We start from the raw sequence: 56,500 nt of genomic DNA on the forward strand, positions 1-56,500 counted from the left end.
TGAAGCTGACCGCCTCAGACGGCGCCGTCATCGACACCTACCGGGCCGACCCGGCCGGGAAGCCGAAGGGCGGCATCGTCGTGCTGCAGGAAATCTTCGGCGTGAACCCGCACATCCGCCGCGTGGCCGACGGCTTCGCGGCCGCGGGCTACCTCGCGGTCGCGCCGGCCCTGTTCGACCGGGCGAAGCCCGGCGTCGAGCTGGGCTACACGCCCGACGACATCCCGCTCGGCCGCGACCTCGTCGCCGCCGTGGGCCACGACCGGACGATGCTGGACGTCGCCGCGGCGGTTAAGGCGGCGTCCGAAGCCGGGGCTGTCGGCGTCGTCGGCTATTGCTGGGGCGGTTCCCTGGCCTATGCCGCGACCTGCTCGCTCCCCGGCGTCGCGGCCGCGGTGGGCTATTACGGCGGCAACATCGCCAAGTCCCTGGGCGGCGGGCCGAAGGTTCCGCTGATGCTGCATTTCGGCGAGCACGACGACCACATCCCGATGAGCGACGTCGCGGCGATCCGGGCCGCCCTGCCCGGCGTGCCGGTCTACACCTACCCGGCGGGCCACGGCTTCAACTGCGACGCCCGCGGCTCCTACGACAAGCCCAGCGCCGCGGAAGCGCTGGGCCGCACGCTGGCCTTCTTCGCCGAACACGTCGGCTGAAACCCGAGCCCATCCGGCGCGCCCGGTTGCGGATCGGGCGGTGATGGGTGACAACCCCCCGGCGGCGGGCGAGCGCGGAGCGCACACATGGGTCAGAACGATGCGGGCCGGGGCGGCCCGCGGCGGGGCGTGACGGCAGCGGCGCTCCTCGGACTGGCATTGGTGTCCGCACCGGCCCGCGCCGAGGATACGGAGATCCGCATCGGCGAGATCGATTCCTATTCCGCCCTGCCCTCCTTCACCGAGCCTTACCGCAAGGGCTGGCAGATGGCGGTCGACGAGGTCAACATCGCCGGCGGCATCGGCGGCAAGAAGCTGTCGGTGATCTCGAAGGACGACGCGGGCAAGCCCGCGGAAGCGCTCACGGCCGCCAACGAGCTCGTGTCGCGCGACCACGTGGCGATGCTGGCCGGAGGCTTCTTTTCCAACGTGGGGCTGGCGCTCGGCGACTTCGCCAAGCAGCACAAGGTGTTCTACCTCGCCGGCGAGCCGCTGACGGACGCCCTCGTCTGGTCGTCGGGCAACCGCTACACGTTCCGCCTCAGGCCGTCCAACACCATGCAGGCCGCCATGCTGGCCGACGAGGCCGCGAAGCTGCCGGCGAAGACCTGGGCCTCCATCGCGCCGAATTACGAATACGGCCAATCCGCCGTGGCGGTGTTCAAGAAGCTCCTGGCCGCCCGCCGGCCCGACGTCACCTGGGTGGCGGAGCAATGGCCCACCCAGGGCAAGATCGATGCTGGCCCGGTGGTGGCCGCCATCGCGGCCGCGAAGCCCGACGCCATCCTCAACGTCGAGTTCGGCCCCGACCTGGTCAAGCTCGTTCGCGAAGGGCAGACGCGCGGGTTGTTCAAGGACCGCTCGGTCGTGAGCTTCCTGACCGGTGAGCCCGAATACCTCGATCCCCTGAAGGACGAGGCGCCGGAAGGCTGGATCGTCACCGGATACCCGCTGTCGGGCGGGCTGCAGACCGCCGACGACGACGCCTTCGCCAAGGCCTACCAGGCCCGCTACAACGAAGCCCCCAAGATGGGGTCGGTCGTGGGCTACACGCTGATCAAGTCGGCGGCGGCCATCCTGCGCAAGGCGGCCTCGACCGACACCGACAGGCTCATCGCCGCGGCCGAGGGGATCACCTTCGATTCGCCCTTCGGCAAGGCCCAGTTCCGCGCCATCGACCACCAGTCGACGCTCGGCACCTTCGTGGGCCGCACCGGGCAGCGGAACAACCGCGGCGTCATGACAGAGTTCAGCTACCGCGACGGGGCGAAGTACCTGCCGAGCGACGCCGACGTGAAGGCGATGCGCCCGGCCGATTGACGCGGTCTATCCCCAGCTCTCTCCCCGAGCCCACGACATGCCAGCCGTGCCGCGTCCTCGCGCACGTTGACGCTCTGTTGCACCGCACCTATTCATCCATCGACGAACAGGCCAGGACCGCGCTCGGCGGCTCGCGGCCGACACGAGCAGCGCACAGGACCGGAGCGAGGACGTGAGCAACTTCAACGAAGAGACCGTGCTGTCCGTCCACCATTGGACCGACAACCTCTTCAGCTTCAAGACGACTCGCAACCCGTCGTTCCGTTTCCGCAACGGCGAGTTCACCATGATCGGCATCCCGGTCAACGGCAAGCCGCTGCTGCGCGCCTATTCGGTGGCCAGCGCCAACTACGAGGAGGAGCTGGAGTTCTTCTCGATCAAGGTCGACAACGGCCCGCTGACCTCGCACCTCCAGCACCTCAAGGTCGGCGACTCCGTGATGGTGAGCCGCAAGGCGACCGGCACGCTGGTGATCGACAACCTGTTCGACGGCCGCAACCTGTTCCTGCTCGGCACCGGCACGGGCCTCGCGCCCTTCCTCAGCGTCATCAAGGATCCCGAAACCTACGAGCGGTTCGAGAAGGTCGTGCTGGTCCACGGCGTGCGCCAGGTGGCCGAGCTCGCCTACGGGGACACGATCACCAAGACCCTGCCCGAGGACGAGCTCATCGGCGAGCTGCTGCGGGAAAAGCTGGTCTACTACCCGACCGTGACGCGCGAGCCCTTCCGCAACACCGGCCGCATCACCGACCTCCTCGCATCCGGCCGGATCACCGACGACCTCGGCCTCGAGGGGCTCGACCGCGAGCGCGACCGGGTGATGATGTGCGGCTCCCCCGGCATGCTCAACGACACCAAGGCGCTGCTGCTCGACCGGGGTTTCGTCGAGGGCAACCACGGCGAACCCGGCCAGTTCGTCATCGAGAAGGCCTTCGTAGAGCGCTGAAGCGCCCGGAGCGGAGCCGGCCCATGCGCATCTCCGACATCAGAATCTATCCGGTGAAGGGGCTGCGCGGCCATTCCGTGCCGGCGGCGACCGTCGAGCCCTGGGGCCTCGCCGGCGACCGCCGCTACATGGTGGTGGACGAGGCGGGCCGCTTCCTCACCCAGCGGCAGTGGCCCCGCATGGCGGCAGTCGAGGCGAGGCTGGCCGGGGACGGCCTCGAACTCTCGGCGGCGAACGCGGGACGCGTCGGCATCCCACAGCCCGGCGACGCGGCCGAAACGGTCGCCGTCACGGTCTGGAAGGATCGGGTGACGGCGCGGGACGCGGGCGCGGAGGCTGCGGCCTGGCTGTCCGCGGCGCTGGCCACGCGGTGCCGTCTCGTCTTCATGGCCGACCCCGCCACGGCCCGCCCCGTCGACCCGGACTTCGCCGACCCGCGCGACAGGGTCACCTTCGCGGACGGCTTTCCCCTCCTCGTCACCAACGACGCCTCCCTGGCCGACCTCAACGCGCGCCTGGCGTCGCCCGTCGGGATGGACCGGTTCCGCACCAACATCGCCGTCGAAGGCGCGGAGCCCTGGGCCGAGGACGGCTGGGCCGAGCTTCACGCCGGCGCCGTGCGCTTCGCCGGCACGAAGGACTGCGCACGCTGTGCCGTCACCACCGTCGACCAGGACACCGGTGTCAGGTCGGACGACACCGAGCCGCTGCGCACGCTCGCCCGCTTCCGCCGCAAAGCCGGCGGCAGGATCATCTTCGGGCAGAACCTCATCCCGCGCGGCCTCGGGCGGATCGCGGTCGGCGACGCGGTGCGGGTGGCCGGCTGACACCGGCCCCCTCGTCCTGAGCGGGGCATGGAGCGCCCGTGCCGCAGGACGACACGGGCCTGCTCGGGATGAGGGGCAAGCGGGTCCGTCCAGGCCGCCGCCGGCCTGTCGGGAGGCTTCAAAGGCAGGGTCGAACCCGCCCGTCGACCCGTGCCTGGGGCAGGCCGGGGACACGCCAGCTCTTCAGGCTCGCCCAGGCCTTCCGGTCCAGGCGGAACCGGTCGGAGGCGGTCAGGCCGCGGCCGTCCGGGGCCGGGTCGAGCCCCGTCCCGCAGGACGAGAAGCCGCACTTCTCCACCACGCGCCGGAACGCGGGATCGAGCACCCGCGCCGACGTCGACACCAGCGGCGTCGCGGTCAGCATGAAGGCCGCGTCGACCATGGCCTGGACCGCCTCGGTGGCGAGCCCCTGCCCCTGGGCGCGCCCGTCGAGCCACACGCGCAGCCGCAGCCCGCAGGCTTCCGCACGGCCGCGCACGGGCTCGAGGTCGACGGCGCCCAACACGCTGCGGTCGGCGCCGCGCCCCGTCAGCAGGAAGTGGAGCTCGGCGCCCGTGGCGTTGCCGGCGCGCCAGCCCCGCAGCACCTCCGCTGTCCGGTAGGGATCGCCCGACGCGGCCTCGGGCGGGGGCGGCGCGGAAGCATCCGCCGCGGCGGCCACGTCGAAGGCCTGCGGGCAGCGCAGCCACAGGCGGCGGGTTTCGATCCTGAAGATGTCTTCGCGGCTGATCTCGGGAAACATGCCGGACCTCCAAAGCGGGGCCCGCACGGCGCAGGCCCAGGAAACGACGAAGGGGGACGTGGATGCCCACGTCCCCCTGAGAGCCTTTCGGCCCGTCGCTGTCCGGTCCGGGTGGAGCGCGTCTGGCGCTCCGTGAGGGACCTTCCACCGGGGTGTGTGAGCACCGGTGGGGTCCCTCGTGAGCCCCACCTATTCCGCGGCCTGTGCGACCACGGTGTTCTGGAGGACCGCGATATAGGTGCGGCCGTCGTGCTTCTTCTGGAATTCCACGGTCCCGTCGCACATGGCGAAGAGGGTGTGGTCCTTGCCCATCCCGACGTTGGCGCCCGGATGCCACTTGGTGCCGCGCTGGCGGACGATGATGTTGCCGCCGCGCACGGCTTCGCTGCCGAACTTCTTCACGCCGAGGCGGCGGCCGTCGGAGTCGCGGCCGTTGCGGGACGAGCCGCCTGCTTTCTTATGAGCCATGGGATGTGCTCCTCAGTTCTGTCGAGGCCGTGGGCCGCCGCGGAGATTCGGGATCTCCGGCCCGGCGGGCCGGCCGTGGGATGGATGGAAGGACGGTCGCCGGCGTTACGCCGAAGCGGCCTCGGGGGCGGTCTCGACGGCGCGGGCTTCGCGGGGGCGACGCTGCTGGCCGGCGAGGAGGATGTCGGTGATACGCACGACCGTGAGATCCTGGCGATGGCCGCGCTTGCGCTTCGAGTTCTGGCGGCGGCGCTTCTTGAACGAGATCGACTTCGGGCTGCGCGTCTGCTTGACGATTTCGGCCGCCACGGTGGCGCCGTCGACCAGCGGGGCGCCGACCTGCATGGTGGCGCCGTCGTTGTAGCTCAGCACCTGGTTGAAGGTGATCTCCGCCCCGGCTTCGCCTTCGAGCGACATGACCACGATCTCGTCGTCGGCGGAAACCTTGTACTGCTTCCCGCCGGTCTTGATGACTGCGAACATCTCTTCCGTACCTTCGATCTCGATCGGCTCTGCCCGGGTTCGCGGGCGGCCGTCTTCTTGTGAGGGTGACCCGTCGGGGGCAGCCCGTTGATTGTCGGCGTGGAGCGGCGCGCGGCAGAAAGCCCGCAAGCGCCGAAAGGCGGAAAAACCGCCCTCCTACCAGTCGCGGTGCCTAACGGTCAGGGACGCCGCTGTCAACGCCCGGCCGGCCTCGACGCGCGCGAAACCGGCGCTACACTGGGCCGAGACCCAGGGAGGACGATCATGGCCGCCACCGTCACGGTGCTCTACCCCAACCAGGCCGACGCCACGTTCGACATGGACTATTACCTCGGCCGCCACATGCCCCTGGTGATGGAGCGCTTCGGCGCGCACGGCATGACGGGTTGGAAGGTGGTCAAGTTCGACGGCCCGCCGGAGCGCACGCCGTTCAGCGTCATGGCGACGCTCGCCTTCGGCAGCGTCGAGGGCATCCGGGCGGCGCTGAAGGCTGAAGGCGGGCCGATCATCGGCGACGTGCCGAACTTTTCCAACAAGGACGCCATGCTGATGTTCGGGGATGACGTCAGCCACGGCTGAGCGGCGGGAAGCCGGGCCGACCCTCGTCGCGATGGACGGCGTGGGCCGGCGCTTCGCCGACGGAACCGCGGCGCTCGACGGCCTCGACCTCGCCGTGCGGGCCGGCGAAGTCCTGTCGCTGGTCGGCCCGTCCGGCTGCGGCAAGTCAACGGTGTTGAGGCTGCTGGCCGGGCTCGACCGGCCGAGCGCCGGGCGCATCGCCTGGCCGCAGGGGAGGACGGAGGTCGGCTTCGTGTTCCAGGACGCGACGCTGATGCCCTGGGCGACGGCCGCCGACAACGTGCGGCTGCCGCTCCGCCTGCGGGGGATCCAGCGCCGCGAGGCCGCGCCGCGCGTCGCCGAAGCCCTCGAGCGCGTCGGCTTGGGGCGCTTCGCCGGGCACCGACCGGCGCAGCTGTCCGGCGGCATGCGGATGCGGGTGTCGATCGCCCGGGCCCTGGTGGTGCGGCCGACGCTGCTGCTGATGGACGAACCCTTCGCGGCGCTCGACGAGATCACGCGCTTCCGCCTGAACGACGACCTCGCCGCGCTTGCCGCAGCGCTCGGCACCACGCTGGTCTTCGTCACCCATTCGGTCGGCGAAAGCGTGTTCCTGTCGGACCGCGTCGTCGTCATGGCGTCCCACCCCGGCCGGGCCGTCGCCGAAGTGGCGGTGCCGGGCCGCCGCGCCCGCACGCGGGAGTTCCGCACGGCGCCCGCCTACGCGGCGCTGTGCGCCGAAACCGCGGCGGCGCTGCGGGCCGCCATGGGGGACGAGGGTCCGCCGTGATGGCGCCGGCGGCACACCGCCGCGCGATCTCGGTCGAAACGCGGTCGGGGACTGAGATGGCGCTCAGAAAGCTGGCAGCGGGCCCGAACTGTCGCATAAGGGAGCGCCCCGGTCCTGCGGGGCGCCAGACGACGGGGGACGCTTGAGCGACGAACCAGCCCAGCACGAGCCGAACAGGCTCGGTGCGGCCGCCGCCCTGGGGGCGCTCGGCATCGTCTACGGCGACATCGGCACGAGCCCGCTCTACGCCCTGAAGGAGGCCGTGAAGGCCGCCATGGCGGGCGCGTCGCAGCCGGCCCCCGCCGCGGTGGTCGGCGCGGTGTCGGTGATCCTGTGGTCGCTGATCTTCGTCGTGTCGATCAAATACGCGATCCTGATCATGCGGGCCGACAACCGCGGCGAGGGCGGCATCGTCGCCATGCTGGCGCTGCTGCACGCCCGCGAAGCCAAGCCCGGCACCTGGCGCGCCGTTCTGCTGATCTTCGGGCTGATCGGCGCGGCGCTGCTCTACGGCGACGGCGCCATCACGCCCGCCATCTCGGTCCTGTCCGCCGTCGAGGGTCTGAAGGTCGACGCGCCGGCGCTGTCCGCCTTCGTGCTGCCCATCACGGTCGTGGTGCTGATCGCGTTGTTCCTGGCGCAGCGCTTCGGCACCGGCTCCATCGGCCGCGTCTTCGGGCCGATCATGCTGGTGTGGTTCGCCGCGCTGGCGCTGCTCGGCGTCCACGGCATCGTCAAGGCACCCGCCATCCTGCAGGCCGTGAACCCCTGGGCGGCCGTGAGCTTCACCGTCCACGCCGGGCCGGCGGTCTCCTTCGCCATCCTCGGGGCCGCCTTTCTGGCGGTGACGGGGGGCGAAGCCATGTACGCCGACATGGGTCACTTCGGCGCCCCGTCGATCCGGGCGTCCTGGTTCGCCGTGGTGCTGCCTTGCCTGGTGCTGAACTACTTCGGCCAGGGCGGGCTGCTGCTGGCCGAACCCGCCGCCATCGACAACCCCTTCTACCAGCTGGCGCCCGACTGGCTCCACTATCCCCTTGTGGTCTTCGCCACGGCCGCCACCGTCATCGCCAGCCAGGCGATCATCTCGGGCGCCTTCTCGCTCACCCAGCAGTCGATCCAGCTCGGCTTCCTGCCGAAGATGCACATCGTCCACACGGCGGCGGACGAGATCGGGCAGATCTACCTGCCGCTGGTCAACTGGCTCCTCGCCGCCGCCACGCTCGGCGCCGTGCTGGCCTTCGGCTCGTCGGACGCGCTGGCCGGCGCCTACGGGATCGCGGTCTCGGCCCTGATGGCTATCACCACCGTCCTGGCGGCCCTGGTGGCGATCCAGTGGGGGTTCCCGCCCGCCGCCGTGATCGCGGTGAACGGCGCCTTCTTCCTGATCGACCTGGTGTTCTTCTCCGCCAATGCCGTGAAGCTGTTCGAGGGCGGCTGGTTCCCGCTGCTGCTCGCCCTGTCGGTCGCCTTCCTGATGCTCACCTGGCGCCGCGGCAACCACCTGCTGGAAGCGCAGCGCGCCGCCATGCGCGAGCCCGAGTCGCGGCTCGTCGACGCCTGCGCGGTCGGGGGCCCGGGTCTCCGCCTGCTGCGCCTGCCGACCAGCGCGGCCTACCTGACCGCCGGAACGTCCGGCCTGCCCCTCCCCCTGTCCAACTTCGTGCGCACCAACCGCGCCGTCCAGAAGCGCGTGCTCATCGTTTCCGCCGTCACGACCGAGCGGCCCCGCGTGCCGCCCGAACAGCGGGCCCGGGTGGTGCCGCTCGGCCAGGGCATCGACCGGCTCGTCCTCACCTACGGTTTCGACGAGGCGCCCTCGGTGCCCGGCGGCATCGCCCTCGCCCTCGAGCGCGGCCTTCTGCAGGACGTGGACCCCGCCGCCATCACCTACATCGTCGGGCGCGAAACCGTGATCCCGTCGCGCGAGCGCGACGGCCTCGCCCGCTGGCGCAAGAAGGTCTTCGCCTTCATGGCCCGCAACTCGGAACGCACCGCCGTGTATTTCGGCGTGCCGACCGCCCAGGCCGTCGAACTGGGGCTCGAAATCGAACTCTGACGGCTCCGGCCGGGTTGGGCCCCCACAGCCTTCGGGGAGCCCAGCATGAGCGAGATCGGAACCGTGACGCTGCCGGGCGGGCGCCGCGTGCCGGCGCTGGGCCAGGGCACGTGGCACATGGGAGAGGACCCGGAGCGGCGCGCCGCCGAGGCGGCGGCGCTGCGGGCCGGCGTCGAGCGCGGCCTCACCCTCATCGACACCGCCGAGATGTATGGCGAAGGCGCCACCGAATCCTTCCTCGGCGAAGCGCTGGACGGGCTGCGCGACCGCGTGTTCCTCGTGTCCAAGGCCTATCCGCAGAACGCCGGCCGGGGTCGGCTGCGGCGCGCCTGCGAGGGCAGCCTGAAGCGGTTGAAGGCCGAACGCCTCGACCTGTACCTGCTGCATTGGCGCGGGGGCGTGCCGCTGGCCGAAACCGTGGACGCCATGGAGGCCCTGCGCGACGAAGGGCTGATCGGCGCCTGGGGCGTGTCGAACTTCGACGCCGACGACGTCGAGGACCTGCTCGACGCGGGCGGCGACGGCTGCGCGGCGAACCAGATCCTGTTCAACCTGACCCGGCGCGGTCCGGAATTCGACCTGCTGCCGCTCCTGGACAAGCTGTCCATGCCCGCCATGGCCTACAGCCCCGTCGAGCAGGGGCGCCTGCTCGGCCATCCGGCGCTCGACGCCGTGGCCGGGCGGCATGGTGCGACGGGGCTGCAGGTGGCTTTGGCTTGGCTGCTGCGCCGCCCCGACATGCTGGTGATCCCCAAGGCCGGCACGGTGGCCCACGTCGAGGAGAACCGCGCCGCGGCGGACCTCCGCCTCACCGACGACGACATCGCCGAGCTCGACCGGGCTTTCCCGGCCCCGACCCGGAAGGTGGCGCTGGAAATGCTGTGACCCCGGCAGCCGCCGACCGCACCGCGAAGCGACCGGAGGCATGCGACGGGATGTCTTCGGATCGCGATTCGCCCTAATCACGGTCCGCGGCGCGTCGGCGCCCGCCGCGCGGCGTCGATCCGCACCCCGCGCGTCGCCGGGGACCCGTCCTGCCCATGTCGATCGATCTTCCGACCCTCGCGGGCCTGAGCGCCGTGTCGCTGGCCGCCCTGCATGGACGCCGTCGCGGGAGGGGGCGGCCTGTTGACCGTGCCCGCCCTGGTGCTCGCGGGCATCGACCCGCGGAGCCTCCTCGCCACCAACAAGCTGCAGGGGTGTTTCGGCACCACCTCGGCCACGGCGGCCTTCGCGCGGGCCGGCCACCTGCCGCTCGGCTCCTGGCCCTTCGCGCTGGCGGCGGCGGCCGGCTCCGTGGCGGGCGCGCTGGCGTTGGACCACATGCCGCAGCGCGCCATCTCGGTCGCCCTGCCCTTCGTGCTGCTCGGCGTGGCGGCGTATTTCGCGGCTTCACCCCGCTTCGGCGACGAGGGGCGTCCCCGCCTCCTGTCCCGCCCCGCCTTTCTAGCGACCGTGGTGCCGCTCGTGGGCTTCTACGACGGCGTGTTCGGCCCCGGCGCGGGCTCGTTCTACATGGCGGGGCTCGCCGGGGTGCTGGGCTTCGGCGCCGTGAAGGCCACGGCCCACACCAAGCTGTGCAACGTCGCCAGCAACCTGGCCGGGCTCGCCACCTTGGCGCTCGGCGGGCATGTGATCTGGACGGTCGGCCTCGCCATGGGGGCGTCGTCTTTCGTGGGCGCGCAGGTCGGGGCACGGCTGGCCATGCGCCACGGCGCCGTTCTGGTGAAGCCGCTCATCGTGACGATCAGCCTCGCGCTCGCCGCCAAGCTCGCCTTCACGCCCGGCCACCCGGTCCACGACGCCATCGCGGCGGGGTGGTGATCCCACGAAAAAGGGCCGCCGAAGCGGCCCTTTCGCGGTTCGAGCGGCGGGTCCCGGTCAGCGCCGGTCGCTCGACCGGCCCTTGGTGACCGGGCCGGGCGACGACGCCGGCTTCGGCGGGTTCTTGCCGGTCACGGGCGCGCTGTTGCCGGTGGGCGAGGCTTGCAGGCCCGAGCCGAGCTTCGCGTCGTCCGGCGCACCGGGGGCCTGGCCGGCGCCCGTGGCGATCGGCGGCAGCCCGCCCGGAGCCGCTCCGGGGTTCTTGCCCGAGCGCGCCGCCGCGCCGGCCGGCGCCGCGGCAGCGGACGGCGAAGCGGCGGGCGTCGGGGTCGTGCCCGAGGTCGCGGCGCCGTTGCCGACCGGGGCGATCCCCAGGCCGGGCGCCGAGCCGGCCACCTTCGGGGCGGCGCCCGCGGTCTTCGGAACCAGGGCCTGCGGCGCGTCGAGGTCGGGGTCCGTCTTGACGGCCTCGCGCGGGGCGGAAACGCCGAGCGTCGGGTTCGACGGCGTCGGCGTCACGGCGGCGACCTTCGGGGCCGGCGTCACGGCTTCGCGGTCGTCGATGTCCGGATCCTCGTCGCGCCGCGAGCGGGCGACGTGGCCGGCCGTGTCGCCCGTGGAATGCGTCGCGTGCGACGGCTTGGTGATCTCGGGCTCGCGGTCGAGGTCGACGAGGTCGTCGCGGCCCTGGTCCGTGATGCCCGGCATGTCGCCGTAGGCTTCGACGGCCTGGCTGGGCTCCTCGGGCTCGAAGGAGCCGGTGTCGCGCGGCAGCAGCGTGTCGCCCATGCTGTCGTGGAGCGCGACGATCTCCTTCGCCTGGTCCCAATGCGCCCGGTCGCGGCCGTGCGGACGGCCTTCGCTTTCCCAGATCTCGAACGCCTTGCGCGAGATGCGCTCGTAGTCGTCGTTGTCAGCCATCACAAACCTCTCCCAGGGGTTTCGGTGGGGAGATCCTCGGCCTGGCGGCGGACCTCCTCGTCCATCTCGTCGAGGCCGTCGACCGTTTCCCCCGGGATGTCGGGACGGCTGTTCTCGGCCTCGGCGAGGTCTTCGAGCGTCATGCTTTCGGGATCCATCGAGGTGTCGCCGCCCTCGAGGTCCGGGCTTCTCGGCTCGAAGGGTTCGACGTCGATGGCGCGCCGCTTCTCGTCGTCCTGGTCCATGGCGTCGCCTCCTGTCGTCGATATGCCGCCATGGCAACGCCGCCACCATGGCGGGGTTCCAGGCCCGACGAAGGGGGCGAGCGCCCCCCGGTCGGGCGGCGTCAGGACGGGCGGCCGGCGTCCGCCAGGGCGTGCAGGCGGTCGGCCGCGGCCTGGGCGAAACGGATCGTCATGGCGCGGCGGGTGGCGGGGGCGAGCTTCGCCAGCAGGGCGTCGCGCACCACTTCGCCGCCGTAGCCGTCGGCGACGATGATCCCCGTCTCGTCCGGCATCACCGCCACCGGCAGCGTGATGGGGATGGCGAAATACAGGTGGTCGCAGAAGGCGCGGTAGTGGTGCCATTTCCGGTCCGCCCGGAAATCCGCGATCGACGACTTCACCTCGACGATGGTGATGGTCCCGTCCGGCCCGAGCCCGACGATGTCGGGGCGCCGGCCGTCGGCCAGCACGAGCTCCGTCACGGTGGCGATGTTGCGGGCGCGCAGCAGGCGCCGCGTCCCGCGCACGACTTCGCGCGCGGTTTCGGATTGCCGCCCGTCGTCGGGCAGCACGATCGGCTGTGTGAGCATCGGCCTCTGTGCTTGGAAAGCCCCGATCGCGGGGCTCACGTCCTGGCGCCGGGCGTCGCATCCTCGAACGCCGGCCCGGCCGCCTGAACCTAGCATCGCGGGGCGAAGCGGCGCCAGGATGGCGAGGCGTCCTCGGGCCCGCCCCGCGGTCAGCCGGGCGTGCCGCAGGGGCCGCCCGTCAAGCCGCGTCGGCCACCGACGGGGCGGCGCGCACCGTCACGGCCGGCACCCGCAGGGTGAACACGGTGCCGCGCCCCGGCTCGCTCTCGACCGCGATGTCGCCGCCGAGCAGCCGCGCGAAGGCGCGGCTCAGCGCCAAGCCGAGCCCCGTGCCGCCGAAGCGGCGGGTGGTCGACTCGTCGGCCTGGATGAAGCGCTGGAACAGGCGCCCCAGCTGTTCGGGCGACATGCCGATGCCGGTGTCCTCCACGGCGAAGCACATCCAATCGGCCTCGCGCCGCACGCGCAGCGTGATGCAGCCGCCTTCGGTGAACTTGGCCGCGTTGGACAGGAGGTTGAGCAGGCATTGGCGCAGCTTGACGACGTCCGACCGCAGGACTCCGAGCCCTTCCCCCAGGTCCAGCACGAGGCGATTGTGCTTGCGCCGCACCAGCGCGTCGACGGAAGCGGCGGCTTCCTCGACGAAGCCCGCGACCGCGAAGTCCTCGGGAAACACGTCCATGCGGTTCGCCTCGACCTTGCTGAGGTCGAGCACGTCGTTGATGAGGCCGAGCAGGTGCTTGGCGTTGCCCTTCACCTTGTTCAGGTCGTCGAGCACCCTGTGCTCGCCCAGGTCGTCGAGCTCTTCTTCCAGGAGCTCGGTGTAGCCGATCACGGCCGACAGCGGCGTGCGCAGCTCGTGGCTCATGTTGGCGAGGAAGTTGGATTTCGCGCGGTTGGCCTCCTCGGCGGCTTCGCGGGCCGCTTCGGCCTCGTAGGCGCCGAAGCGCCGCAGCAGCGCCCACATCAGGCCGAGCACGCAGAGCGACGCCACCGCGACCGCGGTGCCGATGCCCACGATGTCGCGGCGCCAGTCCCGCAGGACGAGGCGCTGGCTCCGCCCGATGTTGACCTGCACCGGCACGTTGCCGTCCGCCGGATGCGAGGCGATGACGCGCATCTCGGAGCCGTTGCCGTCGAGGTTGCCTTCGCGGGCGAAGACGCCCGGCACCCCGTGCCACGGCAGGTCCGGCGGCATGATGGCGTCCGGCGGCATGCGCCGCCCCGCCTCGATCGCGGGATAGCGGGCCAGCAGCACGCCGTCGCGGCGCCAAAGGGCGATGATGTTGCCGGGCCCGAGCTGGAGCGAAGCGTAGAGCCTGTCGAAGGACGACAGCTCGACGGCGCCGAGCGCCAGGCCGAGGAAGCTGCCGTCCGGCGCCGACAGGCGGCGCGCGAGATACACGGTGGGGGTCCCGGAGCCGCGGTTCAGCAGCGGCTCGCTGAGGAACAGCTTGTCGTGGACGTCCCGAAGCGCCCTGAAGTAGTCGCGGTCGTCGAGCCGGACGTCGGGGATCGGCCAGTATCGCGAAAAGTTGAGGAGCTTGCCGGAAGCCGAGATGATCGTGACGGCGTCGAGCTGCGGCACGTCGGCGACGCGGGCCTTGAGCAGGTCGTGCATCGCCCGCGTGGATGCGCGCTCGGCCACGGCGTCGGGCGTGACGGCGCCTTCGGCGCCCACCTGCTCGGCGACGTTGTCGAGCACCAGCTCGACGCTTTGGAACGATCGGCCGGTTTCGGCCGCCAGCAGCAGGTCGAGCGTGCGCAGCTCGCGGGCGGCATCGGCGAGCTCGGCGTTGTAGCGGCGGACCGCGATCGTGGCGGTCGCGGCCAGCATCAGCGCGATGGCGAGCAGCCCCGTGCCGATCACGGCCCGGGCGGCGCGGCTGCGCAGCAGCCCGCGCGGCGATGCGGCGTCGATCTCCTGCGATGCTCCCAAGCGGCACCCCGTCCGAACTCGCGCCGCTCGGGGGCGGCGCCGATCCTGTCTACGCTTCCACGGCCCAGCACGCCACGTCGCGGCCCCGCTTGGCTTCCAACGGGGGTGCGTCGACGCGGCACCGGTCGAAGGCGAGCGGGCAGCGCGGATGGAACACGCAGCCGCTCGGCGGGTCGATCGGCGAAGGCGGCTCGCCCTTCAGCACGATGCGCTCCTTGCGGCGCGTCGGGTCGGCGCTGGGCGTCGCGGACAGCAGCGCCCGCGTGTAGGGGTGCTGGGGCGCGCCGAAGATCGCTTCGCGGGTGCCGATCTCCACGGCATGGCCGAGGTAGATCACCATGATCCGGTCGGCGATGTGCTCGACGACGCCGAGGTCGTGGCTGACGAAGAGATACGCCAGGCCGAACTCGTCCTGCAGGTCCGCCAGGAGATTCAACACCTGGGCGCGGATCGACACGTCGAGCGCCGCCACCGGCTCGTCGAGCACGAGGATCTTCGGGCGCAGCATCAGGGCGCGCGCGATGGCGATGCGCTGGCGCTGGCCGCCGGAGAACATGTGCGGGTAGCGAGCGGCGAACTCGGGCCGCAGCCCCACCCGCGCCATGGCGGCGCGCACCGCTTCGCGGCGCTCGGCCTTGGGCATGCCGGTGTTGACGATCAGCGGCTCTTCCAGCGTGGCCGCGATCGTTTGGCGCGGGTTCAGCGAGCCGTAGGGGTTCTGGAACACTATCTGGACGTCGCGGCGGAGCTGCCGGCGTTCGGCCGGGCCGGCGGCCGACACGTCGCGCCCCTCGATCAGCAGCGCGCCGGCGGTCGGGGGCTCGATCAGCGTGACCAGCCGGCTCAGCGTCGACTTGCCGGAGCCGGACTCGCCCACCACCGCCAGCGTTTCGCCCGCGCGGAGCGAGAAGCTCACGCCCGACAGCGCCTTGACGGAGGCGGGGCGGCCGAAGAAGCCCCGGCGCACCTCGTAGGTGCGGCGGAGGTCGCGCGCGTCGACCACCGTCGCGGCGGGCGGGGCCACGGGGAGCGCGCTCATGCCGGCACCCCGTCGCGCGGGCGATGCGCCTCGGCGCGCACGGGCGTCGGCACGCCGCCGACCAGCGGGATGTGGCAAAGCGCGCGGCCGAGCTCGGGCGCGGCCGGCGTCGGCGCCGCTTCGCGGCACTGGCGGAACGCGAAAGCGCAGCGCGGCTCGAACACGCAGGCCGGCGGGCGGTCGAACTGCCCCGGCACGACGCCGGGGATGGCGGGAAGGCGCCGCGCCGTCGAGCGCTCGGGAAGCGCCGCCAGCAGCGCCTCGGTGTAGGGGTGGTGGCGGTCGGCGAAGAGGGCCTGCGCGGTGTTGGTTTCGACCGGGCGGCCGGCATATTGCACCAGCACGCGGTCCGCCACCTCGGCCACCACGCCCATGTCGTGGGTGATGAGCACGAGGCCCATGCCGGTGTCGCGCTGCAGGGCTTTCAACAGGTCGAGGATCTGGGCCTGGATGGTGACGTCGAGCGCCGTGGTGGGCTCGTCGGCGATGAGGAGCTTCGGGTCGCAGGAGATCGCCATGGCGATCATGACGCGCTGGCTCATGCCGCCGGACATCTGGTGCGGGTAGCTCTTCAAGCGGCGCTCGGGCTCGGGGATGCCGACCTTGGCCAGAAGCTCGACGGCGCGGCGTTGGCGCGCCGCGCGGTCGAGCCCGGTGTGGGCGCGCAGCATCTCGCGGATCTGGAACCCCACCGTGAAGCAGGGGTTCAGCGAGGTCATCGGCTCCTGGAAGATCATGGCGATGTCGCGTCCGACGATCCTGCGCCGCGCGGCCTTGGACAGGGCGCGCAGGTCGGTGCCGTCGAAGCTGAGGACGTCGGCCTCGACCGTGGCGGTCCAGGGCAGCAGGCCCATCACGGCCAGCATGGCGACGGACTTGCCCGAGCCGGACTCGCCCACGACGGCGACGATCTCGCGCGGGTCGACCGACAGGTCGACGCCGTCCACGGCCGTGAAGGTGCCGCCGCGGGTGGCGAACCTGACGCGGAGGTTCCGGATGTCCAGGAGGCTCATCACGAGCGCCTCATCTTGGGGTCGAGGGCGTCGCGCAGCCCGTCGCCGGCGAGGTTGATGGCCACGACGGTGACCAGGATGGCGAGGCCCGGCAGGGTGACGATCCACGGGTCCGAGCGGATGAACTGGCGCGCGTCGGCCAGCATGGAGCCCCACTCGGGCGTCGGCGGCTGGGCGCCGAGGCCGAGGAACCCCAGCGCCGCCGCTTCCAGGATGGCGTCCGACACGCCGAGCGCCGCCTGCACGATGAGCGGGGCGAGGCAGTTGGGCAGCACGGTGCCGAAGGCGAGGCGGAGGCCCCTCACCCCGGCCACGCGGGCCGCCATGACATAGTCCTTGTCGAGCTCGCCCAGGGCCGAAGCGCGCACCAGCCGGACGAAGCGCGGCAGGAACACGATCGTGATGGCGATGATGGTGTTGGTGAGGCTCGGGCCCAGGATCGCCACCGCCAGGATGGCGAGCACGAGGGACGGCACCGCCATGATGACGTCCATCAGGCGGGTGATCAGGACGTCGGCGAGGTTGTTGAAGGCCGCCGTCAGGCCCAGCACGACGCCGACCCCGAAGGACACCGCCATCACGGCGAAGCCGATGAACAGCGACACCCGCGCGCCGTAGATCAGGCGGGACAGGATGTCCCGCCCCGCGCCGTCGGTGCCGAACGGGAAGCGCCACGACCCGCCGGCCCAGACGGGGGGCGCCTTGATGGCGTCGCGGAACTGCTCGAAGGGGGAATGCGGGGCGACGAGCGGCGCGAACACGGCCAGCAGCATGATGGCGACCGCCACGGCGGCACCCGCCACGGCGCCGCGGTTCTCGCGGAAGGCGGCCCACAGGTTCGCCGCGCCCGACGGCGGGGCGTGCAGGTTCGGCTCCTCGGCCAGGGTGATCAGCGTGTCAGCGGCCATGGAGGATCCGCGGGTTGATGGCGCCGTACAACAGGTCCACGCCGAGGTTGACCAGGATCACCAGCGCCGAGATCAGGATGATGCCGCCCTGCAGCGACGGGTAGTCGCGCCGCGAGATGGCGTCGATGAGCCACTTGCCCACGCCCGGCCACGAGAAGATCGTTTCGGTCAGCACCGCGCCGGCCAGCAACGTGCCGGTCTGCAGCCCGATCACCGTGACGACGGGGATCAGGGCGTTGCGCAGCGCGTGCAGCCCGACGACGCGGAACGGCGACAGCCCTTTCGCCCGCGCGGTGCGGACGTAGTCCTCGGACAGGACTTCCAGCATGGACGAACGCGTCATCCGGGCGATGACGGCGAGCGGGATGGTCCCCAGCACGAAGGCGGGCAGCGCCAGGTGGCGCAGGGCGTCGAGGAAGGCGCCGGGCTCGTCCGACAGCAGGCTGTCGATCAGCATGAAGCCGGTCGGCGCGTCGTAGTCGAACCGGATCAGGTCGAGGCGGCCGCCGACCGGCACGAGGTGCCACCGCTCGGCCAGCAGCATGATGAGCAGCAGCCCCCACCAGAAGATCGGCATCGAGTAGCCGGTGACAGACAGCCCCATCAGGCCCTGGTCGAAGACGCTGCCGCGCTTCACCGCGGCGAAGACGCCCAGCGGGATGCCCACCAGGACGGCGATGAACATCGCGCAGGCGGCGAGTTCGAGCGTGGCGGGGAACAGGGTCAGGAACTCGCCGAGCACGGGGTTGCTCGTCGACAGCGAGCGGCCGAAGTCGCCGTGGGCGAGTTGCCACACGTAGCCGAGGAACTGGCGCCACACCGGCAGGTCGAGCCCGAGTTCGTGGCGCAGCAGGGCGAGGCGTTCGGGCGCGATGCCGTGCTCGCCCACCCGGACCTCGACGGGATCGCCCGGCACGAGCCGGATCGCCACGAAGACGAGGAAGATGAGGGCGACGAAGGTCGGGACGGTGAGGAGGACGCGTTTGACGAGGAAGCGGATCATGTCAGGGGCGAAGCCACGCCGAAGTCTGGAGATGGATCGGCGGCGAAAGCGCCGCGCTGTCTGGATCGGGGCGGCATCGGGCGTTGCGCGGCCCACTCGCCCCCGACGGGCTCGGACGCGCCGGCCGGGGCTGCCTGGCCCCGGCCGGCGCCACCCCTCACTTCAGGTCGACCTTCTGGAACTGGTGCCGGCTCAGCGGGCTCATCTTGTAGCCCACGACGTTGGCGGCCAGCGGCTCGTAGACCACCGAATGCGCGATGGTGAGCATCGGCTCGTTGTCGTGCTGGATGACCTGCATCTCGTCGTAGATTGCCTTGCGGGCGGCCTCGTCGGGGGTCTGGCGCGCCTTGACGAGGTCGGCGTCGTAGGTGGCGTCGCACCACTTGGTGGCGTTGCTGGAACCGGGCTTGCCGCCGGGGCAGCCGAGCAGGAAGAAGAAGTTGTCCGGGTCGCCGTTGTCGCCCGTCCAGCCGTACTGGCCGGCCGTGTCCTCGCCGGCGCCGAGGCGCTTGCGGTACTCGCCCCACTCGTAGGACACGAGCTTGGCGTTGACGCCGACCTTGGCGAGGTCCGACTGCATCATCTCGCCGATGCGCTTGGCGTCGGGGTTGTAGGGCCGCTGCACCGGCATGTACCACAGGTCGATGTCGATCGGCGTCTTCACGCCGGCCGCGGCGAGCATCTTCTTCGCCGTCTCGGGGTCGAAGGGATAGTCCTTCACGGCGTCGTTATAGGCCCACAGCGTCGGCGGGATGAGGTTCTTCGCCTGCTGGCCGGCGCCGAGGTAGACATCCTTGACGATGGCGCCGCGGTCGATCGCCATGGAGAGGGCGATGCGGACCTCCTTCTTGTCCATCGGCGGCTTGGTGGCGTTGAAGGCGAGGTAGCCGATGTTCAGGCCCGGCTGCGACAGGACCTGGACGTTCGGGTCCTTCTTCAGCTCGGGCAGGTCGGCCGGCCGCGGGAAGGGCGCGTCCTGGCACTCGCCGGTCTTCAGCTTGGAGATGCGGGCCGAAGCGTCGGGCGTGATGGCGTAGACGAGCTCGTCGATCTTGGGCCTGCCGCCCCAATAGTCCGGGTTGGCCTTGAAGCGGATCACCGCGTCCTTCTGGTAGGCCTGGAAGATGAAGGGCCCGGTGCCGACCGGCACTTGGTCGAACTGTTCGGGCGTGCCGGCCTTCATCATGGCGTCCGCGAACTCCTTCGACTGGATCGTGGCGAAGTCCATGGCGAGGTTGGCCAGGATGGCGACGTTGGGCTCCGTCAGCGTCATGACGATGGTGTAGTCGTCCTTCTTCTCGATGCTCTTGACGAGCTTCGGCATATCCATGTCGCTGTAGTAGTCGTATTTGCCGCCGCCGATCTTGTTGTACGGGTTGGCGGCGTCGTACTGGCGCCCGAAGGAGAACAACACGTCGTCGGCGTCGAAGTCGCGCGTCGGCTTGAAGCCCTTCGTGGCGCCGAACTTCACGCCATGGCGCAAGTGGAAGGTGATGGTCTTGGCGTCCGGGCTGATGTCCCAGGACTCGGCCAGGCCGGGTACCACCTTGGTGGACCCGATCTCGAACTCGACGAGCTGATCGAAGGCGGGGCGGGCGGCGTCGAAGCTCGTGCCGGTGGTGTTGAGCGCCGGCGAGAAGTTCTCGGGCGAACCCTCGGGGCAGAACACGAAGGTCTTGGCCGAGGCGGCAGTGCCGCCGAGCAACAGGGCCGCGAGCCCCAGTCCGAAAACGCGATTGACCTTCATCCGTCGTCCCTTCCGCCCGAAGCGAGGCCGCCCCGATCGCCGGAGCCCCTGTCCGGGCGGCATCCAAGGACTTTTTCAATTGTCCTGCAAACCAATTCGCGGGAACGCTCGTCTCGTCCACAGCCGCGCCGCCGCTTTGCTTGCAGGGCGCGCAGCTCCGCGGCGAAGCGCCGGCCTCGATGGCACGACCGCCCGCCGGCGAGGCAAACATACATATAAGGATGTCTTTATATCTTTATTGCGTTATGGACGTCGGGGTGGTAGGTCACGGGCCATCGTCAGCCACCGACAGGCCCGCCCCATGACCCACGACAACCTTTCCGCCGACTCCGCCATCGCCGACATCGCCCTCGCGGGCTGGGGCCGCAAGGAGATCGCCATCGCCGAAACCGAGATGCCCGGCCTGATGGCGGTGCGCGCCGAATACGGCCCGACGCAGCCGCTGAAGGGCGCCCGCATCGCCGGTTCGCTGCACATGACCATCCAGACGGCCGTTCTGATCGAGACCCTGAAGGCGCTCGGCGCCGACGTCCGCTGGGCGTCGTGCAACATCTATTCGACGCAGGACCACGCCGCCGCCGCCATCGCGGCCACGGGCACGCCCGTCTTCGCCATCAAGGGCGAAAGCCTGACGGACTACTGGGACTACACCCACCGCATCTTCGACTGGGCGGACGGCGGCACGCCCAACATGATCCTGGACGACGGCGGCGACGCCACGCTGCTGATCCACCTCGGCATCCGCGCCGAAGGCGGCGACACCGCCTTTCTCGACACCGCGTCGAACGAGGAGGAGGAGGTCCTCTACGCCGCGATCAAGAAGAAGATCGCCTCGGACCACGGCTGGTACGGCCGCAACGGCAAGGCGATCAAGGGCGTCACCGAGGAGACCACCACGGGCGTGCATCGCCTCTACAACATGGCCAAGGAGGGCAAGCTCCTGTTCCCGGCCATCAACGTCAACGACTCGGTGACGAAGTCGAAGTTCGACAACCTGTACGGCTGCCGCGAGTCGCTGGTCGACGGCATCCGCCGCGGCACGGACGTCATGATGGCCGGCAAGGTCGCCATGATCGCGGGCTTCGGCGACGTCGGCAAGGGATCGGCCGCCAGCCTGCGCAACGCCGGCTGCCGCGTGATGGTGTCCGAGGTGGACCCGATCTGCGCGCTTCAGGCCGCCATGGAAGGCTACGAGGTCACCACCATGGAGGACGCGGCGCCGCGCGCCGACATCTTCGTCACCGCCACCGGCAACGTCGACGTCATCACGCTGGACCACATGCGGGCCATGAAGGACCGCGCCATCGTGTGCAACATCGGCCACTTCGATTCCGAGATCCAGGTCGCGGGCCTGAAGAACCTGAAGTGGCACAACGTGAAGCCGCAGGTGGACGAGGTCGAGTTCCCCGACGAGAAGCGCATCATCCTCCTGTCGGAGGGCCGCCTCGTGAACCTGGGCAACGCCACCGGCCACCCGTCCTTCGTGATGTCCGCCTCCTTCACCAACCAGACGCTCGCCCAGATCGAGCTGTGGACCAAGCCGGGCCAGTACGAGCGCAAGGTCTACGTCCTGCCCAAGAGCCTCGACGAGAAGGTCGCGGCGCTCCACCTCGACAAGATCGGCGTGAAGCTGACCAAGCTGACGGACAACCAGGCCACCTATCTCGGCCTCGACCAGGCGGGCCCCTACAAGCCCGACCATTACCGCTACTGAGCGGCCGGCGGCCCCGCGGGGCCGCCCATCGGGCAAGCGGCATGAGGGGTCGGGCGACGCGTCGTCCGGCCCCTTTTCACGTCGGCGCGGCCCGCGCCGTGGTGCCGGGGACACAGCCTTCGAGCGTCGTCGCGGAACATGATTAACGCCTTCCGAAAGCTCCCCAGCTGAGACTATGCTGCAGCGATTCGGGGCGCTCTTGGCGGAGGCGGCCCGGACGGCGCGCCGGCATCCCTCGCGGGGTCGCGGGCGCGGGGACGCGAGGGGGCAAGGGGCATGAAATGGCGGCAGCACCTGAAAAGGGCTGGGTCTGCGGACGGACGGCGTCGCGGTTGCGAGGGCCGGACCGGGGTTGACCAGACGGAGGGGCGCGCGAGCCGGGTCGGACGAGGTTTCCTGCTGGCCGGAACGGCGGCGGGCTCTTTCGCCGCGGCGGCCCTGTCGTCGACGGCCGCCCACGCGGCGCCGGACATGCGCATGCTGTCGCTCGACGGCATCGTGGACCACGGCGAGGCCGCCGGCGTGTCCCTCTTCGTCGGGCTGACGATCTTTTCGGCCGTCACGGCGCTGCTGCACCTCGCGGGGCGCCGCCGCTGGCTCGCGACCGAGCGGCTGCTCGGCGCCGAGGTGGCCGACCTGCGCGCGCGGCTCGACCGCGCCCAGATGTTCCTGTCGTCCGAGCAGCAGATCGTCGTCGCCTGGGGCTCGTCGAACCACGAACCCGAGATCGAGGGCGACCTGACGCTGCTGTCCGACGTGATGGTGCCGCGCCGCATCCTCGGCTTCGGCACCTGGCTGCCGGCCTCCTCGGCCCAGGCGCTGGAACACGCCGTCGAGCGGCTGCGCGGGCGGGGCGAGGGCTTCCGCATGGCGCTGGTCACGACGGCGGGCCGCCACATCGAGGCGGAAGGGCGCGCCATCGGGGGTCGCGCCATCCTGCGCCTGCGCGACGTGTCCGGCGACAGGCTGGAGCTGTCGCGCCTGCGCGACCACCACGCGACCGTGGTCGGCGAGAACGACCTGTGGCGGGCGCTGCACGACGCCCTGCCCGATCCCGCCTGGCTGCGCGACGCTTCGGGCCGGGTGTCCTGGGTCAACGCCGCCTATGCCAACGCGGTCGAGACGCGCGACGGCACCGAAGCCGTGGCGCGCGGGCTCGAGCTCCTCGACGCGCCGGCGCGCGGGGCCGCGGCGGCGTCGCGGGCGTCGGGCGAAGCCTACCGCGGCCGCGTCGGGGCCGTGGTGGCGGGCGGGCGCCACATGCTCGACGTCGTCGAGGTGCCGGGCCGTTTCGGCTCCGCCGGCGTCGCGGCCGACCTCGCCGAGATCGACGCGCTGCGCGACGACCTGGCCAAGCAACTCGACAGCCAGACGCGCACGCTGGACCAGCTGTCGACCGCGGTGGCGATCTTCGACGGCGCCAAGCGCCTCGTCTTCCACAACACCGCCTATGCGGCGCTGTGGGGGCTCGATCCGGTTTTCCTGGACAGCCGCCCGAGCGACGGGGAGATCCTCGACCGGCTGCGCGCCGAGCGACGCCTGCCCGAACAGGCCGACTACCGCGCCTGGAAGGCCGGCCTCATGGCCAGCTATCAGGCGGTGGAAACGTCGGAAGCCATCTGGTACCTGCCGGACGGCCGCACCCTGCGCGTGGTGACCAACCCGAACCTCAAGGGCGGCGTCATCTACCTCTTCGACAACGTGACGGAGCGCTACCATCTGGAATCGCGCTTCAACGCGATGATCCGGGTGCAGGGCGAAACGCTCGACACGCTGAAGGAGGCCGTGGCGGTGTTCGGCACCGACGGGCGGCTGAAGCTGTTCAACCCCGCCTTCGCCGACATGTGGCGGCTCGACGCCGGCAAGCTCGCCGACCAGCCCCATATCGACGCCATCGCGGCCCATTGCGTGCCGCAAAGCGTCGACGTCGAGGTGTGGTCCGAGGTGCGCTCCTCCGTGGCGGGCCTGCACGACGCGCGCTCGGGCTTCGGGCACCGGCTGCAGCGGCGCGACGGCTCCGTCGTGGACTGCGCCGCCGCCCCCCTGCCCGACGGCGCTTCGCTGCTCACCTTCATCGACGTAACGGCCGGCGTGAACGTCGAGCGCGTGCTGAAGGAGCGCAACGAGGCGTTGCTGGCGGCGGAAAAGCTGCGCAACGACTTCGTCCACCACGTCAGCTACGAGCTGCGCTCGCCGCTGACCAACATCATCGGCTTCATCCAGCTGCTGGGCGACGGCGCGGTGGGGTCGCTGAACCCGAAGCAGGTGGAATACGCGGGCTACGTCACCAAATCGTCGGCGGCGCTGCTCGCCATCATCAACGACATCCTGGACCTCGCCACCATCGACATGGACGCGATGGAGCTGAACCTCGGCGCCATCGACATCGTCCAGACCATGGAGGAAGCCGCCGAAGGCGTTCAGGACCGGCTGGCGGAGAACGACATCCGCCTGCGGATCGTGGCGCTCGACGGGATCGGCGCCTTCCCGGCCGACGGCAAGAGGCTGCGGCAGATCCTGTTCAACCTCCTGTCCAACGCCATCGGCTTCTCGAGCCCGGGGCAGACCGTGACCCTGGCGGCGATGCGGCGCGACGACCGCGTGGTGTTCAAGGTGTCGGACCAGGGCCGCGGCATCCCCCTCGACGTGCTCGACCGGGTGTTCGACCGGTTCCGGTCGGACGCCGGCGGGTCGCGCCACCGCGGCGTGGGGCTGGGCCTGTCCATCGTGAAGTCGCTGGTGGAACTGCACCAGGGCGAGGTGCTGATCGACTCGGCGCCCGGCGAGGGCACGACGGTGACCTGCATCTTCCCCGCCACGCGCGCGGCGGTCGGGGCGATCACGGCGGCGGAGTGATCCGCGGGAATCTCCGCGGCTCCCGGGACGACCTCGTCCGGGGCAGGAAGCGTCGGGGCCGGGCAGGAGCGCCGGGCGGACGTCGCCCATCCTTTCTACACGATCCCGGCCCTATCCTGGCGACGCGGAGCGGGCGGGAACGTGCGGGATGGTCGGAGGGTGGGCGGAAGCGGCGGGCGCCGGTGGCGCGCTGGTCGTGGCGGCGGTGGCGGGCCGAAACTGGGTGTCGCTGCGCCGCAGGTCGCGGCTCCTGGCGGTCGCGCGCGACGTCACGGCGCGCTACGCTCGGCTGCTCACCGTCAAGCGGCAGCAACTCGTCATCCACGACGGCTACGGCAATTACCAGCTGCAGCCCTGGATCGACCACATCGACTATTTCATCGAGAACGTCGTGCTGCGCGAGGCCCGGGACCGCGGCCTCGACACGCGCGGGATGGGCCGGGGCACGCCGACGCGGTCGCGGCTGATCCGGACGTTGCTGGCCACGCTGCGGGAAGGCGACGATGCGGTGGGTTCGGCCCCGATCCGCGACGCCGACATCATCTCCGGCGAGCATTACGAGACGCTGTGCCGCAACCTGCTGCAGGCGCAGGGATGGCAGGTCGAAACCACGCCGGTGACGGGCGACCAGGGGGCGGACCTCATCGCGGACGCGGAAGGGTGCCGCGTCGTGATCCAGTGCAAGTTCTATTCGAAGCCCGTCGGCAACAAGGCCGTGCAGGAAGCCCACGCGGCGGTGGGGTTCCACGCGGGCGACCGTGCCGCGGTGGTGTCGAACGCCAGCTTCACGCGGTCGGCGAAGCAGCTCGCGGCCGCCAATGGCGTGCTGCTGCTCCACCACGACCAGCTCGCCGACCTTGGCCAGCTCCTCCGTCGAGCCTGAAACAGCCCGCCGACCCTAGGCCTTGACGGCGACTTTCCGCTTCTTCTTGGACGCGGCCTTCTCCAGGGCTGCCGCCGCGGCGACCTCGGCCTCCTGGGCCTCCTTGGCGAGACGGAGCTCACGCAGCGACGCCGTCCGGTCGCGCACGGCGGAACACGACGCCTCGTATTGTGCCCAGACCGCTGCATTCTCCTGCGTGGTCTTCTGCAGCTTCTCGAACCGCGCTTCGGCCCGCAACCGCGCGGCTTCGGAATTGTCCGCCATACGTCCTGTCCTCATCGGGCCTCGGCCCAGGATCCATCTCGCAGGACGGCGAGGCCCGGCATTGCCGGAACATTCGCCATCGCTCAACACTTCATCAACGCTTGAGCCCGGCGTAAGTTGCCGCCAGCCTCCCGAACGCGAAAAGGCGCGGCTCGCGCCGCGCCTTTCTCATTCGCCTGGATGGACGCGGCCCGACGACGCGGGCCGCAACGCCATCAGGAGGCGCTCGGCGCCACGGGACGCGGGGGCATCATCGGCTTGCGCTTCGGCGCCGGCAGGAGACCCTCGCGCTGGGCCTGCTTGCGGGCCAGCTTGCGGACCCGGCGGATCGCCTCGGCCCGCTCGCGGGCGCGCTTCTCGGAGGGCTTCTCGTATTCCGCCCGGCGCTTCATCTCACGGAACACGCCTTCGCGCTGGAGCTTGCGCTTCAGCGCCTTGAGAGCCTGCTCGATGTTGTTGTCGCGAACCAGAATCTGCAACGATTTGTCCTTTTCTCAAGGCCCGGCGGATCGCCTGGGCTCAGATGATCACTCGACGGCCTGGAGCTTGTCCGCCGACACCTTGCCGGAGCGGCGATCGGTGGTCAGCTCGTAGTCGAGCTTCTGGCCTTCGCGGAGGTCGCTGAAGCCGGCGCGCTCGACCGCGCTGATATGCACGAAGACGTCCTTGGTGCCGTCGTCGGGCTGGATGAAGCCATAGCCCTTCTCGGCATTGAACCACTTCACGGTGCCGGTGCTCATGACCGAACCCTTTCGTTCCTAGCTGCGGTACGGTGCCGGGGAGGATGGCTCCGCAACCAATCGGTCGGGGTGAGGTCTTAAGCGGGCGCCCGAAAATCGGCACGCGGGGGCAAAGTCGTCGGCCTTCGATCAGTGTCGCGCACATAAAGATGGCGCCTCGCCGCTGTCAACCGCCCGGCCCCGCCGGAGCGGGCTTTTCGGGCCGCGGTTCGCCCGCCGAGGCCGGGGTGCCGGGCGGCGATTTACCGGCCGTTCACCACGATTGTCGAGGATGGGGGCCTCGTGTAGTGACGAGGCGGCCCGACGGCGCGCCCGGGCGGTTCTGGAGTTCCAAGGTTTGGCCAGTCAAACGGCATCGCAGGCAGTGTGGTCGGTGCTCCTGCCGTCGCCGGACGACACGGTGCGCTTCGCCGCCCGCATCGCGGATTTCCTGCGCGCCGGCGACCTCGTGACCCTGTCGGGCGACCTCGGGGTCGGGAAGACCACCTTCGCCCGCGCGCTGGTGCGCCACCTCGCGGGCGATCCCGAGCTGGAAGTGCCGAGCCCCACCTTCACGCTGATGCAGCTCTATGACACGGCATCCTTCCCCGTCGTCCACGCGGACCTGTACCGGATCCGCTCGGCGTCCGAGCTCGCCGAGCTCGGCTGGGACGAGGCGTCGGACGGCGCCCTGCTGCTGGTGGAATGGGCCGAGCGCATCGGCGACGCCCTGCCGGAGGACCGCCTCGACGTCACGCTGTCGATCGACGCCGACGATCCCGAAACGGCCCGCACCGCGGTGGTCACGGGCTACGGCCACTTTTCCGCCCGCATCGCCCAAACGCAGGCCGTCGAGTCGCTGCTGGAACGGGCGGGCTTCGCCGACGCGGACCGCGCCTACCTCACCGGCGACGCTTCCACCCGCGCCTACGAGCGGCTGACGGCGGAGGACGGCCGCACCGCGCTGTTCATGACCTCGCCGCCGCGTGCCGACGCGCCGGTGCTGCGCTTCGGCAAGCCGTACCACGAGATCGCGAGGCTGGCCGGCGACATCCGGCCGTTCCTCGCCATGGACGCCGCGCTGCGACAGCAGGGCGTGTCGGCACCCGAGGTCTACGCCGCCGACGCCCAGCACGGCATCGCGATCATCGAGGACCTCGGCTCCGAGCCCTTCGTCGAGGAGAACGGCCCGATCGCCGAGCGCTACCTCGAAGCCGTGGCGCTGCTGGCACGGCTGCACGCCACCGCCCTGCCCGCCTCGGTGCCGCAGGGCGAGGGCGCCTATTCCATCCCGCCCTACGACCTCGACGCGCTGCTGGTCGAAGCCGAGCTCGTCGTCGACTGGTACGCCCCCAACGTCGCCAAGATCGCGATCCCGGCGAGCGGCCGGAACGCCTTCACCTCCATCTGCACGCGGCTCTTCGGCGAGGTGGTGGGCCGCGACACGACCTGGACGCTGCGCGACTTCCATTCCCCCAACCTGATCTGGCTGGAGCGACGCGAAGGGCTGGCCCGCGTCGGCGTGATCGACTTCCAGGACTGCGTGCTGGGCCATCCGGCCTACGACGTCGCGGCGCTGCTGCAGGACGCGCGGGTGACGGTGCCCGACGCCCTGGAGCTGAAGCTGCTCGGCGCCTATGCGCAGCTGAGGGGCAGCATGGACCCGAACTTCGACATGGCGGGCTTCGTGCGCGCCTACGCGATCCTGGGCGCCCAGCGCGCCACCAAGATCCTCGGCATCTTCGCCCGGCTCGACAAGCGCGACGGCAAGCCCCAGTACCTCGCCATGCTGCCGCGCATCGAGGGCTATCTGACGAAGGGGCTCGCCCATCCGGCGCTCGGCGAGCTGCGGGGGTGGTACGAGACCTACATGCCGCGCGTGGTGTCGCCGCGCGCTCCCGCGTCGCCCCAGCGCGAAAGCGCCTGACGATGGCGCCCCCGAAGAGCGCCATGGTGTTCGCCGCCGGGATGGGCACGCGCATGCGGCCCGTCACCGACGCCGTCCCGAAGCCGCTGGTGCGGGTGGCCGGCCGCACCATGCTGGACCACATGCTGGACCGGCTCGACGCCGCGGGCGTGGGCCGCGCCGTCGTCAACGTGCATTACCTCGCCGACCAGATCGAGGCGCATCTCGCGGGCCGCAGCGCGCCCGAGATCGTCGTGTCCGACGAGCGCGCCCGCCTGCTCGACCAGGCCGGCGGCATCCGCCGCGCGCTCCCCGTGCTGGGTCCCGACCCTTTCGTGATCTGCAACACCGACGCCGTGTGGATCGCCGGCCCGCGGCCCAACCTGCCCCGGATGTTCGCCGATTGGGACCCGGAGCGGATGGACGTGCTCCTGCTCGTCGCCGAAGCGGCGGGCAGCGTCGGCGTCGATTGGCCGGGGGACTTCCACATGGACCCGGCGGGCCGGCTCGTGCGCCGCGCCGAGGGCGACGTCGCCCCCTTCGTGTATGCCGGCGTGGGCATGATGAAGCCGGGCGCCTTCGCCGACCTCGACGACGGGGTGCCGATGCGGCTCGCGCCCTACTTCTTCGACGCGGCCGCGCGCGGCCGGCTGTTCGGCACCCGCCTCGACGGGCGCTGGCTCCACGTGGGCACGCCGGGCGCCATCGACGAGGCCGACGCCGCCATCGCGGCGTCGGTCGCGTGACGAGGATCGCGGGCGTTCCGGCCCCACATCGTCTATCCTCCTCGTCCTGAACGGGACGCGGGGCGCCCGTGTCGAAGGACGAGGGAGGGTGGTGACCGTGACGCCTGCAGCCACCGGGTCCGACCAGGGCGACGGCGCCCCGCGGGTCTTCACGATCCCGCCCGGCGCCCCCTTCCTCGAAACCCTGTCCGACGCGCTGCTCGACGGCACCCTCGTGCCCGGCTTCTCGCGCGACGCGGGCCCGCTCGGCCTCGCGGCGGCGACCATCTACGTGCCGACGCGCCGCTCCGCCCGCGCGCTCGGCGCCACGATGGCGTCGCGGCTCGGCGGGGCTTCGGCGCTGCTGCCGCGCATCGTGCCGCTCGGCGCGCTCGACGACACCGAACTGCTGTTCGAGGAACCCGGCTTCGGCGCTGAGCTCGGCGTCGGCCTGCCGGTCGCGCTGAGCCCGATCCACCGGCGCATGATCCTGACGCGCCTCATCCTCGCCTGGGGGCAGGCCGTGCGCCACGCCATCGTGGCGGTGGAGCCTGATGGGCGGCGCTCGACCAAGGCCGAAGAGCCGCTGCTCGTCGCCACCTCGCCGGCCGACGCCTGGCACCTGTCGGGCGAGCTCGCCACCCTCATCGACGAGCTCGCCATCGAGAACGTGGAGTGGCACCGCATGGAGCCGCTCGGCACCGACGAGTTCGACCGGTATTGGCGCATCACGCTCGATTTCCTCGACGTGGCCATCACGCAATACCCCGCCATCCTGCAGGGCCTCGACCGGGTCGACGCCGCCACGCGCCAGATCGCGCTGATCGACGCGGAATGCGACCGGCTGCTGTCTCACGAGCCCGGGAGCGACGCGCCGCGCGGCCCCGTCATCGTGGCGGGCTCGACCGGGACCAACAGCGCCACCGCGCGGCTGATCGCGGCCGTGTCCCTGCTGCCGCAGGGAGCCGTGGTGCTGCCCGGGCTCGACCAGGGCCTCGACGAAGCGTCCTGGCGGCTGATCGGCGGCCTCGGCGCGGGCGACGCGGAGATCGACCCCGTCGCCGGCCATCCGCAGGCGGCGCTGCGCGGCCTCGTGGCGGCGATGGGCGTCGAGCGCGCCGCCGTTCGGCCGCTCGGCACCGTGCCGCCGGACCTCCGGGCGCGCGGACGCCTGATCGGCGAAGCGCTCCGCCCCGCCGCCACGACGGAGCTGTGGCGCCATGTCGCCGAGGATGCGTCCCTCGACGCCGATGCGGCGCTGCGCGGCGTGACGCTGATCGAGGCGGCGGACGAGAACGAGGAAGCCCGCGCCATCGCGGTCCGCCTGCGCGAAACCCTGGAAGGCCCCGGCACGGCCGCGCTCGTCACCCCGGACCGGGAACTGGCGCGCCGCGTGCGCGAGGAGCTGACGCGCTGGGGGATCGACATCGAGGAATCGAGCGGCGAGCCCCTGGGCCAGACCGCCGCCGGCGCCCTGGCGCGGCTGGTGCTCGACGGCACGCTCCGGGACCTCGCGCCCGTCGAGGTGCTGGCGCTGCTCCACCATCCCGCCGTCAAGCTCGGCCGGGCGCGCGGCGAGGTCATCCGCGCGGCGCGCCAGCTGGAGCTCGCCGTCCTGCGCGGCGTGCTGCCGCCGCTGGCGCTCGCCGATCCGGAGCGGCTGATGGCGATGGCGCGCGACCGGCGCGACGCCCCCCACGCCGGCCACGAGCTGCGCATCATCCCGGATGCCGAGTTCGCGTCCCTCGGCGCTTTCCTGCGCGACCTCCTCGCCGCCCTGCACCCGCTGCGGATCGTGCCCCGCGAAGCGCCGCTGCCGGCTTGGCTGGCCGCCCACGAGGCCGCCCTGGCGGCGCTCACCCGCGATGCCGACGGCGAAGTGTCGCTCGCGGGCGCGGATTATTCGGTGCTGGGCGACCTGTTCGAGGAGCTCGACGGCGCGGCCGACCCCGCGATCCGGCTGGATCGCCCCGGTTACGCCGCGCTCTTCGACCGGCTCGCCGCCGAAGCGCCGGTGCGGGGGCCGAACCGCAGCCACCCGCGGCTGAAGATTCTCGGCCTGCTCGAAGCGCGCCTGCTGTCCGCCGACCTGATGGTGCTCGGCGGCCTCGACGAGACGGTGTGGCCGCCCGCGGGTCGCCAGGACCCGTTCCTCAACCGCCCCATGCGGGCGGCGCTGGGCTTGTCGCCCCCCGAGCGGCGGCTCGGCCGCACCGCGCACGATTTCGAGATGGCCTTGGGCCAGCCGAACGTCCTCGTCACGCGGGCGAAGAAGCGCGGCGGCTCGCCGACCGTGCCGTCGCGCTTCCTGCAAAGGCTCGGCGCCGTGGCGCCGGAAGCGCTCGACGCCGCCCGGGCGCGCGGCACGCGCTACCTCGCCTATGCCCGGGCGCTGGACCGGCCCGCGGGGGTGCGCTCGATCGGGCGGCCTTCGCCGCGTCCCCCCGTGGCGCTGCGCCCCCAGAAGCTCAGCGTCACCCGCATCGAGACGCTGCGCCGAGACCCCTACGCGATCTACGCCGAGAAGGTGCTGCGCTTGAGCCCGCTGGAGCCGCTGGCGGCCGCGATGGGGATGCGAGAATACGGCACGAGCTTCCACGGCGTCATCTCCGCCGTGACGCGGGCGCTGGAGGACACCGGCCGCGTGCCCGACATGGAGGGCATGGAGGCGCTGGCGCGCGACGCCTTCGCGGAAGCGCTCCGCGATCCCCAGTTCCGCGCCTTCCAATGGCCGCGCATCCTCGGCTGGGCGCGGGCCTTTATCGCCTGGGACGCCGAACAGCGGCGGGAGCCGGGCCGCGTCTTCGTCGAGGAATCGGGCTCCCTGCCCATCCCGCTCCACGACGGCTCGATCTTCACCCTGACCGCCACGGCGGACCGCATCGAGGTGGACGCGGCGGGCCGCGCCACCATCGTGGACTTCAAGACGGGCGCGTCGCCCTCGATCCGCGAGGTGAAGGTGGGCTTCGCGCCGCAGCTGACGCTCGAAGCCGAGATGGTGAAGGCGGGGGCCTTCGCGGCGATCGGTGGGGTGACGGGCGTGTCGGCGGCCGTCTACGTGAAGTTCGGCGCCGACGACATGGCCAAACGCATCGACCTCGACTGGAAGGGGGACCCGCCCTTCGCCGACGTGGTGGCGGAGCACCGCGAGGAGCTGGTGCGGCTCCTGAACAGCTTCCGCTCGGAGTCGACGGGCTACCTGGCGCGGCCCTTCCCGAAATACGCGTCGCGCTTCGGCACCTACGACCACCTGGCCCGGGTAAAGGAATGGTCGGCGACGGGCGGGGCCGGGGAAGGGGCGGAACCGTCGTGAGCGGACAAGGGATCGCCAAGGCCGACGCCGTCCCCGCCATCCCGTCGGACACGATCGAGCGCCAGCGCCGCGCGTCGCACCCCGGCACCTCGGCCTGGGTGTCGGCCAACGCCGGCTCGGGCAAGACCCATGTCCTCGCCCAGCGCGTGCTGCGCCTGCTGCTCGCCGGCGTGGCGCCGTCGCGCATCCTGTGCCTCACCTTCACCAAGGCGGCGGCGGCCAACATGTCGATCCGCGTGTTCCGCGACCTCGCGCGCTGGACCCGCCTCGACGACGACGGACTGCGCCGGGCCATCGCCGACACCGGCGCGCCCGTGCCGGCCCTCGCGGGCGGCCCGGCGGCGCTCGACGACGCCCGCCGCCTCTTCGCCCGCACGGTGGAAACGCCCGGCGGGCTGAAGATCCAGACCATCCACGCCTTCTGCGAGCGGCTGCTCCACCTGTTCCCGTTCGAGGCCAATGTGCCGGCCCGCTTCGAGGTGCTGGACGACCTGCGCGCCGCCGACCTGCTGCTGCGCGCCCGCGAGGCCGTGCTGGCGGACGCCCTGGGGGCGCCGGCGTCCGGCCTCGGCCGCGGCCTCGCGACCCTCACCGGCCAGGTCTCGTCCTCGACCTTCGAAGCGCTGATCGACGAGGCCCTCCACCACCGGCACCTCGTGCGCGACGCCGTGCGGGACGCGCGCGACGTGGACGGGCTGGAGCGCGCCCTGCGCGCCTCGCTCGGGCTCGGGCCCTCGGACACGCCGGCCGCGATCGAGGCCGAGATGGTGGAAGGGGGCATCCCGTGGTCCGACTGGGCCGAGATCGCGCGGTCGATCGGCGCCGACGGCGGCGGCCCCGGCAAGGCCGGCAACCGCCTGATGGCGGCGTTCGACGCGCCCGCGGGCGCGCAGGCCGAACCCTACCTCGACGTGTTCCTGACCGCCAAGCGCGAGCCCCGCGCGCCGAGCTACCTCCCGCAGGCGCTGCGCAAGAAGGAGCCCGCGCTGTGCGAAACCCTCGACGCGGAAGGGCGCCGCCTCGTCGGCCTCCTGGGCAGGCGCAAGAGCGCCGAAACGGCGGAGCGCACCGGCGCCCTGATGGCGGTCGCGTCCGCCATCCTCGACCGCTACGACGCGGCCAAGCGCCGGCGCGGCCTCCTCGACTTCGAGGACCTCGTCGAGCGCACCCGCAACCTGCTGGCGACGTCGAGCTCGGCCTGGGTGCTGTACAAGCTCGACAAGGGCATCGACCACATCCTGGTCGACGAGGCGCAGGACACGTCGCCCGAACAATGGGAGATCCTGCGCGCCGTATCGGACGACTTCTTCGCGGGCGCGGGCCGGCCTGGACCGACGCGAACCTTCTTCGCGGTGGGCGACGAGAAGCAGTCGATCTACTCGTTCCAGGGCGCGCGCCCCGACATGTTCGACGAGATGCGCTCCTACTTCAAGGAGCGCGCCGAAGACGCCGAGCAGCGCTTCGCCGGGGTGGACCTCATCCTGTCGTTCCGCTCCTCGGAAGCGGTGCTGCGGGCCGTGGACCGGGTCTTCGCCCACGCGCCGAACGGGCGCGGCCTCACCCACGACCCGGCGGGACCGCAGCCCCACCAGGCCCTGCGGCGCGCGCCGGGCCGCGTCGAGCTGTGGCCGCCCGTCACCGCGGTGGCACAGCCCGAGCCCGGAGATTGGAAGCTGCCGGTCGACGTCGTCGAGCCCGGCGACCCGCCCGTCGTGGTGGCGCGCCGCATCGCCGACACGATCCACCGCCTGTGCCGTCCCGGCTCGGGCGAGACCGTGGCGGAGGGGAACGGGCGCCGCCCCGTCCGGCCCGGCGACGTGATGATCCTGGTGCGGTCGCGCAACAGCTTCTTCGAAGCGATGATCCGCGCCTGCAAGGAGCGCGGCGTGCCGGTGGCGGGCGCCGACCGCCTGGCGCTCACCCAGCACATCGCCGTGATGGACCTCGTGGCGGCGGGCCGCGCGGCGCTGAGCCCGGCCGACGACTTCACCCTCGCCTGCGTGCTGAAGTCGCCGCTGCTCGGCCTCGACGACGACGACCTCATCGCGCTGGCGCCGGGGCGCCGCGGCACGCTGATGTCGGCGCTGGGCGCCTCGGACGCGCCGCGCCACCGCGACGCGCACCGCAAGATCGCGGCCTGGCGCGACGCGTCCGCCTGGCTCACCCCCTTCGCCTTCTACACGCGGATGCTCGGCGCCGACGGCGGGCGGCGCGACCTGCTGGGCCGGCTCGGCCCCGAGGCCGGCGACGCCATCGACGAGTTCCTGGCCCTCACGCTGGCGCACGAGCGCGATGGCGCCCCCTCCCTCATGGCCTTCCTGGCGCGGCTCGACGGCGCGGACCTGTCGATCAAGCGCGACATGGAGGCGGCGGGCGATGCCGTGCGGGTGATGACGGTCCATGCCGCCAAGGGGCTGGAAGCCAAGATCGTGTTCCTGCCCGACACCTGCGCGGTGCCGAGCGGCCGGCACGACCCGTCGCTGTTCGGCCTCGACGAGCGGCCGGGCGAGCCGGAAAGCGGCCTCATCGCCTGGTCGCCGCGCACCGACGCCGACGCGGCGCCCGTGGCGGAAGCCCGGGCGCTGGCGCGCCGTCGCGCCGTCGAGGAGCACAACCGCCTGCTCTACGTGGCGATGACCCGCGCCGAGGAGCGCCTGTATGTCGCCGGCTTCTGCGGCGAGAAGGGGCCGGGCGACGGCTGCTGGTACGCCATGATCCAGGCCGCCGAGCTGCCGATGGAGCCCGCGCCGGCGCCGTGGGATCCGGCAGACGAGATCCTGCAGATGCGGGACCCCGATCCCGAGGAGATCGCGACGGCACCCGCGGCGCACCCCGCTTCGGCGGACGGGACGGCGCCCGACCTCCCGGTCTGGCTGTTCCGACGCCCGGTCGCGGAAGCCGAGCCGGACCTGCCGCCGGTGCGCCCGTCGAACCCGCTCGGCGCCGCCGACCAGAACGGGCCGCCCGCCTGGCCCTACGTGGACCGCACCCGCAGCGGCACCCGCAAGCAGGCCGCGGCGGCGGGCCGGCTGATGCACCGCCTGCTGCAGCACCTGCCCGGCGTCCCCGCCGCGCGCCGCGCCGCCACCGCGGCCCGCTTCCTCGCCGTGCAGGGTGCCGCGCTCGACGAGGACCACCGCGCCGCCCTGGCCGCCCAGGCGCTGGCGGTGCTGGACGACCCGGCGCTCGCCGGACTGTTCGGGCCGGACTCGCGCGCCGAAGTGGCGGTGACGGCCAGCGTCGGCCTGCCGAGCGGGCGGCGCATCGACGTGACGGGGCAGATCGACCGCATCGGCGTCACGGACGCGGCCGTCCACATCGCCGACTTCAAGACCGGCGCGCCGGGCGCGATGACGCCGAAGCAGGCGCTGCAGCTCGCGCTCTACCGCGCCGCCGTCGAGCCGCTGTACCCGGACCACCGCATCCGCACCCACCTCGTATGGACGGCGAGCGGCGAGGTCGTCGAGGTGTCGGCGGGGGAATGCGCGAACGCGCTGGAAACGATGGGGTAAGGGGTCGGCGGGACGCACCTTTCCACTTCCCGATCGAGGAGAACGGCTTCGCGACGCGCCGTGACTTCGAACACCCTGCGATCCGGGTCGGCAGCCGACGTCGCCGGAAGGTGGATCGCTTCGCGCCGGGGTCCGATCGTTGCATGCGCGTTCGCCACCGTCCCCCGGAGAACTCCGCCGTCATGCATCCCGCCCGCCCCCTCCTCGCCGCCCTCCTCGCCTTCGGCCTGTCGTCCGGGCTCGCCCAGGCGAAGGATTGGACCCACGTCCGGGTCGCGACCGAGGGCGCCTATCCGCCCTTCAACTCCACCACGGCCGACGGAAAGGTGATCGGCTACGAGCCCGACCTGCTCAAGGCCGTCTGCGACCGCCTCAAGATCACCTGCGACACGGTCGTGCAGGACTGGGACGGGCTGATCCCCGGGCTCAAGGCGGGCAAGTTCGACGCCATCATGTCGGGCATGAGCATCACCCCCAAGCGCGAGGAGGCCATCGCCTTCACGGTGCCCTACAGCCAGGGCCCCAGCACCTTCGCCGTGATGGCAGGCGGCCCGCTGGCGAGCCTGCCGTCGACCGGGGTCGACCTCGACCTCGCCGATCACGATGCCGCCATGGCACGGCTCGCCCCGCTGCGCGACGCGTTGAAGGGCAAGGTGGTGGGCGTGCAGGTCGCCACCATCCAGGCCGACCTGATGGCGCAATATCTGCCCGGCGTCGAGGTGCGAAGCTACAAGACCAACGACGAGGTCGCGCTCGACCTCGAAGCCGGCCGCGTGGATGCATGGATCGGCTCGCAGACCAACCTCAGCGCCGGCGTGAAGGCCGCGAAGGGCGGGCTCGCCTACGCCGGGCCGCTGTTCAAGGGCGGGCTGCTCGGCAAAGGCTCCGGCATGGGCCTGCGCAAGGACGACGCCGACCTGAAGGCCCTGCTCGACAGGGGGCTCGTGGAAGCCATGGCGGACGGCACGGCGGGAAAGCTGTCCCAGCAGTGGTTCGGCTTCGACATCGTGCCGCGTTGACCCGACCCGTGGCCCCGCCCGCCCCCGTGCCGCACGGGGCCGGGCGGGGCCGGGCCGTCAGACCCCCACCGCCATGTCGAGCGGGGGCTCGACGCCCTCGGGAATCGGCGGCACGAAGGGCCCGTCGCCGACCCGCGCGCGGTGGTCCGCCTTGGCGCGCGCCACCGCGTCGGGGTCGCGCATCAGCGCCACGGCCGTGGCCGCCATGGCCTTGGCGACGTGGACCATGCCCTTGTGGGCGGCGGGCGACTTGCCCTGCGCCGTGAGCTGCCAGGAATGGCCCGGCGTGCCGATGGCGTAGGTGGTGCCCGCCGCCTGCACGGTCGGCACCGCCCAGCTGACGGAGCCGACGTCGGTCGAGCCGATGTCGTCGACCGACCAGTCGTCGCGGTCGACGAGCCAATCGCCGAGCGGGGCGCCGTCGCGCGGGCGCTGCCCGGCGCGCTTGAACGAGGCCGCGATGTCCTCCGGACGCAGCGTCGCCTGGATGGTCTCCGCGAAGGCCCGATCGGCGTCGTCGAAGACCGGAGGCCCGAGGTGGCGGAACTCGGCCGCCATGACGTCCTCCAGCAGCGCGTTGCCGACGAGGTTCGCATCGCCCGAGAAGATCCGGTGCTCCACGCTCGTCTCGGTCATCAGCGCGGCGCCTTGCGCCACCCTGACGACGCGGTCGAACAGGGCGCGCAGGCCCGGCAGGTCGCGCGACCGCACGAGGTAGCGGACCACCGCCCTCGCCTGCACGACGTTGGGGGCGATGCCGCCGCCGTCGATCAGCGCGTAATGGATGCGGGCGCTCGAGGGCATGTGCTCGCGCATGTAGTTCACGCCGACGTTCATCAGTTCGACGGCGTCGAGCGCGGAGCGGCCGAGGTGGGGCGCCGCCGCGGCATGGGCCGAGCAGCCCGTGAAGGTGAAGTCCGCCTCCATGCAGGCCAAGGAGGCCGCCACCCGCACGCCCGTGAAGGCCGAAGGATGCCAGCAGATGGCGGCATCGACGTCCGCGAAGGCGCCGGCCCGCACCATGTAGGTCTTGCCCGAACCGCCCTCCTCCGCCGGGCAGCCGTAGTAGCGCACGCGGCCCGGCAACCCCGAGGCCTGGAGGAAGTCCTTCACCGCCGTGGCGGCGAGCAGCGACGCGGAGCCGAGCAGGTTGTGGCCGCAGCCGTGGCCGACGCCGTTGCCCGGCAAGGGGCGATGCTCGGCGACGCCGGCTTCCTGGCTCAGCCCCGGCAGGGCGTCGAACTCGCCCATGATGGCGATCACCGGCCCGCCCTCGCCCCATTCGCCCAGCATGGCGGTGGGGATGCCCGCCACCGCTTCGGTGACGGCGAAGCCCTGCCGGCGCAGCATGGCGGTGTGCTCTGCGGCCGAGCGGTGCTCGGAGAAGTTCAGCTCCGGCGTGTCGAAGACACGGTCGGCCAGGGCGGCGAAGTCGCGCCCCTTGGCGTCCACCAGCCGCCAGATCTCCTCGGTGTTCTGCATGGGTCCCCTCGTCGCATCGGGCGCATCCATCCCCCGCCCGGCACCGTTATGCACGCATGTTTCGGGCCGCGGCGAGCCCGATGGACTTCGGAGACGGGCGGACATGAAAATCGGCTTCATCGGCCTCGGCAGCATGGGCGGCGCCATGGCGGCCAACCTGGTCAAGGCCGGCCACGACGTGACGGCCTGGAACCGCTCGCCGGACGCGGCGCGCGCGCTCGAAGGCGCCACCGCCGTCGACACGCCGGCCGGGGCGTTCAAGGGGGACGCCGTCTGCACCATGCTGGCCGACGACGCCGCGGTGCGGAGCGTGATCCTGGATTCGGGCGCCCTCGACGCCGCGGCCCCCGGGCTCGTGCACGTCATGATGGCGACCATCTCGGTCCCGCTCGTCGTCGAGCTGGCCGAGCGCCATCGCGCGGCGGGGATCGGCTACGTGGCAGCGCCGGTGTTCGGCCGGCCGACCGCCGCGGCCGCCGCGCAGCTCAACATCGTGGCGGCGGGCGACCCCGCCGCGATCGCGACGGTCCAGCCCATCCTCGACGCCCTCGGCACCAGGACGTGGCCGCTCGGCGACGAGCCGCAGCGCGCCAACGCCGCCAAGCTCGCCGGCAACATGATGATCGCGCTGGCGATCGAGGCCATGGCGGAAGCCACCGCCCTGACCGAAAGCTACGGGGTGAAGGGCGCCGACTTCCTCGACATCGTCACCAGCACGCTGTTCGCCAGCCCGGCCTACAAGGGATACGGCGCCAGCATCGCGGCGGGCGCCTACGAGCCGGCGGGTTTCAAGCTGCGCCTCGGGCTGAAGGATGTCCGCCTCGCGCTCGACGCCGCGGCCGCCAAGGGCGCCAGGCTGCCCGCCGCCGAGGTGGTGCGGGACGCGCTGGTAGAAGGCGTCGAGGGCGGCCTGGGGGACCACGACTGGTCCGCCCTGGCCGAGGTCGCCCACCGGCGGTCGGGCCTGCGCGGCTGAAGTCCAGCCCCGGGACGGGTCACAGGCCCTTCCCGTCGGGCCTCGTGGGGGGCAGCCTCGAATATTGGATCGTGCAATGCCCCTGCCCGAGGTCGCCGTAGACGACGAGGTTGTCGTTGTCGACGTCGTCCCAGTGCAGCGAGGCGGCATGGGCCATGTCGGGCTTGCCTTCCGGCGGCCCGTGGTTGGCCCCGAGCGCCTGGACGATCACCGGGCAGGCGATGCCGCCGACCGGGTTCAACGCCACGACCTTCAGCCTGCCGCCGGCATCGAAGAGGAACACCGCCGTGAAGGGCAGGGACGCACCCTGGTAGGGCGCGGTCAGCACGGCCTTGAGCGCGCCCGCATCGAGCGCGCGGTCGGAGTTGGGCTGCGCGGCGTCGCTCGACGCCGCCGTCACCTGGTCGGGCGTCATGCCCCACTGCGTGTACTGCCAGTCGGCCCAGGCCGACCCGGCCGAGCCCGCCAGCGCGGACGCCGCCAAGGCCGAGGCCGCCGCCCACCCCCACATGGAACGCATTCGCCCCTCCCCGATCGATGACGCCCCGACATCCTGGATACGGGGCGGTCCGTCCAGGGTTTCATGCGATGCCATGCGGCGGGGCGCCGGGCGCTTTCGGCATCGGTCGGGAGCCGCGCGGGCCTGCCGTCCGGCATCCCGCCCGCGGCAGCGGGAACCCGCTCAGCCCAGCGGCGAAAACGCTCGACCGCTGTCGGGCGCGACGCTCCCGCCGTTCGGTGTCAGACGGGCCCGGTCAGGGCGGCCAGGACCTCGCCCGGCACCCAGGGCTTGGACACGAAGCGGATGTTGCCCGGCAGGTCCTGCGTCGGGTGGACATGGCCCGAGGTCAGCACGATGGTGATCGCCGGCCAGTTCACCGCGATATATTGCGCGAGGTCGAGCCCGTCGGTGTCGCCCGGCATCTGCACGTCCGAGAACACCACCCCGACGTCTTCGGATTGCTCGAGCACGTAGGCCAGGGCGCTGTCGCCCGTTTCCAGTTGCACCACCTCGAGGCCAGCCTCCTCGAGCATGGCCGCGGCGTCCATCCGAAGCATCGGATCGTCCTCGACCACCAGAACCCGCTTCACCACGCCCACCCCCACGCCGTTGCCAGCGTCAAGCTCGTGCCGGGCGCCCGGGTTCCGCCCGCGGCGGGATGGCGGGGCGGCATCGCGGCGCGCCCGCCCCCCATGCGGCGCGGGATGACGCGGGAAAACCCGCGCGATCCTGCTTCGCTCCCCCTTCGGAATCGCGCAAGGTCGGTCCCTGTCGTCGCCCGGGAGCTCCATGGACCACCTCGCCGCCCTGCGCCTGTTCCTGCGCGCCGCCGACGCGGGCAGCTTTTCGCGCGCCGCCGCGCTGGAGCGGTGCCAGGTGTCCACCGTGTCGCGCGCCGTGCAGGCGCTGGAGGACGACCTTGGCGCCGCGCTGTTCAGCCGCTCGACGCGGCGGCTTCAGCTCACCGAGGCGGGCAACCGGTTCCGCGACGGGGCGAGGCTGGTGCTGGACGACCTCGAACAGGCCCGGGCCGCGGTGACGTCGCTCGACGCGGCGCCGCGCGGCCTGCTCAAGCTCAATCTGCCGACCGCCTTCGGCCGCCGCCACGTCCTGCCCCTCGTGGCGGAGCTGCAGCGCCGGCACGCCGACCTCGCCGTGGAGGCGACGCTGACCGACGCGACCGTGGACCTCGTGGCGTCGGGCGCCGACGTCGCGGTGCGGATCGGCGCCCTGCCGGACTCGACCCTGGTGGCGCGGCGCCTCGCCCCGCAGCGCCGCGTGCCCTGCGCCGCGCCGGCGCTGCTCGACCGCATCGGGCCGGTCGGCCTGCCGGCCGACCTCGCGGCCCTGCCCTGCCTCACGCTGGCGCTCCAGCCGACGGACAAATGGTATTTCAGCGGCGCCGCGGGCTCGGCGGAGGTGTCGGTGGCGGGCCGGTTCAACAGCAACGATTCCGAGGCGCTGCGCGATGCGGCGCTCGGCGGGCTCGGCATCGCCCTGCTGCCGACCTGGCTCGTGGGGCCCGACATCGCGGCCGGCGCGCTGCGGCGGCTGCTGCCGGACTGGGACGCCGACGTCGCGCCGGGCGCCGAACGCACGATCGCCGCCGTGTACACGGCGCGGCGCATGGTGTCGCCCAAGGTGCGGGTGTTCATCGACGCGCTCGCGGACCACATCGGCACGCCGCCCTCCTGGGACGCGTTCGCCGGCGCCGCGTGAGCCTCACAGCGGGAGCGCCGCCTGCGCGTCGTTCCCCTCGACGGGCTCGATCAGCGCCGGGTCGTCGTCGGCCCCCGGCCGGTTGACGCGCTTCGACACGGGCCATTCGCGCAGGGCGGCCTCGGCGGCGGGGCGCAGCACCTCGGGCCCCGCCTCGCCGGCGAGCCAGGCGTCGAAGTCCGCCTCGCCCAGCAGCACCGGCATGCGGTCGTGGTAGGGCGCCATCCAGGCGCTGGCGCCCGACACGATCACGGTGCAGGACAGCACCTCGTCGCCGGTCGCCGGGTCGGTCCAGCGGTCCCACAGGCCGGCGAAGGCCAGGATCTCGCCGTCGGCCGCGGAAAAGTAGTGGGGCTGCTTGCCGCCCTTCGCGTCGGTCCATTCGAAGAAGCCCGACGCCGGGACGATGCAGCGGCGCTTGCGGAACGCGTCGCGGAACATCGGCTTCGACGCGACCGTTTCGGCGCGGGCGTTGAAGGTCGACGGCACCTGCTTCAGGGCCTTCTGCCACCACACCGGCACCAGCCCCCAGCGCATCGGCACGATTTCGCGGCCCTGCCCGCGGTCGACCACGACGTCGACCTCCGTCGTCGGGGCGATGTTGTAGCGCGGGCGCAGGTTCTTCGGCGCGCCGATCACGCTCAGGAAGGCGTGGACCTCGGCCCAGGTGTAGCGTTGCGTGAACCGTCCGCACATGGATGCCGCGCCCCGTCGTGATCCCGCCCCGATATGGCGCGGCCGGCGCCGCTTCGCACGCCCCCGCGGCGATGGAGGGCGCGGAAAAAGCGCGCGAGGCCGGCGCGGCGGCGGGCGCTTCGGCGAGCGACCCCGCACGGCACGGCGATGTCAGCGAACCGCGACCCGCTCCGACCGGAGCCGCCCGCGTGATCGGACCGGCGGGGTCGGGGACGGGAGCCGGGATGGCCGGCGATGCCGTCCCTGCCTCTTCGCTGTGCATGCAATCTCACCGACGCCTCGCGTCGCGGCACGGGCGGCACCGGCGGATGGCCCCGGCCGGGGTCGGCCCGGGTTGGCCGACGCATTGCATACGATCACCGCATCTGCCCTTTCCCCCGATGCGGACCTTCGACCTTGAGCACGACCACACTCGGCCGCCCGGCCGGCGCGACCACCACCGGCGCGACCCGCTGGGTCCAGCTCGGCCTCGGCCTCCTCTGCATGATGACGGTGTCGAGCCCGCAATACGTCTGGGCTTTGTTCACCAAGCCCATGGCGGCGGCCTTCGGCACCGGCGCCGCGGCCCTGCAGGTGACGATCACCATCCTGATCGTGCTGCAAACCTTCTTCTCGCCCTTCCAGGGCTACCTCGTGCAGCGCTTCGGCCCGGCCCCGCTGATCGGCCTCGGCGCGGCGCTCACGGGGCTGAGCTGGATCCTGGCATCCTACGCGACCTCGCTCACCGCCCTCTACCTCAGCTACGGGCTGCTCGGCGGCCTCGGCACCGGCATCGTCTACGTCGGCGTGGTCGGGCTGGTGATGGGCTGGTTCCCGGAGAAGCGCGGCTTCGCGGCCGGCATCGTGGCGGCCGGCTACGGCATGGGCGCCATCGTGACCACCTTCCCCATCGCCGACCGGCTCCAGTCCGCCGGGGTGCAGGCGACGCTGTTCGAGTTCGGCCTGATCTTCGCCGTGGTCGGCGTGCTGGCCGCGGCCGGCCTGCGCCGCCCACCCCTGCCGGCCGCGGTCGTCGGACCCGCCAGCGCGCGCGACACCGCGACGGGCGCCATGCTGCGCCACCCGGTGTTCTGGCTCATGTTCGTCATGATGGCGCTGATGTCGACGACCGGGCTGATGGTCACGACGCAGATCGGCTTCTTCGCGGGCGACTTCGGCGTCACGGGCGCCACCGTGCTCGGCATGGCGGCCCTGCCGCTGGCGCTCACCATCGACCGGTTCTGCAACGGCCTGACGCGGCCCTTCTTCGGCGCGCTGTCGGACCGGATCGGGCGCGAGAACACGATGTTCGTCGCCTTCCTGCTCGAAGCCTGCGCCATGACGGCCTGGCTGCTGACGCGCGGCGACCCCGTGCTCTTCGTGCTGCTGTCGGGCGTCGTGTTCTTCGGCTGGGGCGAGATCTTCTCGCTGTTCCCCTCGACGCTCACCGACACGTTCGGCACCCGCGACGCGACGGCCAACTATGGCTGCCTGTACATCGCCCAGGGCGTGGGTTCCGTGCTGGGCGGCCCGATGGCGTCGTTGCTGCACGACGGGACGGGGTCGTGGACCACGGTCTTCGCGGTGGCGATCGGCGCCGACGTGCTCACGGCCGTCCTCGCCCTGGCGGCCCTGAAGCCGCTCCGCCGCCGCATGCTCGCGGCCTGAAGGGCCGGGCGGGCAGTCGACGGGAGGACGGCCGGGACGGGGCTTCCCCCGCCTCCGGCCGCCGCCCCTACACCCAGCGGCCGGGCCGCGGCGTCAGGCGTCGAGCGGGCGGGCTTCCTCGGGCAGCATGATCGGGATGCCGTCGCGGATCGGATAGGCCAGCTTGGCGGCCTCGGACACCAGTTCCTGCCGGGCGGCGTCGTAGGTGAGACTGGACTTCGTCAGCGGACAGACGAGGATTTCCAGCAGGCGGCGGTCGACGCCGGTGGCGCCGCTGGGCGCGGTGCTGGGGATGGGCAGGTCGTCCGGGTTCGTCATGGCGGCACTCGAAGTCATGGCGGCGTTCGAAGGGAACGGGCCCGGCGGCGCGCGCGGGCCCGATCCTCTATCACTGCAGCGTGGCCGATGCACCGTCGCGGCCGAGATCCATCTCGGCGATGGCGATCAGCACGTCGGCGCGGGCCTTCAGGTCCGGCGCTTCCAGAAGGGCCTGCTTCTCCTTCGGGCCGAAGGGGCTCATCATCGACAGGGCGTTGACGAGCAGGTCGCTCGGCGCGGCGTCGATCCCTTCCCAATCCACCGACAGCTTGTGCACCTCGGCGAAGCGGCGCAGGGCGCCGATGACGCCGTCGCGGTTCACCGCGTCGCGTTCCGCCGATTCGTCGAAGTCGCCCGCGAAGGGCGCGAAATCCACCCGCGCCTGCCGGTACGGCGTCACGGCGGACAGTTCCTCGACGATGCGGTAGCGGGCGACGCCCGTCAGCGTGACGACGTAGCGGCCGTCGCCGGACTCCTCGAGCGAAGTGATGCGGCCCGCGCATCCCATGCCGTAGAGCGCCGGCTTGGACCCCTGCCCCGGCGCGTCCGACAGCAGCTGGACCATGCCGATGATCCGGTCGCCCTTCATGGCATCGTCGATCATCGCCATGTAGCGCGGCTCGAAGATGTTGAGCGGCAGTTGGCCGAGCGGCAACAGCAGCGCGCCGCTGAGCGGAAACACCGGGATGGCCTGGGGCAGGTCGTCCGGCCCCCGATACGGCTTGTTGATGCTCATGATCCCCGTCCCACCCCGCCGCTCACCGAGGCCCCGTCCTCACCGGAAAAGGAGGCCGGACAGCCTGCGCCGCCCCGCCGCCGAGGCCGGATCGGCGAACCCCCATTCTTCGAAGAACTTCAGGAGCTGCATCCGCGCCCCATCGTCGTTCCAACTGCGGTCCGCCTTGATGATGTCAAGGAGCGCGTCCGCGGCCTCCTGCCGCTTGCCGCGGGCGTTGAGCGCCAGCGCATAGTCGAAGCGCGCCTGATGGTCCGCGGGGTCCGCCTCCATGCGGCGCATGAGATCCGCGGCGTCGCCGAGGTTGGCGCTCTGCTCGGCGTTCTCGATCGCGGCGCGGGCCGCCGCCACGGCGGGGTCCGCCGCCGCCGAGCCGGTCGCCAGCGCCAGCACGGCCTTGGCTTGGTCGAGGTCGCCGGCGTCGAGGTGGAGGCGGGCGAGGCCCGCCAGGGCGGCGCCGTTCGCCTCGTCCTCGGCCAGGATCTCCGAATAGATGGCGGCGGCGGTTTCGGCATCGCCCTCGGCGGCCGCGGCCGCGGCCTCCTCCAGCATCTCCTTGACGGGATCGCCCATCGGCCCGGCGATGCGCTCCAGGAACTGCTTGATCTGCGACTCGGGCAGCGAGCCCACGAAGCCGTCGACCGGCTGGCCGCGCTGGAACGCGATCACGGCCGGGATCGACTGGATGCCGAGCTGGCCGGCGATCTCGGGATGGTCGTCGATGTTCATCTTGACCATCTTGACCTTGCCGCCCGAGGCCGCGACGGCCTTCTCGAGCACCGGGCCGAGCTGCTTGCAGGGGCCGCACCAGGGCGCCCAGAAGTCGACCAGTACGGGCTGGCGCGCCGATTCGGCGATCACGTCCTGGCGGAAGCTCGCCGTGGTGACGTCCTTCGTGGCTGCGGGGGCCGACCCGCCCCCGATGGTGACATTCCCGAACGACATCGAAGCTCCCCGGATCCGCAGGGCCGCCGCGGCGGCCCGTTCGCGGGGAACATGGGGCGGGTGCGGCGGATGTGCAACACGCGGGATCGGCGATGCTAATCGCCCTCGCGGTTGTGCAGCCGCCGCTCCCAATCCAGCGCCTGCCCCACGATGGCGTCGAGGTCGTCGTGCCGCGGGACCCAGCCGAGTTCGGCCCGAATGCGGTCGTTCGAGGCCACGATGGCGGCGGGGTCGCCGGGGCGGCGCGGCGACATGACCGCTTCGACGTCGACGCCCGACACGCGGCGCACGACCTCCACGACCTCCTTCACCGAGTAGCCGCGGGCGTAGCCGACGTTGCAGGTGAGGCTCGCGCCGCCCCCCCGCAGGTGCCGCAGCGCGTCCATGTGGGCCTGGGCGAGGTCGGTCACCTGGATGTAGTCGCGCAGGCAGGTGCCGTCGGGGGTGGGATAATCGTCGCCGTAGATCTGCATCCGCTCCCGACGCCCCAGCGCGGTCTGGACGGCCACCTTGATGAGGTGGGTCGCGTTTCGCGTCGACTGGCCGGCCCGGCCCTTCGGGTCCGCCCCCGCGACGTTGAAGTAGCGCAGCACGACGGAGCGGAGGCCGTGGGCCACCCCGGCGTCCTCCAGCATCCACTCCACCATCAGCTTCGATCGGCCATAGGGCGACACGGGCTTCAACGGCCGGTCTTCCGTGACGAGGCCCGCGTCGGTTTCACCGTAGACGGCGGCCGTCGACGAGAAGATGAACCGTTCCACCCCGGCCCGCACCGCGCTTTCGATGAGGTTTCGCGCCTTGGCGGTGTTGTTGAGGTAGTAGCCGAGCGGGTCGGCCACGGAATCCGGCACGACGATCTTCGCCGCGAAATGCGCGATGGCGTCGACGGCGTGCTCGGCGATGACGCGCTCCACGAGGGCCTGGTCGCCGAAGTCGCCCTCGACCAGGGCGACGCCGGCCGGCACGGCGGAACGGAACCCGGTCGAAAGGTCGTCCACCACGACGACGCGCTCGCCGGCATCGACGAGGGCCAGCACCATGTGGCTGCCGATGTATCCAGCCCCGCCCGTGACCAGAACCGTCATGTGTCCGTCCTTTCCCGATCGCCGCCGGCACTTTCGCGCGACGCATGCACCACCATCAACCCGCCATAAACTCCGATGTTGAACAAAGCGCATGCGTTTTGCGGGTTGGAGTTGCTATCTGGCGTGTTCAGCCCCCATTCAAGCGGGACGGGACCGGATGGCGAGCGCGAACGGTCAGGCAGTGTCAGGGTGAGAACGGTCCCATGAAGAAGATTCGGAAAGCGGTGTTCCCGGTGGCGGGGCTCGGCACGCGGTTCCTGCCGGCCACGAAGTCGATCCCCAAGGAGATGCTGACCGTGGTGGACCGGCCCGTGCTGCAGCACGTCGTCGACGAGGCGCGGGAAGCCGGGATCGAACACTTCGTCTTCGTCACCGGGCGCAACAAGGCCGTCATCGAGGACCACTTCGACATCGCCTACGAACTCGAGGACACGCTGAGGCGCCGCGGCAAGGAGAAGGAATATCAGGCCATGATGGCCGACCTGCCGGCCGCGGGATCGACGAGCTTCACCCGCCAGCAGCAGCCGCTGGGCCTCGGCCACGCCATCTGGTGCGCGCGCGACATCATCGGCGACGAGCCCTTCGCGGTGCTGCTGCCGGACATGATCACCCTGCCGGGCCGCCGCGGCGGCCGCTGCCTGCAGCAGTGCATCGAAACCTACGATCGCCACGGCGGAAACGTCATCGCGGTCGAGGAGGTGCCGGAAGACCAGACCCACCAGTACGGCGTGGTGTCGATCGGCTCCGACAAGGGCTCCGAGTTCGAGATCACCGGCATGGTGGAGAAGCCCGCGCAGGGCACCGCGCCCTCGACCTCGATCATCTCCGGCCGGTACATCCTCGACCCTTCGGTGTTCGACGTGCTGGCGCGCGGCGAGAAGGGCGCGGGCGGCGAGATCCAGCTCACCGACGCCATGAAGACGATGGTGGGCACCCAGCCGTTCCACGGCACGCGCTTCGACGGCCTCACCTACGACACCGGCTCGAAGCTCGGCTTCCTCGCCGCCAACGTCGCCTTCGCAATGTCGCGGCCCGAGCTGGCCGAGGGCTTCCGCGCCGAGCTGAAGAAGATCGTCGGCACCCTTTGACCGGGGGCGCGTCGGCCGATCCCCGGCCCGACGCGACGGCTTCCGGCCCGCCCGGGCGGGCGGCCTCGGGTGGCTTTCAATCCGAGCCGTCGCTACAACATGACGACGACGCGCGGCATCGCCCGATGCCGGATCGGCCACGGCACGCGCGCGTCTTCGGAGACCCCCATGGACAAGATCCCCGTCACCGTGCTCACCGGCTATCTCGGGGCCGGCAAGACGACCCTGCTGAACCGGATCCTCACCGAGCAGCACGGCAAGAAATACGCCGTCATCGTCAATGAGTTCGGCGAGATCGGCATCGACAACGACCTCGTGGTGGGCGCCGACGAGGAAGTGTTCGAGATGAACAACGGCTGCATCTGCTGCACGGTGCGGGGCGACCTGATCCGCATCCTGGAAGGCCTGATGAAGCGGCGCGGCAAGTTCGACGCCATCATCGTCGAAACGACCGGCCTCGCCGACCCGGCCCCCGTGGCGCAGACCTTCTTCGTCGACCAGGAGGTGCAGGACACCGCCCGCCTCGACGCCGTGGTGACGGTCGCCGACGCCAAGTGGCTCAGCGAACGCTTGAAGGACGCCCCCGAGGCCAAGAACCAGATCGCCTTCGCGGACGTCATCGTGCTCAACAAGATCGACACGGTGGAGCCGGCCAAGCTGCGCGAGGTCGAGGCCCGCATCCGCGCCATCAATCCCTATGCGAAGCTCCACAAGGCCGAGCGCTGCAACGTGCCGCTCGACGCCGTGCTGGAACGGAACGCCTTCAACCTCGACCGCATCCTCGAGATCGAGCCCGACTTCCTCGTCGAGGACGACGGCCACGATCACGATCACGATCATGGCGCGCACGACCATGGCCATCACCATCATGGCGGCCTGAAGCACTACCACGACGAGGACATGCAGTCGGTCGCCATCGCCCACGACGGCGACGTGGATGCCCAGAAGTTCATGCCCTGGCTCAATGACCTCGTTCAGCGCGAAGGCGGCAAGATCCTGCGCTCGAAGGGCATCCTTGCCTTCAAGGGCGAGCCCAAGCGCTTCGTGTTCCAGGGCGTCCACATGATGCTCGACGGCGACGTGCAGCGGGACTGGAAGCCCGACGAGAAGCGCCTGTCCAAGGTCGTGTTCATCGGCCGCGACCTGCCCGAGCAGGCTATCCGCGAGGGCTTCCAGGCCTGCCTGGCCTGAAGCGGCACCGGCTCGTCGGTCTGCCCCCATCGCCGCTGGCGTCCCGGGTTCCGGCCCCACCCGGGACGGCAGCGGAAAGCGGGCGGGTTCACCCGGCTGTCGAGATGTCCCGCCCCGTCGACGGGCCGCGCTCCGGCACGGCCGGCGTCGCAGCGCGGGGAGGTTCGGCCTTCCGCACCGCGGCCGGCAGGCTCATAACGGCGCGCAGCCCCGGCCCGTTGTCCGACAGGTGCAGTTCCCCGCCGTGCAGCCGCGCGATGGCGGCGGCCAGCGACAGGCCGAGGCCCGAGCCCGGCCGCGACCGCGACCCTTCCAGCCTGACGAAGCGGTCGAGCACGCGGGTGCGGTCGGCGGCCGGGATGCCGCGCCCGCGGTCCGCCACCGCGATCTCCACCCTGTCGCCCGCGCGTCGCGCCGAAACCGCGACGGCGGAGCCTTCGCCGTCCGTCGCCGTGCCGTATTTCAGGGCGTTGTCGATGAGGTTGGCGACCCCCTGCCCGAGCAGCTCGCGGTTCAGCAGCACCCCGAGGCCGGGCTCGACCTCCGCCGAGAACCGGACGCCGTCTTCCTCGGCCGACGGTTCGTAGAGCTCGGCGACGTCGGCCACGACGGCACCGGCGTCGCCCACCACCAGCGCGTCGCGGCCCGCGCCGGCCTCGGCCCTGGCGATCATCAGCAGCGCGTTGAACACGGCGATCAGCCCATCGGCCTCCCCGATCACCCTTTCGAGGGCGCCGCGCTGGCGCTCGGCGTCGTCGTCGGCCCGCAGCGCCTCCTCGGCGCCGTTGCGAAGCCGCGTCAGCGGCGTGCGGAGGTCGTGGGCGATGTTGTCGGACACTTCGCGCAGGCCGACCATCAGGCCGGCGATGCGGGCGATCATGGCGTTGAGGTTGGCGGCGAGCCGGTCGAGCTCGTCGCCCGTGCCGGCCAACGGCAGGCGGCGCGACAGGTCGCCCTCCATGATGGTGCGGGCGCTGGCGTTCATGGCGTCGACGCGGCGCAGGATGCGGAGCGACATGACGAGCCCGCCCACGAGCCCCACCAGCATGACCCAGAACAGCGAGGTGAACAGCGCGTGGATCATCACGTCGCGCAGGTTCTCGCGCTCCTCGAGGTCGCGTCCCACGAGGAGGCGGAAGCCGCTCGGCAGCAGCAGCACCTGGGCGAGCGCGATGTGCGAGGCGCGCCTTTCGCTGTGGCGCTCGTAGCTGATCTCGATCAGGCCAGGATGGTCGATGACGCCCGGCGGCAGCGCCGCGACGTTGCCGGCCAGCGGCTCCCCGGCGTAGTTGGTGACGAGGTAGAGCGAGGCCCCGGGCTGCTCCGTGCGGCGCTGCACGGCGGTGATGAGCTGGCGGATGCCGCCGGTGTCGTATTGTTCGCTCAGGCCGTTGGTTTCCGCCTGGATGGTCTGGCCGATCTGGCCGTCGAGGAGCTGGTTGACGTCCCAGTCGATGCCGCCGAGCACCACGCCGGCCCCGATGGCGAAGATGACGAGGTAGGCGAGCGACAGCTTGAAGGCCGTCGTGCGGAACAGCTTACCGACGATCGTCACGGATCATGTATCCGGCGCCCCGCACCGTGTGCAGCAACGGCGCTTCCGAGCCCCGGTCGATCTTCGATCGCAGCCGCGAGATATGGACATCGATGACGTTGGTCTGCGGGTCGAAGTGGTAGTCCCACACGTGCTCGAGCAGCATGGTGCGGGTGACGACCTGGCCGGCGTTGCGCATCAGGTATTCGAGCAGGCGAAATTCGCGCGGCTGCACCGGGATGTCCTTGCCGTTGCGCGACACCTTGTGGGCGAGGCGATCGAGCTCCAGCGAGCCGACGCGGTAGAGCGTGGTTTCCCCGCTGTCGAGGGGCTTGCGCCGCGCCAGGATCTCCACGCGGGCGAGCAGTTCGGAGAAGCTGTAGGGCTTGGGAAGGTAGTCGTCGCCGCCGGCGCGCAACCCCTTCACGCGGTCGTCGACCTGTCCCAGCGCCGACAGGATCAGCACCGGCGTTTCGACCTTCTGCGCCCGCAAGCCGCCGATCAGCGACAGGCCGTCGAGCTTCGGCAGCATGCGGTCGACGACCAGCACCTCGTATTGGCCGTCCTGCGCCATCGCGTAGCCCTGGAGGCCGTCGGACGCGACGTCGGCGGCGTGGCCGGCCTCGCCGAAGGCCTTGACGAGGTAGCTCGACGCCTCGGGATCGTCCTCGATCACCAGGATGCGCATGACGGTCGGGTCCTGACATTCGTTGAAAGGGTGTTGGCAAGGAAACGGCAGGCCGGGCCTTCGCCCGACCTGCCGCCCTCTCACCCGGGTCCCGCGCCCCTCGGGGGGCGCCGGGCGCGCGGAAACCCGGGAAGCTCCGTTCAGCCCGCGTTGGTGGTCGACAGCGCGACGTAGCGCACGTTGTCGCCCGTCTTCACGCGGAGCAGCACCGCCTTGTGGCCGTCCTTCTTGGCATCGGCGAGCGCGGCCGAAACGTCGGACGGCTTGGACACCGACTTGCCGGCGGCTTCCAGGATCACGTCGCCGGTCTGCAGGCCCTTCTGGGCCGCGGTGCCGTCCGGATCGATGTCCGCCACCACCACGCCGGAGCTGCCGGCGCCGGCGATCGAGGCGGCCGGGGCGAGCGTCAGGCCGTAGCTCGACAGCTGGGCCTTCTCGTCCTGCGGCTTCGGCGCGTCCGCCTTGGCCTGCTGGTCGTTCGGCAGGGTGCCGAGCGTCACGTCGACCTGCTTCGAGTTGCCGTCGTGGTAGACGGTGAGCGCCACCTTCTTGTCGGGGCCGAGGCCCGCGATCTTGCGCGACAGCTCCTTGGGGCCATCCACGGCGTCGTTGTTCACCGCCGTGATCACGTCGCCCGACTTGATGCCGGCGTCCGCGGCGGGGGAGCCCTTCTGCGGCTCGGCGACCAGCGCGCCCTTGGTGTCCTTCAGGCCGAGCGAGTCGGCGATGTCGGCCGTCACGGGCTGGATCTGGATCCCGAGCCAGCCGCGGGCCACCGATCCCTTGTCGCGCAGGTCCTGGATGACGCCCTTGGCGACCTCGGTCGGGATGGCGAAGCCGATGCCGACGCTGCCGCCGGACGGCGAGAAGATCGCGGTGTTGATGCCGACGACCTGGCCCTCGACGTTGAAGGTCGGGCCGCCCGAGTTGCCGCGGTTCACGGGCGCGTCGATCTGCAGGAAGTCGTCGTAGGGACCGGCGCCGATGTCGCGTCCCCGAGCCGACACGATGCCGGCCGTCACGGTGCCGCCGAGGCCGAAGGGGTTGCCGACCGCGATCACCCAGTCGCCGACGCGCGGCACGGCGGGCGCCCACTGGACGAAGGGGTAGTTGGCGCCCGACTTCACCTTGATCAGCGCGAGGTCGGTCTTCTTGTCGGTCCCCACCACGGTGGCGGGCACGGTCTTGCCGTCCTGCGTCACGACCTCGACGTCGGTGGCGTTCTCGACGACGTGGTTGTTCGTGACGATGTAGCCGTCTGCCGAGATGAAGAAGCCGGAGCCCTGGGCCATGCCGACGTGGGGCTTGGCCTTCTGTCCGCCCATGCCGCGCTGCTGGAACTGGTGGAAGAAGCGCTCGAGCGGATCGCCCTTCGGGATGTTCGGCATGCCCTGCGGCCCGGACTCCTCGTCGTCCGACGCGTTGCTTTCGACCATCTTGACCTTGACGGAAACGACGGCCGGGCTGACGCGGTCGACCACATCGGCGAAGGAGCCGGGCGCGATGGTGCTCGGGGCCGGCTGGCCGGCGATCTGGGCGGCCTGCGCGGGCGCGGTGGACAGCAGGCTCGGGGCCGAAACGGCGGCGCCGAGCGCGGTGACGGCCACGGCACCGAGCAGGGCGGTGCGGATGGTCGGACGCTTGGTCATGGGGAAGGCTCCTGGTCGTCGGGCGGCGCGTCGAGCGCGCCGTCTCCATGGCCAGCAACATGGGGCCCGGCACCTTGCCTTGCCATTTCCCGGGGATGAATCTTTAGTAAGGTGGGCGTAAGTTTCGAGCACCCCGGTCCGGGCGTCCCCGGAACGCGAAAAGGGCCGGCATGTGCCGGCCCTTCGAACGATCCCGCAGGGGTCGGCCGCCTATTTGGGCGACAGCACCATCACCATCTGGCGGCCTTCCATCGAGGGCTCGGATTCCACCTTGGCGATGGCGAGCGTCTCGGTCTTGACCCGATCGAGCAGGCGATAGCCGATGTCCTGGTGCGCCATCTCGCGGCCGCGGAAGCGCAATGTCACCTTGACCTTGTCGCCCTCGTCGAAGAACCGCTTCACGGCCCTCATCTTCACGTCGTAATCGTGCTCGTCGATGCCCGGCCGGAGCTTGATCTCCTTGACCTCGACGACCTTCTGCCGCTTGCGGGCCTCGGCCTGCTTCTTCTGCTCGGTGAAACGGTGCTTGCCGTAGTCGAGGAGCTTGCACACCGGCGGGGTGGCGTTGGGGACGATCTCGACGAGGTCGAGGCCGGCCTCCTCGGCGACCTTCAAGGCTTCCGTGATCTCGGTGACGCCCCGGTTCTGACCCTCGGCATCGATCAGCATCACTTCGCGGACGCGGATGTCACGATTGATCTTTGGCCCATCCTTCTGTGGGACCGGAGCGGCTTTCATGGGGCGGCGAATGGTTCTCTCCTCGAACGGGGAAGCGGATCGGCGGCAGGCGACGACGAAAGGCCCCGCCGCAGACGGGCGGCGGAGGTTCAATGGGGGAAGATCGGCGTCGCGACCTCAACAGTCAAGCCCGTTCGTCTCCGAAGGAGAACGGGATTGACAGGCACGCCGCCCGGCGAGCCTATTCGCCGGCGCCGGCGCCGTCCCGCGCCGGGCGACGTCAAGGCGTCACGGTGACGGGACCGCGCGGCCGGTCTAAGCTCGAGCTCGACCGTGCGGTGCCCGACCCGGGAATGGCCGCTTCGATGGGAATGATTTGATGGTGGACGGCGTCGATCGCGGGGTTCTTCACGGCAAGAAGGTGCTGATCGTCGAGGACGAAGCGTTGATCGCCATGCTGTTCGAGGACATCCTCGAGGACACGGCATGCCAGATCGTCGGGCCCGCCATGAACGTCCGCCAGGCCATGGCGCTCGCCGAGGCCGAGGAGATCGACATCGCGGTGCTCGACGTCAATCTCAACGGCGAATCGAGCTTCCCCGTCGCGGCCCTGCTCCAATCGCGCGGCGTGCCGCTCGTCTTCTCCAGCGGCTACGGATCGCAGGGCCTGCCGCCCGAATGGCAGGACCGCCCGACCCTGCCCAAGCCCTTCACGTCGGACGAGGTCGTGGACACGCTGGCGCGCCTCGTCGCCGCGTGAAACTTCTGGGGTGACAGCCCCGCGGATCGAAAGCGGGCCGAACTTCTTCGGCGCTTTCGAGGGGTGGCCGGACTGGAACGGGTGCGGATACGGGATCCGGCGCGATCAGCGCGCCCGCGCCGCGCTTTCGACGAAGGAGATGACCTCCGCGGCCTTCCACGGTTTCGGCATGAAGCGGGCGTTGCGCGGCAGGCGATAGGGCCGCTCCAGGGCGACCCCGGAGGTGACGCAGATCGCGATGGTGGGCCAGCGCACCGCCACGAAGGCCGCAAGCTCGACGCCGTTGAGCGGGCCTTTCAAGCGCACGTCCGAGAACATGGCCGCGACGCGCTCGGCATGCTCCTTCAGGTAGTCGAGCGCCGCGTCGACGGAATCCACCGCGACCCCCGGCAGGCCGGCCTCCTCGACCATCTCGAGGGCCATCTCGGCCAGCAGCGAGTCGTCCTCGACGATCAGAACGACGGACGGCTTCTCCATGTCGACGCCCTTCAAACTCGGCCCGCGGACCGATCGCGACGCGGCGACGGCCCATTCCCCCCGGCCCCGGCGCGACCCGCCCTTCGGCACGCCCCGAGCCCTATCACCTCGGCCCGGCGACCGCCACGGGAAAGCCCCGCCGGTTCAAGACCGTCCGACGACGCCGGCGGGATTCGTGCCGCCTGCGACGGCAGGCCCCTTCACGCCGGGCCCATGGTGACGACATAGTGCCGGTCGCCGGGCGGCCCAGGGGCCGCCGCAACGAGACCGGGAGACGCGCGATGTTCATCGCCATGAACAGGTTCAAGGTCGTCAAGGGCGAGGAGAAGGCCTTCGAGGACCTGTGGCTCAATCGGGAAAGCCACCTCGACACCGTGCCGGGCTTCGTCGAGTTCCACATGCTGAAGGGCCCGGAGCGGGACGACCACACGCTGTATTCGTCGCACACGGTCTGGTCCGACCGCGACAGCTTCGGCGCCTGGACGACGTCGCAGCAGTTCCGCTCCGCTCACGGCGGCGCGGGTTCGACGCGGCAGATGTACCTCGGCCATCCCGACTTCGAGGGCTTCGACGTCATCCAAACGATCGAGAGCACCAAGCGCGCCGCGGCGGAGTGATCCGGCGACCTTTCAGAACCGATCGGTACGGTTACGCGTTGAACACGGCGATTGTCTTCCGTCCGAGCGGACGGGAGACTGGTTCCGGGGCGGGCATCGGTGCGAATCACTCGCGTCGAGGGTGTTGCACCGGGTCGAGCGGCGGGGAGTTTCGGTGATGCGCGTGTACGGCGAAAAATTCAGGCTTCGGGAGCTCGCCTTCGCGGTGCCCCTGGCGACGCTGCTTTCGTCCGCGGCGGCGCCGGCCTTCGCGGCCGGGCCCTTCACGGGCTTTCCCGGCGAATGGACGGGCACCGGCGACGTCACCATGTCGGACGGCTCGCGCGACCGGATCAAGTGCAAGGCCAGCTACTCGGTGGGACCGAGCGGGGAAGCCCTGAACATCAACGTCAACTGCGCCAGCGACAGCTATCGCGTGAACATCATCTCGAACGTCGTGGCACAGGGCACCGACTTTTCGGGGACGTGGCGCGAAACCACGCGCCAGGTGAGCGGCGACGTGACGGGGCGCGTCCCCGCGGTCGGGCAATACCAGGCGAGCCTGCAGGGGACCGGCTTCGGCCTCGAACTCGCCGCGACCAGCAACGGCAAGATCCAGGCGATCACCATCAACTCGCAGGGCACCGACGTGAAGAGCGTGAAGATCTCGCTCAAGAAGGCGTGACGGGCGCGCCCGCCGGCCGAGCCGGATCACGCGAAGAGTAGCCTCGGCCCGCGTGGCACGGCCACGGACGACGCCGCATG

At 71.4% G+C, this 56,500-nt stretch carries 53 protein-coding genes (1 of these 53 cut by a window edge); 25 read left to right on the top strand and 28 right to left on the bottom strand.

All coding sequences use genetic code 11. The annotated features are described in order from the left end of the window. The 4 genes from D3273_RS04885 to D3273_RS04900 all read left to right on the top strand — a co-directional run. Positions 1-656, top strand: partial view of a dienelactone hydrolase family protein gene (locus D3273_RS04885; RefSeq protein ID WP_129224064.1) — the 3' portion only. It extends 13 nt beyond the left edge of the window; the window shows 656 of its 669 coding nt (coding positions 14-669); its start codon lies beyond the left edge, outside the window; it ends in the stop codon at positions 654-656. A gap of 87 nt (positions 657-743) precedes the next feature. Further along, on the top strand, positions 744-1,976 hold the full coding sequence (locus D3273_RS04890) for an ABC transporter substrate-binding protein (protein ID WP_129224066.1): 1,233 nt from the start codon (positions 744-746) through the stop codon (positions 1,974-1,976). Between the two features lie 172 nt (positions 1,977-2,148). Then, positions 2,149-2,922, top strand: a complete 774-nt coding sequence (locus D3273_RS04895) for a ferredoxin--NADP reductase (protein ID WP_129224068.1) — start codon at positions 2,149-2,151, stop codon at positions 2,920-2,922. A 23-nt stretch (positions 2,923-2,945) separates the two neighbouring features. Further along, positions 2,946-3,749, top strand: coding sequence for an MOSC domain-containing protein (locus D3273_RS04900; protein WP_129224069.1), 804 nt, complete (start codon positions 2,946-2,948; stop codon positions 3,747-3,749). Between the two features lie 118 nt (positions 3,750-3,867). Here D3273_RS04900 and D3273_RS04905 read toward each other — a convergent pair whose 3' ends face one another. The 3 genes from D3273_RS04905 to rplU form a co-directional block, all read right to left on the bottom strand. Next, positions 3,868-4,491, bottom strand: a complete 624-nt coding sequence (locus D3273_RS04905) for a GNAT family N-acetyltransferase (protein ID WP_129224070.1) — start codon at positions 4,489-4,491, stop codon at positions 3,868-3,870. A gap of 189 nt (positions 4,492-4,680) precedes the next feature. After that, positions 4,681-4,959, bottom strand: coding sequence for a 50S ribosomal protein L27 (rpmA, locus tag D3273_RS04910; protein ID WP_129224072.1), 279 nt, complete (start codon positions 4,957-4,959; stop codon positions 4,681-4,683). Between the two features lie 105 nt (positions 4,960-5,064). After that, positions 5,065-5,442 (bottom strand): 50S ribosomal protein L21, encoded by a 378-nt coding sequence (gene rplU / locus D3273_RS04915; protein ID WP_129224074.1) that lies wholly within the window; start codon positions 5,440-5,442, stop codon positions 5,065-5,067. Between the two features lie 264 nt (positions 5,443-5,706). Here rplU and D3273_RS04920 point away from each other — a divergent pair, with 264 nt between their 5' ends. The 5 genes from D3273_RS04920 (at position 5,707) to D3273_RS04940 (ending at position 10,673) form a co-directional block, all read left to right on the top strand. Further along, positions 5,707-6,021 (top strand): EthD family reductase, encoded by a 315-nt coding sequence (locus tag D3273_RS04920; RefSeq protein WP_129224076.1) that lies wholly within the window; start codon positions 5,707-5,709, stop codon positions 6,019-6,021. Then, positions 6,002-6,790 (top strand): ABC transporter ATP-binding protein, encoded by a 789-nt coding sequence (locus D3273_RS04925; protein WP_129224078.1) that lies wholly within the window; start codon positions 6,002-6,004, stop codon positions 6,788-6,790. Before D3273_RS04920 ends, D3273_RS04925 begins: the two co-directional genes overlap by 20 nt. Before the next feature lie 142 nt (positions 6,791-6,932). Then, positions 6,933-8,849 carry a potassium transporter Kup gene (locus D3273_RS04930; RefSeq protein ID WP_129224080.1) on the top strand — a complete coding sequence of 639 codons (1,917 nt, stop codon included), beginning with the start codon at positions 6,933-6,935 and terminating at the stop codon, positions 8,847-8,849. A 45-nt stretch (positions 8,850-8,894) separates the two neighbouring features. Further along, a complete protein-coding gene (locus tag D3273_RS04935; RefSeq protein WP_129224082.1) occupies positions 8,895-9,734 on the top strand; it encodes an aldo/keto reductase in 840 nt (279 codons plus the stop codon). Positions 9,735-9,983: 249 nt separating this feature from the next. Beyond that, on the top strand, positions 9,984-10,673 hold the full coding sequence (locus D3273_RS04940; protein WP_245501003.1) for a TSUP family transporter: 690 nt from the start codon (positions 9,984-9,986) through the stop codon (positions 10,671-10,673). A 57-nt stretch (positions 10,674-10,730) separates the two neighbouring features. Here the strand turns inward: D3273_RS04940 and D3273_RS28715 are convergent, their stop codons facing one another. The 9 genes from D3273_RS28715 to D3273_RS04985 all read right to left on the bottom strand — a co-directional run bounded on the left by D3273_RS28715 (position 10,731) and on the right by D3273_RS04985 (position 20,057). Next, entirely contained in the window at positions 10,731-11,594 is an 864-nt protein-coding gene (locus D3273_RS28715; RefSeq protein ID WP_207210686.1) for a DUF2934 domain-containing protein, read from the bottom strand. Then, on the bottom strand, positions 11,594-11,839 hold the full coding sequence (locus D3273_RS04950) for a hypothetical protein (RefSeq protein ID WP_129224086.1): 246 nt from the start codon (positions 11,837-11,839) through the stop codon (positions 11,594-11,596). Before D3273_RS04950 ends, D3273_RS28715 begins: the two co-directional genes overlap by 1 nt. Positions 11,840-11,940: 101 nt before the next feature. Beyond that, positions 11,941-12,408 carry an MmcB family DNA repair protein gene (locus tag D3273_RS04955; RefSeq protein ID WP_129224088.1) on the bottom strand — a complete coding sequence of 156 codons (468 nt, stop codon included), beginning with the start codon at positions 12,406-12,408 and terminating at the stop codon, positions 11,941-11,943. A 178-nt stretch (positions 12,409-12,586) separates the two neighbouring features. Next, complete coding sequence (locus tag D3273_RS04960) at positions 12,587-14,347, bottom strand: sensor histidine kinase (protein WP_129224090.1); 1,761 nt, start codon at positions 14,345-14,347, stop codon at positions 12,587-12,589. 49 nt (positions 14,348-14,396) lie between these two features. After that, positions 14,397-15,386 (bottom strand): ABC transporter ATP-binding protein, encoded by a 990-nt coding sequence (locus tag D3273_RS04965; RefSeq protein ID WP_129224092.1) that lies wholly within the window; start codon positions 15,384-15,386, stop codon positions 14,397-14,399. Beyond that, entirely contained in the window at positions 15,383-16,399 is a 1,017-nt protein-coding gene (locus D3273_RS04970; RefSeq protein WP_129224094.1) for an ABC transporter ATP-binding protein, read from the bottom strand. The genes D3273_RS04965 and D3273_RS04970 overlap by 4 nt, the downstream gene beginning before the upstream one ends. Then, positions 16,399-17,307 carry an ABC transporter permease subunit gene (locus D3273_RS04975; RefSeq protein WP_129224096.1) on the bottom strand — a complete coding sequence of 303 codons (909 nt, stop codon included), beginning with the start codon at positions 17,305-17,307 and terminating at the stop codon, positions 16,399-16,401. The genes D3273_RS04970 and D3273_RS04975 overlap by 1 nt, the downstream gene beginning before the upstream one ends. Continuing rightward, on the bottom strand, positions 17,297-18,310 hold the full coding sequence (locus D3273_RS04980) for an ABC transporter permease subunit (RefSeq protein WP_129224098.1): 1,014 nt from the start codon (positions 18,308-18,310) through the stop codon (positions 17,297-17,299). Before D3273_RS04980 ends, D3273_RS04975 begins: the two co-directional genes overlap by 11 nt. 157 nt (positions 18,311-18,467) lie before the next feature. Further along, positions 18,468-20,057 carry an ABC transporter substrate-binding protein gene (locus tag D3273_RS04985; protein ID WP_129224100.1) on the bottom strand — a complete coding sequence of 530 codons (1,590 nt, stop codon included), beginning with the start codon at positions 20,055-20,057 and terminating at the stop codon, positions 18,468-18,470. Between the two features lie 301 nt (positions 20,058-20,358). Here D3273_RS04985 and ahcY point away from each other — a divergent pair, with 301 nt between their 5' ends. The 3 genes from ahcY (at position 20,359) to D3273_RS05000 (ending at position 25,510) form a co-directional block, all read left to right on the top strand. Next, positions 20,359-21,771: an adenosylhomocysteinase gene (ahcY, locus tag D3273_RS04990; protein ID WP_129224102.1), complete on the top strand. Its 1,413-nt coding sequence runs from the start codon at positions 20,359-20,361 to the stop codon at positions 21,769-21,771. Positions 21,772-22,248: 477 nt separating this feature from the next. Further along, positions 22,249-24,627: a sensor histidine kinase gene (locus D3273_RS04995; RefSeq protein ID WP_245500994.1), complete on the top strand. Its 2,379-nt coding sequence runs from the start codon at positions 22,249-22,251 to the stop codon at positions 24,625-24,627. A 148-nt stretch (positions 24,628-24,775) separates the two neighbouring features. Further along, a complete protein-coding gene (locus tag D3273_RS05000) occupies positions 24,776-25,510 on the top strand; it encodes a restriction endonuclease (protein WP_129224106.1) in 735 nt (244 codons plus the stop codon). A gap of 15 nt (positions 25,511-25,525) precedes the next feature. Here the strand turns inward: D3273_RS05000 and D3273_RS05005 are convergent, their stop codons facing one another. The 3 genes from D3273_RS05005 to D3273_RS05015 all read right to left on the bottom strand — a co-directional run bounded on the left by D3273_RS05005 (position 25,526) and on the right by D3273_RS05015 (position 26,514). Next, positions 25,526-25,774, bottom strand: a complete 249-nt coding sequence (locus D3273_RS05005) for a hypothetical protein (RefSeq protein ID WP_129224108.1) — start codon at positions 25,772-25,774, stop codon at positions 25,526-25,528. Between the two features lie 215 nt (positions 25,775-25,989). After that, on the bottom strand, positions 25,990-26,253 hold the full coding sequence (gene rpsU, locus D3273_RS05010) for a 30S ribosomal protein S21 (protein WP_129219832.1): 264 nt from the start codon (positions 26,251-26,253) through the stop codon (positions 25,990-25,992). A gap of 48 nt (positions 26,254-26,301) precedes the next feature. After that, a complete protein-coding gene (locus D3273_RS05015; protein ID WP_129224109.1) occupies positions 26,302-26,514 on the bottom strand; it encodes a cold-shock protein in 213 nt (70 codons plus the stop codon). Between the two features lie 337 nt (positions 26,515-26,851). On the opposite strand from D3273_RS05015, the gene tsaE reads away from it, so the two are divergent. The 5 genes from tsaE (at position 26,852) to D3273_RS05040 (ending at position 36,968) form a co-directional block, all read left to right on the top strand. Beyond that, positions 26,852-28,420, top strand: coding sequence for a tRNA (adenosine(37)-N6)-threonylcarbamoyltransferase complex ATPase subunit type 1 TsaE (tsaE, locus tag D3273_RS05020; RefSeq protein ID WP_129224111.1), 1,569 nt, complete (start codon positions 26,852-26,854; stop codon positions 28,418-28,420). A gap of 2 nt (positions 28,421-28,422) precedes the next feature. Then, the gene (locus tag D3273_RS05025; protein ID WP_245500995.1) at positions 28,423-29,145 is read left to right on the top strand and encodes a nucleotidyltransferase family protein; all 723 of its coding nucleotides are present in this window, start codon (positions 28,423-28,425) and stop codon (positions 29,143-29,145) included. Between the two features lie 97 nt (positions 29,146-29,242). Next, a complete protein-coding gene (gene addB, locus D3273_RS05030; protein ID WP_129224113.1) occupies positions 29,243-32,437 on the top strand; it encodes a double-strand break repair protein AddB in 3,195 nt (1,064 codons plus the stop codon). Further along, positions 32,434-35,949, top strand: a complete 3,516-nt coding sequence (gene addA / locus D3273_RS05035) for a double-strand break repair helicase AddA (RefSeq protein ID WP_245500996.1) — start codon at positions 32,434-32,436, stop codon at positions 35,947-35,949. Before addB ends, addA begins: the two co-directional genes overlap by 4 nt. A 143-nt stretch (positions 35,950-36,092) precedes the next feature. After that, positions 36,093-36,968, top strand: a complete 876-nt coding sequence (locus tag D3273_RS05040; RefSeq protein ID WP_245500997.1) for a transporter substrate-binding domain-containing protein — start codon at positions 36,093-36,095, stop codon at positions 36,966-36,968. Positions 36,969-37,025: 57 nt separating this feature from the next. Here D3273_RS05040 and D3273_RS05045 read toward each other — a convergent pair whose 3' ends face one another. Then, complete coding sequence (locus D3273_RS05045; protein WP_129224117.1) at positions 37,026-38,450, bottom strand: M20 family metallopeptidase; 1,425 nt, start codon at positions 38,448-38,450, stop codon at positions 37,026-37,028. Positions 38,451-38,553: 103 nt separating this feature from the next. On the opposite strand from D3273_RS05045, the gene D3273_RS05050 reads away from it, so the two are divergent. Further along, entirely contained in the window at positions 38,554-39,426 is an 873-nt protein-coding gene (locus tag D3273_RS05050) for an NAD(P)-dependent oxidoreductase (RefSeq protein WP_129224125.1), read from the top strand. A 19-nt stretch (positions 39,427-39,445) separates the two neighbouring features. On the opposite strand, the gene D3273_RS05055 is transcribed toward D3273_RS05050, so the two are convergent. Both D3273_RS05055 and D3273_RS05060 read right to left on the bottom strand, forming a co-directional pair. Then, on the bottom strand, positions 39,446-39,946 hold the full coding sequence (locus D3273_RS05055; protein WP_129224127.1) for a hypothetical protein: 501 nt from the start codon (positions 39,944-39,946) through the stop codon (positions 39,446-39,448). A 221-nt stretch (positions 39,947-40,167) separates the two neighbouring features. Next, positions 40,168-40,518 carry a response regulator gene (locus D3273_RS05060; RefSeq protein WP_245500998.1) on the bottom strand — a complete coding sequence of 117 codons (351 nt, stop codon included), beginning with the start codon at positions 40,516-40,518 and terminating at the stop codon, positions 40,168-40,170. Between the two features lie 199 nt (positions 40,519-40,717). Between D3273_RS05060 and D3273_RS05065 the strand changes: the two genes are divergently transcribed. Further along, on the top strand, positions 40,718-41,647 hold the full coding sequence (locus D3273_RS05065; protein ID WP_129224131.1) for a LysR family transcriptional regulator: 930 nt from the start codon (positions 40,718-40,720) through the stop codon (positions 41,645-41,647). A gap of 3 nt (positions 41,648-41,650) precedes the next feature. Here the strand turns inward: D3273_RS05065 and D3273_RS05070 are convergent, their stop codons facing one another. Beyond that, positions 41,651-42,343, bottom strand: coding sequence for an SOS response-associated peptidase (locus D3273_RS05070; protein WP_129224133.1), 693 nt, complete (start codon positions 42,341-42,343; stop codon positions 41,651-41,653). Between the two features lie 396 nt (positions 42,344-42,739). Between D3273_RS05070 and oxlT the strand changes: the two genes are divergently transcribed. Continuing rightward, positions 42,740-43,990 (top strand): oxalate/formate MFS antiporter, encoded by a 1,251-nt coding sequence (gene oxlT, locus D3273_RS05075; protein WP_281011205.1) that lies wholly within the window; start codon positions 42,740-42,742, stop codon positions 43,988-43,990. A gap of 93 nt (positions 43,991-44,083) precedes the next feature. On the opposite strand, the gene D3273_RS05080 is transcribed toward oxlT, so the two are convergent. The 4 genes from D3273_RS05080 to galE form a co-directional block, all read right to left on the bottom strand. After that, positions 44,084-44,308, bottom strand: a complete 225-nt coding sequence (locus tag D3273_RS05080; RefSeq protein WP_129224137.1) for a Trm112 family protein — start codon at positions 44,306-44,308, stop codon at positions 44,084-44,086. Positions 44,309-44,378: 70 nt separating this feature from the next. Continuing rightward, entirely contained in the window at positions 44,379-45,044 is a 666-nt protein-coding gene (locus D3273_RS05085; protein WP_129224139.1) for an LON peptidase substrate-binding domain-containing protein, read from the bottom strand. Positions 45,045-45,083: 39 nt separating this feature from the next. Beyond that, complete coding sequence (gene trxA / locus D3273_RS05090) at positions 45,084-45,989, bottom strand: thioredoxin (protein WP_129224141.1); 906 nt, start codon at positions 45,987-45,989, stop codon at positions 45,084-45,086. Between the two features lie 95 nt (positions 45,990-46,084). Further along, on the bottom strand, positions 46,085-47,074 hold the full coding sequence (gene galE / locus D3273_RS05095; protein ID WP_129224143.1) for a UDP-glucose 4-epimerase GalE: 990 nt from the start codon (positions 47,072-47,074) through the stop codon (positions 46,085-46,087). Between the two features lie 203 nt (positions 47,075-47,277). Here galE and D3273_RS05100 point away from each other — a divergent pair, with 203 nt between their 5' ends. Further along, positions 47,278-48,162, top strand: a complete 885-nt coding sequence (locus tag D3273_RS05100) for a UTP--glucose-1-phosphate uridylyltransferase (protein ID WP_129224145.1) — start codon at positions 47,278-47,280, stop codon at positions 48,160-48,162. Between the two features lie 168 nt (positions 48,163-48,330). Next, positions 48,331-49,353, top strand: a complete 1,023-nt coding sequence (locus D3273_RS05105; protein WP_129224147.1) for a CobW family GTP-binding protein — start codon at positions 48,331-48,333, stop codon at positions 49,351-49,353. Positions 49,354-49,441: 88 nt separating this feature from the next. Here the strand turns inward: D3273_RS05105 and D3273_RS05110 are convergent, their stop codons facing one another. From D3273_RS05110 to infC, 4 genes are all read right to left on the bottom strand, one after another. After that, entirely contained in the window at positions 49,442-50,908 is a 1,467-nt protein-coding gene (locus D3273_RS05110; RefSeq protein ID WP_129224149.1) for a sensor histidine kinase, read from the bottom strand. Continuing rightward, complete coding sequence (locus D3273_RS05115; RefSeq protein ID WP_129224151.1) at positions 50,892-51,575, bottom strand: response regulator transcription factor; 684 nt, start codon at positions 51,573-51,575, stop codon at positions 50,892-50,894. Before D3273_RS05115 ends, D3273_RS05110 begins: the two co-directional genes overlap by 17 nt. Positions 51,576-51,715: 140 nt before the next feature. Continuing rightward, positions 51,716-53,224 (bottom strand): Do family serine endopeptidase, encoded by a 1,509-nt coding sequence (locus D3273_RS05120; RefSeq protein WP_129224153.1) that lies wholly within the window; start codon positions 53,222-53,224, stop codon positions 51,716-51,718. A 210-nt stretch (positions 53,225-53,434) separates the two neighbouring features. Next, entirely contained in the window at positions 53,435-53,962 is a 528-nt protein-coding gene (infC, locus tag D3273_RS05125) for a translation initiation factor IF-3 (RefSeq protein WP_129224155.1), read from the bottom strand. A gap of 319 nt (positions 53,963-54,281) precedes the next feature. On the opposite strand from infC, the gene D3273_RS05130 reads away from it, so the two are divergent. Continuing rightward, a complete protein-coding gene (locus D3273_RS05130) occupies positions 54,282-54,662 on the top strand; it encodes a response regulator (RefSeq protein WP_129224157.1) in 381 nt (126 codons plus the stop codon). Between the two features lie 105 nt (positions 54,663-54,767). Here the strand turns inward: D3273_RS05130 and D3273_RS05135 are convergent, their stop codons facing one another. Continuing rightward, positions 54,768-55,139, bottom strand: coding sequence for a response regulator (locus D3273_RS05135; protein WP_129224159.1), 372 nt, complete (start codon positions 55,137-55,139; stop codon positions 54,768-54,770). A gap of 281 nt (positions 55,140-55,420) precedes the next feature. Here D3273_RS05135 and hmuQ point away from each other — a divergent pair, with 281 nt between their 5' ends. Continuing rightward, positions 55,421-55,756, top strand: coding sequence for a heme-degrading protein HmuQ (hmuQ, locus tag D3273_RS05140; RefSeq protein ID WP_129224161.1), 336 nt, complete (start codon positions 55,421-55,423; stop codon positions 55,754-55,756). A gap of 157 nt (positions 55,757-55,913) precedes the next feature. Next, a complete protein-coding gene (locus D3273_RS05145) occupies positions 55,914-56,420 on the top strand; it encodes a hypothetical protein (RefSeq protein WP_129224163.1) in 507 nt (168 codons plus the stop codon). The last annotated feature ends 80 nt before the right edge of the window (positions 56,421-56,500 follow it).

Source organism: Lichenibacterium minor (genome assembly GCF_004137685.1).
In the GTDB taxonomy this organism is placed as follows: Bacteria; Pseudomonadota; Alphaproteobacteria; order Rhizobiales; family Beijerinckiaceae; genus Lichenihabitans; species Lichenihabitans minor.

Bases quoted from the DNA above. Each gene is read 5' to 3' on its own strand.
- D3273_RS05040 (WP_245500997.1), top strand. From the start codon at position 36,093: ATGCGCGTTCGCCACCGTCCCCCGGAGAACTCCGCCGTCATGCATCCC.
- D3273_RS04920 (WP_129224076.1), top strand. From the start codon at position 5,707: ATGGCCGCCACCGTCACGGTGCTCTACCCCAACCAGGCCGACGCCACG.
- D3273_RS05005 (WP_129224108.1), bottom strand. From the start codon at position 25,774: ATGGCGGACAATTCCGAAGCCGCGCGGTTGCGGGCCGAAGCGCGGTTC.
- D3273_RS04900 (WP_129224069.1), top strand. From the start codon at position 2,946: ATGCGCATCTCCGACATCAGAATCTATCCGGTGAAGGGGCTGCGCGGC.
- D3273_RS05025 (WP_245500995.1), top strand. From the start codon at position 28,423: ATGGCGCCCCCGAAGAGCGCCATGGTGTTCGCCGCCGGGATGGGCACG.
- D3273_RS28715 (WP_207210686.1), bottom strand. From the start codon at position 11,594: ATGGCTGACAACGACGACTACGAGCGCATCTCGCGCAAGGCGTTCGAG.
- D3273_RS05080 (WP_129224137.1), bottom strand. From the start codon at position 44,308: ATGACGAACCCGGACGACCTGCCCATCCCCAGCACCGCGCCCAGCGGC.
- D3273_RS04975 (WP_129224096.1), bottom strand. From the start codon at position 17,307: ATGGCCGCTGACACGCTGATCACCCTGGCCGAGGAGCCGAACCTGCAC.
- D3273_RS04935 (WP_129224082.1), top strand. From the start codon at position 8,895: ATGAGCGAGATCGGAACCGTGACGCTGCCGGGCGGGCGCCGCGTGCCG.
- D3273_RS05120 (WP_129224153.1), bottom strand. From the start codon at position 53,224: ATGACCAAGCGTCCGACCATCCGCACCGCCCTGCTCGGTGCCGTGGCC.
- D3273_RS05045 (WP_129224117.1), bottom strand. From the start codon at position 38,450: ATGCAGAACACCGAGGAGATCTGGCGGCTGGTGGACGCCAAGGGGCGC.
- D3273_RS05105 (WP_129224147.1), top strand. From the start codon at position 48,331: ATGGACAAGATCCCCGTCACCGTGCTCACCGGCTATCTCGGGGCCGGC.
- rplU (WP_129224074.1), bottom strand. From the start codon at position 5,442: ATGTTCGCAGTCATCAAGACCGGCGGGAAGCAGTACAAGGTTTCCGCC.
- D3273_RS04905 (WP_129224070.1), bottom strand. From the start codon at position 4,491: ATGTTTCCCGAGATCAGCCGCGAAGACATCTTCAGGATCGAAACCCGC.
- D3273_RS05000 (WP_129224106.1), top strand. From the start codon at position 24,776: ATGGTCGGAGGGTGGGCGGAAGCGGCGGGCGCCGGTGGCGCGCTGGTC.
- trxA (WP_129224141.1), bottom strand. From the start codon at position 45,989: ATGTCGTTCGGGAATGTCACCATCGGGGGCGGGTCGGCCCCCGCAGCC.
- ahcY (WP_129224102.1), top strand. From the start codon at position 20,359: ATGACCCACGACAACCTTTCCGCCGACTCCGCCATCGCCGACATCGCC.
- D3273_RS05070 (WP_129224133.1), bottom strand. From the start codon at position 42,343: ATGTGCGGACGGTTCACGCAACGCTACACCTGGGCCGAGGTCCACGCC.
- D3273_RS04950 (WP_129224086.1), bottom strand. From the start codon at position 11,839: ATGGACCAGGACGACGAGAAGCGGCGCGCCATCGACGTCGAACCCTTC.
- D3273_RS04985 (WP_129224100.1), bottom strand. From the start codon at position 20,057: ATGAAGGTCAATCGCGTTTTCGGACTGGGGCTCGCGGCCCTGTTGCTC.
- infC (WP_129224155.1), bottom strand. From the start codon at position 53,962: ATGAAAGCCGCTCCGGTCCCACAGAAGGATGGGCCAAAGATCAATCGT.
- galE (WP_129224143.1), bottom strand. From the start codon at position 47,074: ATGACGGTTCTGGTCACGGGCGGGGCTGGATACATCGGCAGCCACATG.
- D3273_RS04995 (WP_245500994.1), top strand. From the start codon at position 22,249: ATGCTGTCGCTCGACGGCATCGTGGACCACGGCGAGGCCGCCGGCGTG.
- D3273_RS05145 (WP_129224163.1), top strand. From the start codon at position 55,914: ATGCGCGTGTACGGCGAAAAATTCAGGCTTCGGGAGCTCGCCTTCGCG.
- D3273_RS04925 (WP_129224078.1), top strand. From the start codon at position 6,002: ATGACGTCAGCCACGGCTGAGCGGCGGGAAGCCGGGCCGACCCTCGTC.
- D3273_RS05055 (WP_129224127.1), bottom strand. From the start codon at position 39,946: ATGCGTTCCATGTGGGGGTGGGCGGCGGCCTCGGCCTTGGCGGCGTCC.
- D3273_RS04965 (WP_129224092.1), bottom strand. From the start codon at position 15,386: ATGAGCGCGCTCCCCGTGGCCCCGCCCGCCGCGACGGTGGTCGACGCG.
- D3273_RS05085 (WP_129224139.1), bottom strand. From the start codon at position 45,044: ATGAGCATCAACAAGCCGTATCGGGGGCCGGACGACCTGCCCCAGGCC.
- hmuQ (WP_129224161.1), top strand. From the start codon at position 55,421: ATGTTCATCGCCATGAACAGGTTCAAGGTCGTCAAGGGCGAGGAGAAG.
- D3273_RS05050 (WP_129224125.1), top strand. From the start codon at position 38,554: ATGAAAATCGGCTTCATCGGCCTCGGCAGCATGGGCGGCGCCATGGCG.
- D3273_RS05115 (WP_129224151.1), bottom strand. From the start codon at position 51,575: ATGCGCATCCTGGTGATCGAGGACGATCCCGAGGCGTCGAGCTACCTC.
- D3273_RS05015 (WP_129224109.1), bottom strand. From the start codon at position 26,514: ATGAGCACCGGCACCGTGAAGTGGTTCAATGCCGAGAAGGGCTATGGC.
- rpmA (WP_129224072.1), bottom strand. From the start codon at position 4,959: ATGGCTCATAAGAAAGCAGGCGGCTCGTCCCGCAACGGCCGCGACTCC.
- D3273_RS05135 (WP_129224159.1), bottom strand. From the start codon at position 55,139: ATGGAGAAGCCGTCCGTCGTTCTGATCGTCGAGGACGACTCGCTGCTG.
- D3273_RS05100 (WP_129224145.1), top strand. From the start codon at position 47,278: ATGAAGAAGATTCGGAAAGCGGTGTTCCCGGTGGCGGGGCTCGGCACG.
- D3273_RS04955 (WP_129224088.1), bottom strand. From the start codon at position 12,408: ATGCTCACACAGCCGATCGTGCTGCCCGACGACGGGCGGCAATCCGAA.
- D3273_RS05065 (WP_129224131.1), top strand. From the start codon at position 40,718: ATGGACCACCTCGCCGCCCTGCGCCTGTTCCTGCGCGCCGCCGACGCG.
- D3273_RS05130 (WP_129224157.1), top strand. From the start codon at position 54,282: ATGGTGGACGGCGTCGATCGCGGGGTTCTTCACGGCAAGAAGGTGCTG.
- D3273_RS04980 (WP_129224098.1), bottom strand. From the start codon at position 18,310: ATGATCCGCTTCCTCGTCAAACGCGTCCTCCTCACCGTCCCGACCTTC.
- D3273_RS04970 (WP_129224094.1), bottom strand. From the start codon at position 16,399: ATGAGCCTCCTGGACATCCGGAACCTCCGCGTCAGGTTCGCCACCCGC.
- D3273_RS04890 (WP_129224066.1), top strand. From the start codon at position 744: ATGGGTCAGAACGATGCGGGCCGGGGCGGCCCGCGGCGGGGCGTGACG.